Source organism: uncultured Desulfobulbus sp. (assembly GCF_963662935.2).
Taxonomy (GTDB): Bacteria; Desulfobacterota; Desulfobulbia; order Desulfobulbales; family Desulfobulbaceae; genus Desulfobulbus.
In genome coordinates this window covers 461254-518495 of sequence record NZ_CAXXTL010000003.1, presented here as the reverse complement: position 1 = coordinate 518495, position 57242 = coordinate 461254, and the positions used below count along the sequence as shown (strand labels likewise).

Annotated in this window: 57 protein-coding genes and 2 pseudogenes (2 of these 59 only partly in view); 23 read left to right on the top strand and 36 right to left on the bottom strand. The window is 50.3% G+C overall.

What is annotated here, in order from left to right:
- A protein-coding gene (locus ACHZCX_RS21085; RefSeq protein ID WP_319585208.1) for a transposase crosses the window boundary here: on the top strand, positions 1-235 show its 3' portion. 92 nt of this gene lie to the left of the window's left edge; 235 of the gene's 327 nt are visible here — the last part of the coding sequence; its start codon lies off the left edge, out of view; it ends in the stop codon at positions 233-235.
- 74 nt (positions 236-309) lie between these two features.
- Positions 310-1251, top strand: a complete 942-nt coding sequence (locus tag ACHZCX_RS21080; RefSeq protein WP_319585350.1) for an IS3 family transposase — start codon at positions 310-312, stop codon at positions 1249-1251.
- Here the strand turns inward: ACHZCX_RS21080 and ACHZCX_RS21075 are convergent.
- The 4 genes from ACHZCX_RS21075 to ACHZCX_RS21060 all read right to left on the bottom strand — a co-directional run bounded on the left by ACHZCX_RS21075 (position 1196) and on the right by ACHZCX_RS21060 (position 4470).
- Positions 1196-1543, bottom strand: coding sequence for a DUF4258 domain-containing protein (locus tag ACHZCX_RS21075; protein WP_319589173.1), 348 nt, complete (start codon positions 1541-1543; stop codon positions 1196-1198). The two genes, ACHZCX_RS21080 and ACHZCX_RS21075, sit on opposite strands and share 56 nt — an antisense overlap.
- A 633-nt stretch (positions 1544-2176) precedes the next feature.
- A protein-coding gene (locus tag ACHZCX_RS21070; RefSeq protein WP_319585211.1) for an IS3 family transposase occupies positions 2177-3324 on the bottom strand; the annotation gives its coding sequence in 2 pieces (ribosomal slippage) (positions 2177-3066 and positions 3066-3324; 1149 coding nt in all).
- A gap of 28 nt (positions 3325-3352) precedes the next feature.
- Complete coding sequence (locus tag ACHZCX_RS21065; RefSeq protein ID WP_319589172.1) at positions 3353-3865, bottom strand: hypothetical protein; 513 nt, start codon at positions 3863-3865, stop codon at positions 3353-3355.
- Positions 3862-4470, bottom strand: coding sequence for a hypothetical protein (locus ACHZCX_RS21060; RefSeq protein WP_319589171.1), 609 nt, complete (start codon positions 4468-4470; stop codon positions 3862-3864). Before ACHZCX_RS21060 ends, ACHZCX_RS21065 begins: the two co-directional genes overlap by 4 nt.
- A 161-nt stretch (positions 4471-4631) precedes the next feature.
- On the opposite strand from ACHZCX_RS21060, the gene ACHZCX_RS21055 reads away from it, so the two are divergent.
- Positions 4632-5900, top strand: coding sequence for an IS256 family transposase (locus ACHZCX_RS21055; RefSeq protein ID WP_319585365.1), 1269 nt, complete (start codon positions 4632-4634; stop codon positions 5898-5900).
- 273 nt (positions 5901-6173) lie between these two features.
- Here ACHZCX_RS21055 and ACHZCX_RS21050 read toward each other — a convergent pair whose 3' ends face one another.
- The 4 genes from ACHZCX_RS21050 to ACHZCX_RS21035 form a co-directional block, all read right to left on the bottom strand.
- On the bottom strand, positions 6174-6419 hold the full coding sequence (locus tag ACHZCX_RS21050; RefSeq protein WP_319589170.1) for a hypothetical protein: 246 nt from the start codon (positions 6417-6419) through the stop codon (positions 6174-6176).
- Between the two features lie 263 nt (positions 6420-6682).
- Positions 6683-6883 (bottom strand): hypothetical protein, encoded by a 201-nt coding sequence (locus tag ACHZCX_RS21045; RefSeq protein ID WP_319589169.1) that lies wholly within the window; start codon positions 6881-6883, stop codon positions 6683-6685.
- A gap of 133 nt (positions 6884-7016) precedes the next feature.
- Entirely contained in the window at positions 7017-8882 is a 1866-nt protein-coding gene (locus tag ACHZCX_RS21040; RefSeq protein WP_319589168.1) for a hypothetical protein, read from the bottom strand.
- 7 nt (positions 8883-8889) lie between these two features.
- Complete coding sequence (locus ACHZCX_RS21035; protein WP_319589167.1) at positions 8890-9141, bottom strand: hypothetical protein; 252 nt, start codon at positions 9139-9141, stop codon at positions 8890-8892.
- A 134-nt stretch (positions 9142-9275) separates the two neighbouring features.
- Between ACHZCX_RS21035 and ACHZCX_RS21030 the strand changes: the two genes are divergently transcribed.
- Both ACHZCX_RS21030 and ACHZCX_RS21025 read left to right on the top strand, forming a co-directional pair.
- Positions 9276-9707, top strand: coding sequence for a helix-turn-helix domain-containing protein (locus ACHZCX_RS21030; RefSeq protein ID WP_394708856.1), 432 nt, complete (start codon positions 9276-9278; stop codon positions 9705-9707).
- 15 nt (positions 9708-9722) lie between these two features.
- The gene (locus ACHZCX_RS21025) at positions 9723-10121 is read left to right on the top strand and encodes a hypothetical protein (protein WP_319589165.1); all 399 of its coding nucleotides are present in this window, start codon (positions 9723-9725) and stop codon (positions 10119-10121) included.
- Positions 10122-10143: 22 nt separating this feature from the next.
- On the opposite strand, the pseudogene ACHZCX_RS21020 reads toward ACHZCX_RS21025, so the two are convergent.
- Positions 10144-10629: pseudogene (locus ACHZCX_RS21020) on the bottom strand (site-specific integrase); the annotation flags it as partial.
- A 116-nt stretch (positions 10630-10745) separates the two neighbouring features.
- On the opposite strand from ACHZCX_RS21020, the gene ACHZCX_RS21015 reads away from it, so the two are divergent.
- Positions 10746-11975, top strand: a complete 1230-nt coding sequence (locus ACHZCX_RS21015) for an ISL3 family transposase (RefSeq protein WP_319585207.1) — start codon at positions 10746-10748, stop codon at positions 11973-11975.
- On the opposite strand, the gene ACHZCX_RS21010 is transcribed toward ACHZCX_RS21015, so the two are convergent.
- Positions 11940-12590 carry a hypothetical protein gene (locus tag ACHZCX_RS21010; protein WP_319589163.1) on the bottom strand — a complete coding sequence of 217 codons (651 nt, stop codon included), beginning with the start codon at positions 12588-12590 and terminating at the stop codon, positions 11940-11942. The genes ACHZCX_RS21015 and ACHZCX_RS21010 overlap by 36 nt on opposite strands.
- A 236-nt stretch (positions 12591-12826) precedes the next feature.
- On the opposite strand from ACHZCX_RS21010, the gene ACHZCX_RS21005 reads away from it, so the two are divergent.
- Positions 12827-13153 carry a transposase gene (locus ACHZCX_RS21005; RefSeq protein ID WP_319589162.1) on the top strand — a complete coding sequence of 109 codons (327 nt, stop codon included), beginning with the start codon at positions 12827-12829 and terminating at the stop codon, positions 13151-13153.
- 74 nt (positions 13154-13227) lie between these two features.
- Entirely contained in the window at positions 13228-14169 is a 942-nt protein-coding gene (locus ACHZCX_RS21000; RefSeq protein ID WP_319589161.1) for an IS3 family transposase, read from the top strand.
- Positions 14170-14779: 610 nt separating this feature from the next.
- Here the strand turns inward: ACHZCX_RS21000 and ACHZCX_RS20995 are convergent.
- The 3 genes and pseudogenes from ACHZCX_RS20995 to wrbA form a co-directional block, all read right to left on the bottom strand.
- On the bottom strand, positions 14780-15058 hold the full coding sequence (locus tag ACHZCX_RS20995) for a helix-turn-helix transcriptional regulator (protein ID WP_319589160.1): 279 nt from the start codon (positions 15056-15058) through the stop codon (positions 14780-14782).
- Positions 15059-15484: 426 nt separating this feature from the next.
- Complete coding sequence (locus ACHZCX_RS20990; RefSeq protein WP_319589159.1) at positions 15485-16507, bottom strand: metal-dependent hydrolase; 1023 nt, start codon at positions 16505-16507, stop codon at positions 15485-15487.
- A gap of 105 nt (positions 16508-16612) precedes the next feature.
- Positions 16613-16939: pseudogene (gene wrbA / locus ACHZCX_RS20985) on the bottom strand (NAD(P)H:quinone oxidoreductase); the annotation flags it as partial.
- Between the two features lie 187 nt (positions 16940-17126).
- Between wrbA and ACHZCX_RS20980 the strand changes: the two are divergent.
- Positions 17127-17648 (top strand): hypothetical protein, encoded by a 522-nt coding sequence (locus ACHZCX_RS20980; RefSeq protein ID WP_319589158.1) that lies wholly within the window; start codon positions 17127-17129, stop codon positions 17646-17648.
- 196 nt (positions 17649-17844) lie between these two features.
- Here ACHZCX_RS20980 and ACHZCX_RS20975 read toward each other — a convergent pair whose 3' ends face one another.
- The 10 genes from ACHZCX_RS20975 to ACHZCX_RS20930 all read right to left on the bottom strand — a co-directional run bounded on the left by ACHZCX_RS20975 (position 17845) and on the right by ACHZCX_RS20930 (position 27488).
- Positions 17845-18432 carry a DUF2878 domain-containing protein gene (locus ACHZCX_RS20975; protein WP_319589157.1) on the bottom strand — a complete coding sequence of 196 codons (588 nt, stop codon included), beginning with the start codon at positions 18430-18432 and terminating at the stop codon, positions 17845-17847.
- The gene (locus ACHZCX_RS20970) at positions 18417-20402 is read right to left on the bottom strand and encodes a DUF1365 family protein (protein ID WP_319589156.1); all 1986 of its coding nucleotides are present in this window, start codon (positions 20400-20402) and stop codon (positions 18417-18419) included. The genes ACHZCX_RS20975 and ACHZCX_RS20970 overlap by 16 nt, the downstream gene beginning before the upstream one ends.
- Positions 20399-21682, bottom strand: a complete 1284-nt coding sequence (locus ACHZCX_RS20965) for an FAD-dependent oxidoreductase (protein WP_319589155.1) — start codon at positions 21680-21682, stop codon at positions 20399-20401. The genes ACHZCX_RS20970 and ACHZCX_RS20965 overlap by 4 nt, the downstream gene beginning before the upstream one ends.
- Positions 21679-22491: a DUF1295 domain-containing protein gene (locus tag ACHZCX_RS20960; protein ID WP_319589154.1), complete on the bottom strand. Its 813-nt coding sequence runs from the start codon at positions 22489-22491 to the stop codon at positions 21679-21681. Before ACHZCX_RS20960 ends, ACHZCX_RS20965 begins: the two co-directional genes overlap by 4 nt.
- A gap of 37 nt (positions 22492-22528) precedes the next feature.
- Positions 22529-22942 (bottom strand): DUF2177 family protein, encoded by a 414-nt coding sequence (locus ACHZCX_RS20955; protein WP_319589153.1) that lies wholly within the window; start codon positions 22940-22942, stop codon positions 22529-22531.
- 371 nt (positions 22943-23313) lie between these two features.
- On the bottom strand, positions 23314-24804 hold the full coding sequence (locus ACHZCX_RS20950; protein ID WP_319589152.1) for a ferric reductase-like transmembrane domain-containing protein: 1491 nt from the start codon (positions 24802-24804) through the stop codon (positions 23314-23316).
- A gap of 71 nt (positions 24805-24875) precedes the next feature.
- On the bottom strand, positions 24876-25358 hold the full coding sequence (locus ACHZCX_RS20945; RefSeq protein ID WP_319589151.1) for a pyridoxamine 5'-phosphate oxidase family protein: 483 nt from the start codon (positions 25356-25358) through the stop codon (positions 24876-24878).
- 6 nt (positions 25359-25364) lie between these two features.
- Positions 25365-26309: a DUF523 and DUF1722 domain-containing protein gene (locus ACHZCX_RS20940; protein ID WP_319589150.1), complete on the bottom strand. Its 945-nt coding sequence runs from the start codon at positions 26307-26309 to the stop codon at positions 25365-25367.
- Between the two features lie 197 nt (positions 26310-26506).
- Positions 26507-26677, bottom strand: coding sequence for a hypothetical protein (locus tag ACHZCX_RS20935; protein ID WP_319589149.1), 171 nt, complete (start codon positions 26675-26677; stop codon positions 26507-26509).
- A 226-nt stretch (positions 26678-26903) separates the two neighbouring features.
- The gene (locus ACHZCX_RS20930; RefSeq protein WP_319589148.1) at positions 26904-27488 is read right to left on the bottom strand and encodes a ferredoxin-thioredoxin reductase catalytic domain-containing protein; all 585 of its coding nucleotides are present in this window, start codon (positions 27486-27488) and stop codon (positions 26904-26906) included.
- Positions 27489-27982: 494 nt separating this feature from the next.
- On the opposite strand from ACHZCX_RS20930, the gene ACHZCX_RS20925 reads away from it, so the two are divergent.
- Positions 27983-28357, top strand: a complete 375-nt coding sequence (locus ACHZCX_RS20925; RefSeq protein ID WP_319589147.1) for a pyridoxamine 5'-phosphate oxidase family protein — start codon at positions 27983-27985, stop codon at positions 28355-28357.
- A gap of 63 nt (positions 28358-28420) precedes the next feature.
- Positions 28421-29935, top strand: a complete 1515-nt coding sequence (locus tag ACHZCX_RS20920; protein ID WP_319589146.1) for a multiheme c-type cytochrome — start codon at positions 28421-28423, stop codon at positions 29933-29935.
- 258 nt (positions 29936-30193) lie between these two features.
- Here ACHZCX_RS20920 and ACHZCX_RS20915 read toward each other — a convergent pair whose 3' ends face one another.
- A complete protein-coding gene (locus tag ACHZCX_RS20915; RefSeq protein ID WP_319589253.1) occupies positions 30194-31216 on the bottom strand; it encodes a sulfite oxidase in 1023 nt (340 codons plus the stop codon).
- Positions 31217-31450: 234 nt separating this feature from the next.
- Positions 31451-31951, bottom strand: a complete 501-nt coding sequence (locus ACHZCX_RS20910; protein ID WP_319589145.1) for a ferritin-like domain-containing protein — start codon at positions 31949-31951, stop codon at positions 31451-31453.
- A 318-nt stretch (positions 31952-32269) separates the two neighbouring features.
- On the opposite strand from ACHZCX_RS20910, the gene ACHZCX_RS20905 reads away from it, so the two are divergent.
- Together ACHZCX_RS20905 and ACHZCX_RS20900 are read left to right on the top strand one after the other, a co-directional pair.
- Complete coding sequence (locus tag ACHZCX_RS20905; RefSeq protein ID WP_319589144.1) at positions 32270-33712, top strand: SDR family oxidoreductase; 1443 nt, start codon at positions 32270-32272, stop codon at positions 33710-33712.
- 79 nt (positions 33713-33791) lie between these two features.
- The gene (locus ACHZCX_RS20900) at positions 33792-34862 is read left to right on the top strand and encodes an NAD(P)-dependent oxidoreductase (RefSeq protein WP_319589143.1); all 1071 of its coding nucleotides are present in this window, start codon (positions 33792-33794) and stop codon (positions 34860-34862) included.
- Between the two features lie 149 nt (positions 34863-35011).
- Here the strand turns inward: ACHZCX_RS20900 and ACHZCX_RS20895 are convergent, their stop codons facing one another.
- From ACHZCX_RS20895 to ACHZCX_RS20870, 6 genes are all read right to left on the bottom strand, one after another.
- Positions 35012-35605, bottom strand: a complete 594-nt coding sequence (locus tag ACHZCX_RS20895) for a histidine phosphatase family protein (protein ID WP_319589142.1) — start codon at positions 35603-35605, stop codon at positions 35012-35014.
- A gap of 108 nt (positions 35606-35713) precedes the next feature.
- Positions 35714-37057 (bottom strand): FAD-dependent oxidoreductase, encoded by a 1344-nt coding sequence (locus ACHZCX_RS20890; RefSeq protein ID WP_394708855.1) that lies wholly within the window; start codon positions 37055-37057, stop codon positions 35714-35716.
- 105 nt (positions 37058-37162) lie between these two features.
- Positions 37163-37642 (bottom strand): glutathione peroxidase, encoded by a 480-nt coding sequence (locus tag ACHZCX_RS20885; RefSeq protein ID WP_319589140.1) that lies wholly within the window; start codon positions 37640-37642, stop codon positions 37163-37165.
- Between the two features lie 83 nt (positions 37643-37725).
- The gene (locus ACHZCX_RS20880) at positions 37726-38283 is read right to left on the bottom strand and encodes an NUDIX hydrolase (RefSeq protein WP_394708861.1); all 558 of its coding nucleotides are present in this window, start codon (positions 38281-38283) and stop codon (positions 37726-37728) included.
- Between the two features lie 139 nt (positions 38284-38422).
- The gene (phrB, locus tag ACHZCX_RS20875) at positions 38423-39787 is read right to left on the bottom strand and encodes a deoxyribodipyrimidine photo-lyase (RefSeq protein ID WP_319589138.1); all 1365 of its coding nucleotides are present in this window, start codon (positions 39785-39787) and stop codon (positions 38423-38425) included.
- 360 nt (positions 39788-40147) lie between these two features.
- The gene (locus ACHZCX_RS20870) at positions 40148-40675 is read right to left on the bottom strand and encodes a hypothetical protein (RefSeq protein WP_319589137.1); all 528 of its coding nucleotides are present in this window, start codon (positions 40673-40675) and stop codon (positions 40148-40150) included.
- Positions 40676-41102: 427 nt separating this feature from the next.
- On the opposite strand from ACHZCX_RS20870, the gene ACHZCX_RS20865 reads away from it, so the two are divergent.
- The 7 genes from ACHZCX_RS20865 to ACHZCX_RS20835 all read left to right on the top strand — a co-directional run bounded on the left by ACHZCX_RS20865 (position 41103) and on the right by ACHZCX_RS20835 (position 46636).
- Positions 41103-41687 carry a chalcone isomerase family protein gene (locus tag ACHZCX_RS20865; RefSeq protein ID WP_319589136.1) on the top strand — a complete coding sequence of 195 codons (585 nt, stop codon included), beginning with the start codon at positions 41103-41105 and terminating at the stop codon, positions 41685-41687.
- 29 nt (positions 41688-41716) lie between these two features.
- Positions 41717-42256, top strand: a complete 540-nt coding sequence (locus ACHZCX_RS20860) for a DUF3833 domain-containing protein (RefSeq protein WP_319589135.1) — start codon at positions 41717-41719, stop codon at positions 42254-42256.
- Between the two features lie 153 nt (positions 42257-42409).
- On the top strand, positions 42410-42802 hold the full coding sequence (locus tag ACHZCX_RS20855) for an SRPBCC family protein (RefSeq protein ID WP_319589134.1): 393 nt from the start codon (positions 42410-42412) through the stop codon (positions 42800-42802).
- On the top strand, positions 42799-43251 hold the full coding sequence (locus tag ACHZCX_RS20850; RefSeq protein ID WP_319589133.1) for a pyridoxamine 5'-phosphate oxidase family protein: 453 nt from the start codon (positions 42799-42801) through the stop codon (positions 43249-43251). The genes ACHZCX_RS20855 and ACHZCX_RS20850 overlap by 4 nt, the downstream gene beginning before the upstream one ends.
- Positions 43248-45413, top strand: coding sequence for a PEP/pyruvate-binding domain-containing protein (locus ACHZCX_RS20845; RefSeq protein WP_319589132.1), 2166 nt, complete (start codon positions 43248-43250; stop codon positions 45411-45413). The genes ACHZCX_RS20850 and ACHZCX_RS20845 overlap by 4 nt, the downstream gene beginning before the upstream one ends.
- A gap of 90 nt (positions 45414-45503) precedes the next feature.
- Positions 45504-46079 carry a flavodoxin family protein gene (locus ACHZCX_RS20840; protein WP_319589131.1) on the top strand — a complete coding sequence of 192 codons (576 nt, stop codon included), beginning with the start codon at positions 45504-45506 and terminating at the stop codon, positions 46077-46079.
- 104 nt (positions 46080-46183) lie between these two features.
- Complete coding sequence (locus tag ACHZCX_RS20835) at positions 46184-46636, top strand: DUF1499 domain-containing protein (protein ID WP_319589130.1); 453 nt, start codon at positions 46184-46186, stop codon at positions 46634-46636.
- Positions 46637-46663: 27 nt separating this feature from the next.
- Here the strand turns inward: ACHZCX_RS20835 and ACHZCX_RS20830 are convergent, their stop codons facing one another.
- Positions 46664-47653, bottom strand: coding sequence for a hypothetical protein (locus tag ACHZCX_RS20830; protein ID WP_319589129.1), 990 nt, complete (start codon positions 47651-47653; stop codon positions 46664-46666).
- 7 nt (positions 47654-47660) lie between these two features.
- Positions 47661-48719, bottom strand: a complete 1059-nt coding sequence (locus ACHZCX_RS20825) for an ADP-ribosylglycohydrolase family protein (protein ID WP_394708854.1) — start codon at positions 48717-48719, stop codon at positions 47661-47663.
- 176 nt (positions 48720-48895) lie between these two features.
- Here ACHZCX_RS20825 and ACHZCX_RS20820 point away from each other — a divergent pair, with 176 nt between their 5' ends.
- Together ACHZCX_RS20820 and ACHZCX_RS20815 are read left to right on the top strand one after the other, a co-directional pair.
- Entirely contained in the window at positions 48896-49525 is a 630-nt protein-coding gene (locus ACHZCX_RS20820) for a heme-binding protein (RefSeq protein ID WP_319589127.1), read from the top strand.
- A gap of 722 nt (positions 49526-50247) precedes the next feature.
- The gene (locus ACHZCX_RS20815; RefSeq protein WP_319589126.1) at positions 50248-50439 is read left to right on the top strand and encodes a ferredoxin; all 192 of its coding nucleotides are present in this window, start codon (positions 50248-50250) and stop codon (positions 50437-50439) included.
- Positions 50440-50660: 221 nt separating this feature from the next.
- Here the strand turns inward: ACHZCX_RS20815 and ACHZCX_RS20810 are convergent, their stop codons facing one another.
- The 3 genes from ACHZCX_RS20810 to ltrA form a co-directional block, all read right to left on the bottom strand.
- Positions 50661-53498 (bottom strand): ATP-binding protein, encoded by a 2838-nt coding sequence (locus ACHZCX_RS20810; protein ID WP_319589125.1) that lies wholly within the window; start codon positions 53496-53498, stop codon positions 50661-50663.
- The gene (locus ACHZCX_RS20805) at positions 53488-54765 is read right to left on the bottom strand and encodes an extracellular solute-binding protein (protein WP_319589124.1); all 1278 of its coding nucleotides are present in this window, start codon (positions 54763-54765) and stop codon (positions 53488-53490) included. The genes ACHZCX_RS20810 and ACHZCX_RS20805 overlap by 11 nt, the downstream gene beginning before the upstream one ends.
- A gap of 385 nt (positions 54766-55150) precedes the next feature.
- Positions 55151-56404, bottom strand: coding sequence for a group II intron reverse transcriptase/maturase (gene ltrA / locus ACHZCX_RS20800; RefSeq protein WP_319588811.1), 1254 nt, complete (start codon positions 56402-56404; stop codon positions 55151-55153).
- Positions 56405-57010: 606 nt separating this feature from the next.
- Between ltrA and ACHZCX_RS20795 the strand changes: the two genes are divergently transcribed.
- Positions 57011-57242: the 5' portion of a tyrosine-type recombinase/integrase gene (locus ACHZCX_RS20795; protein ID WP_319589123.1), read on the top strand. The gene runs 965 nt beyond the window's last position; 232 of the gene's 1197 nt are visible here — the first part of the coding sequence; its start codon is at positions 57011-57013; its stop codon lies beyond the right edge, outside the window.

Genomic DNA, 57242 nt, shown 5'->3' with positions numbered 1-57242 from the left:
AACGGTATCGGATCTCTGCGATGAATACCAACTGCAGCCGAATACATTCTACGGTTGGCAAAAGCAGTTTTTCGAAAAGGGAGCTGCTGCTTTTGCCCTAGAAAACAAAGACTCCAAGAAGGTACAAGAACAACGAATCCATCAGCTTGAAGATAAATTGCGTCGGAAACATGAAGTTCTTTCCGAGTTGCTGGAGGAGCATATCCAGTTAAAAAAAGAACTTGGGGAGCTCTGAATGGTAGCTGGGTTCCTCATGATACACGTGATACCGTTGTTGATTTCAGCAAGCATTGGAGCAAGAAAGCTGAAGTGGCCCTGCAAGAGATCATCGCTTGGCTGGCCGTTTCCAGGAGCAAGTTTTATGCATGGATCAAGCGGTACGGCAAGGCCAACGAACATAATGGGCTGATCCCCCGGGATTTCTGGCTTGAACCTTGGGAACGGGCAGCGATCGTCAATTTTGCTGTCAACAATCCCCTTGAGGGGTATCGGCGGTTGACGTTTATGCTACTGGATCAGGACATCGTTGCCGTCAGCCCCAGCAGCACCTGGCGAGTTCTAGGCCAGGCAGGGTTGCTGCAGAAATGGAACCGGAAGAAAAGCCTCAAGGGCACCGGCTTTGTGCAACCGCTCAGGCCCCATGACCATTGGCATGTGGACATTTCTTATATCAACATCTGCGGCACATTTTATTATTTGTGCAGCATTCTCGATGGATGCAGTCGTTTCATTGTCCACTGGGAGATCAGGGAACAGATGACGGAAATGGATGTGGAGATCATCCTGCAACGCGCCAAGGAGCACTTTCCCGAAGCCCGGCCAAGGATCATTTCAGATAACGGGCCACAATTTATTGCCAAGGATTTCAAAGAATTCATCCGTATCTCGGGAATGACGCATGTGCGGACATCGCCATATTATCCGCAGTCCAACGGCAAATTGGAACGGTTCCACGCAACCATCAAGGGGGAATGTATTCGTCCCGGTGTCCCGCTTTCCCTTGACGATGCCCGAAGAATGGTTGAAGGGTTTATCCATCACTACAACAACGTCAGGTTGCACAGCGCCATCGGATATATCGCGCCGATGGACAAATTGAACGGCAGAGAACAGGAAATATTCAAAGAGCGAGACAAAAAACTGGAAAAAGCCCGGGAACTGAGAAAGAAAAAACGACTTCGTGCCTACGGGCCAATCACCCCAAGGGGAGATAATACGGCTCCCCATAACCCCTTAATGCAAACAGCTTGAATGTCCATTTCCAACTGAGGCGGAACACTTGCTCATGGTCTATGGTTTTTCCACTTACTTTATATTTCCAATTTTTACGGGTTTTATCAAATTCATGTTCGATGACCCGACCGTTTTCAAGTATTGCTTCGACATCCTGGATGGTAAATTTTCGCTCTTCCATTCTTTCGAAAGCATGGTCGCTGAAAATGGTTCTTCCATGGTCAAGGATATGACGGATAAGTCCGATTGCCTCATCGTTAGAAAGCACCGCGTCCCATTTGTATGTGGAATTCCATCTCCGTTCACCCATGTGATCATCTTAGGTTATTATTGATCATAGGTCAACAGGGTATGTATCTCCGAGGAGGAAAAGTCTTGAAACAAGTTCACCAAGTTCACCAAGTTTACATTTACCTCTGCCTTATGCCAAAAACGGATAGGCATGATGAACACAGGGCGGAAAAAAAGGGGGCTGGGGGCACCCCAGATAGCGTATGCGGAGCATAGCGTAGGGCAGTTAAACAAAAACTTGGCAGGAGTGTCGAGGATTGATAGGTCGGGAGATTAGGCCGAAGAGGGAAACCACTTCTCCTTTCACAGGGGCAGTTTACGGGGTATCGCTTTACCGGGGTACAAGTATGCGCATAGCACCGAGAGTGCGTGATCTATAAAAAATAAGCTGATCGGGTCCCTTTAGATTACGTGCGCTCAATAAGAGTCACGATGCGGTAGTTTTCCCAAAGGACTGGCTCTACATTGCCGTGCAATTTTCCCTTGCGGGCGAGTTATTGCGAACTCATTTATGAGTATCATACTAAATCTCCTGTATATTTTTTCAACTCTTTTTTCAGATGAGCGGTTTCATCTTTGAGGTGGTCGGGGTTTGTGAGACATCCTGAGGTGTGAAATAAGCAATGTTGCTTTTATTATACAGTTACAGGCCTCAGGCTGCCTTGCTCAATTGTTCGATTCGTTTTGAATAAGCCTCATTTGGAGTCTGCTTGTCAAGTGACGAATGTTTTCTTTTCTCATTATACCAGCCGAACCAGGAAGTCAGATCCTTGACAAGCTCAGTTCCCGTTTCGTATGACTTCAGGTAGATCCTTTCGTATTTCAGGGTGCGCCAAAGTCGCTCGATAAAGATATTGTCCTTGAATCGTCCTTTGCCGTCCATGCTGATTTTGACGTTCCAGGCCTTGAGGACTGAGGTGAACGCTTCGCTGGTGAATTGGCACCCCTGATCAGTATTGAATATCTCAGGAGCGCCATATTTAAAGAGAGCCTCTTTCAAAGCCTCAACGCAAAATCTGGTGTCCAGAGTGTTGGATAGTCGCCAGGCGAGAACCTTTCTGGTGGCCCAATCCATGATCGCGATCAGGTACATGAAACCCCGAGCCATAGGGATGTAGGTGATGTCAGTCGCCCACACCTGATCGGGCCTGTCAATGGTCACTCCCCGGAGCAGATAGGGATAGACCGGATGCTTCGGCTGTCGCCTGCTGGTGCCCGGCTTGGGAGCTAAAGACTCGATGCCCATGACCCGCATTAAGCGACGGACACGACCTCTTCCCACCACGAGTTCGGGAGTTGTGAGGTGATCAGCAAAGGAACGGCTCCCCATCCAGGGGTGCTCAATATAGAGTTTGTCTATCCGGGCCATCAGTTCCAAATCACCAACACGTAGACCGAAGCCAAGGCCGCGGTAATAGTTGGAACGAGGCAGTCCGAAAAGCTGGCAGCAACGCTGAACAGAAACTTCAGGATGTCCCATAGCGATCACCTGTTGTTTCTGCGCCCGGCCAAGTTCAGACCGGGCAGATTGGCTAAAAAATCGTTCTCAACCTTGAGCTTGCCGATCTGACGGTGGAGCTCGGCCACTTCGGCCTCATGGTTGACTTCTTTCTTCTTGCCCTTGCCAAAAAGCTCAGAAGCGTTCTTGGTCAGATCCTGCTTCCAGCGGGTGATCTGGGTCGGGTGAACCCGGTACTCAGTAGCCAGTTCAGCCAGAGTCTTGGACTCCGACAGTGCGGCCAGGGCTACTGTGGCCTTAAATTCTGCGCTGTGACGTGGACGATGAGGTGGGTTTGACATTGAACTTCTCCTTGCAAAATAGGTTGGTTCATTGCTTATACACCTGTCTCAATAATCGGCACCTCTTCACTTTTAAGGCATTATTCTCTTGTTTTAATAGCTTGTTGTTTAGTTTGGATTCCTCAAATTTTTTTTCAAGGTTTGCCGCTTTTTTTATCACAGATTGCTTATCGGCAACCTCTGCCTCGCGTACTTGGAGTACTATTTCCCGCGCCTTAAAGGCCTTTTTTTCTTTGAATAGCGGTGCAAGCCTTTCCTCTTGATTTTTCAGGATCGCTGCGTGCAACGCCAAGTTTAGATAATCGGCTTTTTTCCCCTCTTCCATTTCTTGTCTAGCATTTACAAAAGAATCAACAGCTGAATTTAGTACTGCGAACAACGGTACCCCTGCCAACATCAAAAACCAGCCTTGTTGGTGGCCAAACAAGAAAACCCATCCTGATTTCCAGCTGTACTCGGCGAGATTGATATACCCCCAAGCGACAACAATAGTCGCACCTGCCAATGCTGCCACAAACGACATCCATATATATTTATTCATCTCAAATAAGCCTCTGTAGTTTCTTTATTGAAGTGGCCTACTTCCTGGGCTACAGTTTCTTTTGCATCCTCGTACATCTTGCCGCTCCTCTGAAGCTCCGCCATGCGTTCTTGGGCATAACTGTGCCGAAGTCCATGTGCCCCCCTGGACCAGCCAAGTGTTCGTTTAGAGGCCTCTGTGAAACTCGCGCTCCACCGGTTTCCCCCGCTGACATTATATCGCTGCTGATAATGAATACCCCGATCTGTTACTCTTATGGGTTCAGATAGACGTCTAGCTTCAAGTCGATCCGCCAGGTTTCGTGGGATCATTACTTCACGCACCAGTCCACCTTTGCCCTGGACGGTGTACCGCACGCCATCACGGCCACTGAATCTGTCGGCATTCCATCCACGGTGAATCGAGGGGCCGCGTTCCTCGACCCGTTGCAGGGTCAGCAACTCATGCGCTCGTAATCCGGCGCTGTACGCAATCTCCGTTGCAAGTCCGTTACGTTCGGTTTGCGCTGCGGCCACCAGAAGCACCTGGTCGGAAGTGTAGGTCCGGCAGGTAAGGCGAGTTTCCTGGAGGCTTTTGACCATTTCCAATTTTTGTCCTAAGTGCATCTGGATTGCCTGCCGATCCAGGTCAAGCGTCTTTTGGCTCACCTCGCCAGCCCGATGGAGCTATGATCGAAAGTGGTGTTTGAGAGAGCCATAAAAAACAAATGACGTATCCTGTTGAAATGAGTTCGCCAAAACTTAATTCCAACAAAAAAGGATACGTCATGAGTAAGAGTAAAATTATTGCCTTTAAAAAGCCAGGGGATATTTCCGAGGATCCATTAACCGAGTTGCTCCGCACCGGAGCCAGGCAACTGATCGCCAACGCTGTTGAAGCTGAACTCTATGGATATCTCCGCCAATTTATCGGCCTCAAAGATGAGAACGGCCACCAGCAAATTGTTCGCAATGGATATTTGCCGGAACGGGAGCTCCAAACTGGTATCGGCCCTGTTGCCGTCCGGGTTCCAAAGATTCGCGATAAACGTGGACAAGGCATCAAATTCAATTCGACGCTGTTGCCGCCCTATGTCCGGAAAACCAGGAGCATTGAGGAGGTGTTACCTTGGCTTTATCTCAAAGGCATCTCCACAGGCGATTTTCAAGAAGCATTACAGGCTCTTCTAGGCCGGGATGCAAAAGGGCTGTCAGCCTCCACGATCAGTCGCTGCAAGCAAATATGGGAGGAAGAGCACGACGCGTGGAACCGGCGGAGGATGGAAAACAAACGGTACGTGTATATCTGGGCAGATGGCGTGTACTTCAACATCCGCAGTGATGACGCCAAGCAATGCATTCTCGTCATTATCGGTGTCACCGAACACGGACGGAAGGAATTTGTCGCCATTGAAGACGGCTATCGGGAATCCGAACAGAGCTGGTCGGAGCTGCTGTTACGCCTCAAAGCGCAAGGACTCGGACATGCTCCCAAGCTGGCGGTCGGCGACGGTGCTCTGGGGTTTTGGAAAGCGTTAAGTAAGGTATTTCCCAAAACAGTCCAGCAACGCTGTTGGGTTCATAAGACGGCCAATGTGCTCAACAAAGTTCCGAAGTTGGTGCAGCCCAAGGTGAAGCAGGCGTTGCATGAGATCTGGATGGCCCCAACGAAACAGGATGCCTTCAATGCCTTTGACGTTGCTCTTTCGACCTACTCGGCAAAATACCCAAAAGCCATGGAATGCCTGGAAAAGGATAAAGAGCAGATGTTGGCTTTTTATAATTTTCCTGCCATTCATTGGCAACATATACGGACATCCAACCCCATTGAATCAACCTTTGCCACCGTGCGCCTGAGGACGGCAAAAACAAGGGGATGTATTGCCAGGCATACGATCTTGGCCATGGTGTACAAGCTCGGCCAAAGTGCTCAAAAAAGGTGGCGTAAGTTGAGAGGCTTCAAGCTACTGGCTGAGGTAATACGAGGTGTTCAATTCAAAGATGGAGAATCTGTCACCTCATTAACTGATAGCGAGCTCAACAGGGCCATCGTTTGAGATTGTTTCCTAAACACCAGACTTGACCATAACTCAGCCCGATGTTGCAGATAACTCATTGCCATTTCCGGTTTTGTACCGGCACGGAAGAGAGAACCGCCGTTGCTCTCCCGTATAAATTTGGCATAGCCCGTGAGGGCTTGCGTGTATGACCGAGCCGTACCAAGGCTATGTATTTTGCCGTCGCTGTTGTTGCCATGCCGGGGCGTATTTAGTGCCAGTTTTTGGGAGACTGCCCCTCTTGCTTGTGATTTCGGACTCTTGCCCATTTGCTCACCTCTTCGTTCGCAAAAAACGACAGATTGACATACGGGTAATTTTGACGCTATGGCGAACAGATAGCCATTCAGCCAAGACGGCAAGACTTGCTCCAGCCTGACGCATCGCTACCAGCTCGCCGGTGTATTTGTCCAACTTACTTCTTCCCTGGACATAATTTCCCCGCTTGGCTTTTCGCAGCCGGGCTTTAATTGCTTCGACCTCTTTTGCCGCATCAAAAGCGGTATTATTTTGCACCACGGTGTGACCTCAATTATATCGTTGAAACAGTAACTCGATTGAGAAAAACGTAGATAGTTTTGATAACTCGGACTTTGTAACGCGGATATAGCGGAACGCTAGACGCTACGCCGCCCCCCGCTATGTTGGCGCAGCCTAACATAGCGGGGGGCGGTTTGGACGCGACGCGTAACAAAACCAGCACCCGTCTCAACAGGGCAACCGCCCTGTTCCCCCTTGTGGCCAACAGCCACATTATGGGAGACTGAAAGCCGACCCACATCTTATGATTTTGTTTCCGGCTCTCCACATATTTGGCTGAAATTTTCCGGCGTTCGCCAGGTTAGGCTTAAATCTTCAATTCCGATTTCTAAGATGCCGGTTTCTGGATTGATGGTAAACCTTTCCGGGATTGATGCTGTTGCCCGTGCCTGAGATATAGGGGCTGGTGACTTTGTTCTTTTGCTAAAAAACGGAAATTTCATTAAAAATTCTCCTTTTTTGTTTTTTTGCTTATCTCGTTATATTCCGTTGAAATTGAGAAAAACATGCTTCATTAAAAAAAATGCCGCCTTTCTCATGTGTTATCTTCACGCACTCGGGTGACTCGCCCTATTTTTATTCGGGCGTATGTGACCCCATGGTTTTCAACAAGCAGGTATAACCGTGCTTACCCGGACGGTCCGAAATTCGGGCGTTAATCCCTATGAGACGAAGGGCCGGAGCAACCCGCCTCAATCCATCGGCAAAACCTTTTGGTGACCGGGGCCAGGCTTCACCTTCTGGACGATGAGGGGTGACCGCCTCGAACAACCCTTTTACTGTTCCCTCGTAACCTGCAAGGTTTCTGTCTAGATACGCCAGGCATGCCACCGCAACCGGCGAGGCATCAAGCGTTCTGTGAACTCCATCTCGCCTTTTTTCTTCGTAATCGGCTAGGAACTCTCCAGGTTTTCGCCCGTTTACTCGATAAACGGCTTCCCCTAGATGAGCAAAATCCGCCATCCGTGGTCGTTTGTTTTCCGGTATTTCGATTTTCGGGAGTTCCATAAGCACGTTGACAAACAAATCCAACAGACCTCCTAGAATCTCACCTTTGAACTGCTCGAATGATTGTTTGATTTCCACTTCGGACAACCGTGCTTCGATGGATGGCAAGTCTATGTGAACCGTCCGGCCAAGTAAATCTTGGGCCGTGACAATGGTTGCAATCCCATTGAGCATGACGGGCCGCTTAACATCCATGACCGTTTCTTCGCCATTAGTGTATAGCGTCCGGCTTGAGAAACCTCCGCCAGTTGCCAACACACAGAGCGCGTCTTGATATTCCGACTTTATACACGACAAATTATTGTAGGAAATGACGTGCGCGTTCTTGGCAGAAATGAAAACATCTTCGATGGTTTTTGGGGCTGCCCGAAGATTAACCCGATTGGGATCGATGAATTCTCTGAGGTATTGCTGGGTTGAACTTTTGGCGCTCCCCTCCTCGCCAGTCAGCTCAAGAACCGCATAGGGGGTTTCGGTTCGCAGGCATTCCAGCATCCACGCTAAAACAATAAGCCGCTCTTCGGGTGGAATATTAACAACCCTCCATAGTCGGGATAAATCACCGCCTGATACAGGTTCTGGCAAGGCGCGCATGGATGCCGTTCGGATAAACATTACTGGCGGGGCCGGATCGATCCGCCAACCAGTAGACTTGACTTCTACTGCTCGCCACAAATCATCACACAAATCGAGCCAGACTGCACCATCATGGTTAGCGACTCGCAACGGAACAGACCGTGCCTCCCCCTCGAATTTAGCAATCCCGCCTAAAGTTGAGATTGCGGCTTTGAGGGATTTTTCTCCTGGAACCCGCCTACGCTCAATGTAGCACTGAAACGTCAGCCACTCCCGAAAGCCCTCGCTAGTGATTCGCCAACATTCCCGATGTCCCGACCTCACAAATACAGCGTAAGGGTCATTGTCCAGGCAATGAAACAAGGTGCAGCGAGTCTTAGCCATTTCCATCAATAAATCAGCGGATTCCTTTTCGGCTTCATTGTCCTCGCCATCACGAATCGCTGCATCTAAATCTGAAATTCGTATATCAGTTGATGACTTCTTGATCTTGAGCCGCATTCGCTGGAACTCTGCTGGGTTTGATTGTCGCATCAATCGCAGAGCGCCTAGGACGGTGGACTCAAACACTGCACCAACATCAGGACTATCACCAGTGACCTTGTCAACCGCTGCCATAATTGTAGCTTTTGCGTCTTCAAATCCGTTCGCCGAATCGGCCGAAGATTCGTCCTTGTTGGCAACTTCGGACTGACAGTCTGTTGCAGTAAATGCCATCCGGTGATATTCGTTGGAACTAATGACGTGATCGTTACAAGCGAACTCGCGCATAAATTCCCATTCGCGGGGCAGAACCTCCGGCAGATATTTATGAGTGCGGATTTGCGGCTCGTGATTAATTATGCCTATATCAATCATTGGTGCATCACGCCTCCATTCGGGCGGAATCGACTTGCATGAAAAAAGCGACCTCATCGATTAGCACCCGCTTTCCAACTTTTCTGAAACACGAGTTAAACCCGTTAGTTGCGCGATTAAAAATCAACCACCGAAGTGAATTTTCGGTGAACGCGCTATATTTCTTGGAAAAATCTTTTATCGTTAAATAATTTTTTATTTTCGGCTCGCTGCTTTGATTCTGGCACTCCATAATTGTTCCTGGCTGTATTGTTTCCATTTCCGCTCCTTTTGGGATTGTAATTTTTACCACCATGATTTAAACCAAAATTAAACGAATCCAAACTAATACCGTTTGTAAACTACTCTAAACTAATCTTGATAACAAGGAAAATGCTTACGTTAGCTGAATTTTTGAAAAAAAAAGAAAATCAGGAAATTATAGTTAAAAAAATAATAGAGAAGCTTAGAACGAATGGAGAGTGGGGAAAACATGGGTTGTTCGCTAAAATTGGTAAAAAAACCGGGTTTTCACCCGCTTACGTGGGGCAAGTATTTAATGGAAATAAGCCGATCAGAGAAAGTTTTGTTGAAAAAATGGCGGACTATTTAGGAGTGCCCGTGGAGTTGCTTCGTAGGGGAACTGACAAGATTGACAACGCGGCGAGGGGTAGTATCGATTTAGTGCTTCTTGAAAGAATAGTTAAAACCGTTGAGGAATTTCTTAAAAAAGATGGCACATTTGACATGCCTGGAGAAAAGAAAAACGAATTGATTAAATTACTTTATAATAAATATTCAGGAAGGGAAGTTGACATCAAAGAAAGCGAGATTTTGTCAAAATAATTATAAGTATTATTGATGAAAAAAATTTATTCACTAGATGATTTTAAAAAAAATAAAAATAAGATATCTGAAACTCAATTTGACGAGACAACAGATGCTATAAAAAAATTACTCTCAGAGCAAGGCACTTCACCATTAGTAATTGAAGAAATTGAGAATAAATTAAATTCTCTGAAGGATAATTTTTTAACTTTACCATCAAAAACAGTTTTATCGATATTAAATGTATTCCTCGTTTTGAGTTGTTTTCCATTAAGTTGCTTGGCTATCTATGTTATTTTTCATGCAGATTTTTTAATTAATAATAAAATTGAAACGATATCATATCTGATAACTATTTTTTATATTCTTTTGGTGTCAATTAATTTTGCAGAAATTAAATACAGGGCGTTATCGCGAATAATTAAGTGGTAATTGAACGGTACCTTGCAGTTAATCACCTAAATATTTTCTCGTTCATCGAAGCCACAACACTTCCGACATGCGTTTCTGATAAATGGCTGTACCGCTTGACCATGGACAGGGTTTTATGGCCGAGGATCGCGGCGATGTCAAGTAATGGGGCTCCATTCATCGCCAAGTAAGACGCTGCGCTGTGGCGAAGATCGTGGAAGTGAAAGTTTGTTACCTCAGCTTTTTTCAAGGCAGTCATCCAAGCTGTTCTGATGGATGCAGGACCACGGTTCAAGGCAAGTGTGCCGGGAAATACAAGATTGCTGTCGCCTCGAAGGTCTTTCTCCTTCAACTCCTGAAGTAAACTTAGCGCCTTCCCCGCCAGGTGAACCGTTCTTCTCTCACCGTTCTTAGTGTCGTGCAGAGTTATCCGTTTATTGGCGAAATCGATATCATCCCAAGTGAGATTTAGTATCTCCCCCTGTCGCATGCCCGTGCTGAGAGCCAACACAACAATGGTGAAAAGCAAAGAATTGAGGTTCCCCGCACGAAACGGTGCGTAAAACAGCTTAACAAATTTAAAAGCATGAGTTCTTTTAGGTAGATAAAGGCCGGCCAGCCAATAATCTATCTACAGAGGAACTCATGCTTGTTGAACAGATAATCAAACAGACGGTTGATTTGCAAGGTTTTCGAGTACATACGGTCACCAAAGACTCCGATGGAATAATCGCTGAAATTCGTCCTGATGCCCGCCACAGGGTGCGATGCGGGTCATGCGGACATCCTGCCGTCTACCGGGATCGGCGAGAGGTGCGATTCTTTCGCCACGTGCCTCTGTGGAATATACCTGTCTGGGTCAAATATGTACCTCGTCGGGTGTCTTGTTCTCGATGTGGAGGCGTCCGCACGGAGAAACTTCCCTGGGTGACGGGCAAGCAACGCTTTACTCTTGCCTACAGTTGCTACCTGGCCAAGTGGGCCGAGATGCTGCCCTGGTACTCTGTCGCCAAACTGTTCAGTTGTGCCTGGGGTACGGTTGCCACAGCAGTCAAAAGCGTAGTGAAATATGGCATGGAGCATCGCGATCTCAGCGGCATTACGCATATTGGTATTGATGAGATTTCGCGGAAAAAAGGTCATGTCTACCTCACCAATGTGTACGATCTCCGCTCAAAAACCTTGATCTGGAGCGGGGTTGAAAGAACCAAAGATACCTTGCGCAGCTTTTTCAACTACCTCGGGCCAGAGCGGACAAACAAACTCCAGGGCATCTGTTGCGATATGTGGAAGCCCTATGTCGAGGTGATCAAGGAATGTGCTCCGCAGGCAACTCTTGTTTTTGATAAATTTCATATCGTTCGCCACCTGATGGAAGCGGTTGATCAAGTCCGGCGAGATGAGATCCGAGAAAAAGGAAAGGAACACAAGGAGCTCATGAAGGACAGCCGGTATATCTGGCTTAAGAATCCTTGGAACCTTACGCCGAAGCAAAGGATCAGACTCAGCAGCCTTGAGCATATGAATCTGAAGATCAACAGGGCCTATCTCCTCAAAGAGCGCTTTCGAGATTTATGGTCCTATAAGACAAAAACCTGGGCCAGGAAGCACTTGAAGCAGTGGTTTTGGTGGGCAACGCATTCTCGCCTGGAACCCTTACGCGAGTTTGCCTGGATGGTCCGACGCCATGAAGAAAACATCCTGACCTGGTTCCACATGCCCATCAGCAACGGCACTGTCGAAGGGCTCAACAATAAAGCCAAAGTCGTCAGCCACAAGGCCTATGGGTTCAGAACAGCTGACCTCTTTATCTGCAACCTCTACCACTGTATGGGCAACTTACCGGCCATACCGCTCATGCACCGTTTCATGTGAGGAACCAGAATTGACACTGCTCTGACATGCTGCCAGCAAGCGCTCTCTTTCGTCATCAGACAAGAATCTAACGCGGCCCAGCGGTTCAGTCTGTTTCTGAACATTCTTCATAGGATTAATTTCCAGCCACTCCCATTGGGTCGAAGCGATAGAGAGGCAACCACCGAGAGCGGCCAAGTATCGGTTTACTGTGGCCTTGCTGCGGAATCTCTCTGTCGTGATGATGGAGTCACCAACCTTCCGGGTTGTGAAATATGGTTCCTTAAGCAAACGATCTCGAATGCTGACAATTAAGGGTGTGGTGACATCCGACAGGAGCTTGGCGCCAATCTGCTCTTTCCAGTACAACAAGTGTCTGGTTGTATTGCGAACATCCTTTTTTCCAGGCACAACGTCATCGATATATCTATCGATCATTTCAGTGACAGTATGCCGCTTCGACTCCACCGTTTTGAAATGACGGCCATCGCGTATGGCACTTTCTGTATCTTGAGCCCATTTCTTTGCGTCGGTCTTCCTGGAAAACGTGGCAGATTGAGCGGGGAACCCTTTCAATCGAATGAGCACTCGATACTTTATACCGTTCTTGCCCTTGACCTCCTGAATATTTGCCATGGTTGCACCTCATCAAAGTGTCCCGGCTTTCGCCGGTCGGAAACAACAGAAAAGGACGCCATGAGGGGAGAAGTAGCATGGCCTCTTCAGCCGGACACCTTGGCTTACCCATCTCTTTTCCTATTGCCTGGATCTGTTGTAACTGCCCTTACGCTACCTTCGGTACGCTATCTGGGGGATACGGCTGTCTTGGTTCAACGGGAATAGGACTTTTGAGCTGTTCATGATAAACCATTATGAACGGAGGAAAGTCCATGCGAAAGAAGCGCCACAACTACAGCCCTGAAGAGAAGGTAATTATCCTCAAGCGCCACCTGGTTGGCCGGGAAACGGTATCGGATCTGTGCGACGAATACCAACTGCAACCGAATATATTCTACGGTTGGCAAAAACAGTTTTTCGAAAAGGGAGCAGCTGCCTTTGCCCTAGAAAACAAAAACTCCAAGAAGGTAGAAGAACAACGAATCCATCAGCTTGAAGATAAATTGCGTCGAAAACATGAAGTTCTTTCCGAGTTGCTGGAGGAGCATATCCAGTTAAAAAAAGAACTTGGGGAGCTCTGAATGGTAGCTGGGTTCCTCATGATACACGAGATACCGTTGTTGATTTCAGCAAGCATTGGAGCCGGAAAGCAGAAGTGGCTCTAAAGGAGATCATCGCCTGGCTGGCCGTTTCCAGGAGCAAGTTTTATGCATGGATCAAGCGGTATGGCAAAACCAACGAACATAATGGGCTGATCCCTCGTGATTTCTGGCTTGAACCTTGGGAACGGGCAGCGATCGTCAATTTTGCTGTCAACAATCCCCTTGAGGGGTATCGGCGGTTGACGTTTATGCTACTGGATCAGGACATCGTTGCAGTCAGCCCCAGCAGCACCTGGCGAGTTCTAGGCCAGGCAGGGTTGCTGCAGAAATGGAACCGGAAGAAAAGCCTCAAGGGCACCGGCTTTGTGCAACCGCTCAGGCCCCATGACCATTGGCATGTGGACATTTCTTATATCAACATCTGCGGCACATTTTATTATTTGTGCAGCATTCTCGATGGATGCAGCCGTTTCATTGTCCATTGGGAGATCAGGGAACAGATGACGGAAATGGATGTGGAGATCATCCTGCAACGCGCCAAGGAGAGCTTCCCCGAAGCCCGGCCAAGGATCATTTCAGATAACGGCCCGCAATTTATTGCCAAAGATTTCAAGGAATTCATCCGCATCTCGGGCATGACGCATGTGCGGACATCGCCGTATTATCCCCAGTCCAACGGCAAATTGGAACGGTTCCATGCAACCATCAAGGGGGAATGTATTCGTCCTGGCGTCCCGCTTTCCCTTGACGACGCCCGCAGAATGGTTGAAGGATTCATCAATCACTACAACAAGGTCAGGTTGCACAGCGCTATCGGTTATATCGCGCCGATGGACAAATTGAACGGCAGAGACCAGGAAATATTCAAAGAGCGAGACCGGAAACTGGAAAAGGCTAGGGAACTGAGAAAGAAAAAACGACTTCGTGCCTACGGCCCAATCAGCCCAAGGGGAGATAACACGAACACCCATACCCCCTTAATGCAAACAGCTTGAATGTCCATTTCCAACTGAGGCGGAACACGGCCCCCCAGCCCCCCTTTTTTTCAGCCCTCAATTTACTCTGGGATCACCTGTTGCGAATATTCGGAGGAGATAAAGATGAACTTGGTGAACTTGGTGAACTTGTTTTAAGACTTCTACCTGATTGAGACATATCGCCTTGGAAGTTTTGTTCAAATTCGCAGTTGCAATCAAGATGCCACTCAAGGAAACGAACCAGCCCCTCGTGAAATAGGAGGAGCTACTGGTGGAGAGGTTTGACGATTGAGTTTTTCGTGTAATTCTCGAGGACCATAGATTGCACCTTTCTTTCATCCCTGGCCTGAACACGATCACTTTGAGCCAGTAATCGGATACCAAGTCCGGTGTTCGATGTATTTAGATGCATGTATTAATAATATATTTATTACAAATGTAAATATTTAGTGCACTTTAAGTGCATTTTATATTTTTTAACTAACACATTTTCAAAACAGAGAAAAAAGGCATGGGCTCAAGTTAACGTATAATTCAGGGATATGTTTACTCCGACTCTTTGAGACGCTTGAACTAATCGATTTTCATGCCGCCATACTCCTTGCGCCAGAGGTAGTGGCATGTCTGCTCAGTAAGTCGAGCGGGGCCAGCGATGATCAGGGCCAAGTCGTGCCAGACAATCAAGCATCTTCGCTTTACTAATTCTATGAAATTGGCCTCGCAGCATCTTCGACAGCATCGGCTCAGTAATGCCTACAACTTCAGCGGCTTGTAGCTGGGTCCATTTGTGGCCTTTAATAATCTCACCAATTTGGGTCGCAAGCTGTGCTTTGACGATCATTTCGTCAGAGTCGGCCATGCCAAGGTCGGTGTATATATTGCCGGAACTCTCTTCGATTTCAATCATTTGAGTTGTCCTTTGGTGCGCGTTTCCGCTATGTCAATCGTTCCCAAATCAGGTCCATGTTAGGCTGGTTTCGTGCAATTCAGGGTGTAACCTCATCGCTTTATGATCGTATAGACAATACGAAGAGCATCACCACACGACCATCCGAGGTCTCGATGGTCAAGATCTTCAGAGATATCGTGACTTCTAACTTGAACATCTGCGGCTTGTCCGCAGAATGTTCTTGTTGGAATTAGCATCATGCCCCCTGAACTCGTCTCCTGCAGGTCGGGGAAGAACTTGAGCACACGAGCCATAGGAAGACCACGCCCAGACTGGTGCGCAAGAAGAGGATGCCGAAACCTGCTATCCAATTGTTGATTTCCCGCTGTTGCGTGAGCAACTTGATGAACGCCGTGCGCATTTAGATTCATCATCGCTGCAGCACTAATGCAACCGCCCCATGATGCCTTCAGCGAGGTTGCGGAAGACAGCTCTCGCGTTGGTCATCTCGGGCTGGACTTGGACAAACGTATATTCACCGGGGCGGCTTTCGTCGGGCAATAATTCCCAGGTAAAAATGTAAACGCGGGGATTGTTGAGATCGACATCCAGTTCGCCGAAGCGAATGTCAGAGAGCATCAACCTGCCCTCAAGTTGGTGGACCGTGTACCATCCCTTCGAAAACCACATAAGAACTTTGTGCGCTCGACTTCCCCGCACCTTAGCGAGCAGACTATCATTACGCGAGATGAACTGAAACTTAAGGCCGTCGTGCTCATCGAGCAACGAATGATAACCGACCCAGTAACCGTCTTCCACTTCACCCATGATGCGCCAGAGCACAGTGTTGAATAGCGTCGGTGCGGTCATGTAGCGTTCGACGGTGATACCCTGTTTCGCGAAAGCTTCCTCTGCAACTGAGTTGATATGCGACTTGAATCCGAGCGTCGCTACAAGATAGATTGCACCAAACGTCAGCACGATGCCATTGAGGAGCCGGCGCTTGACGTTCTCACGACTCAGGAAAAGCGCAGTGATCACCGCAATCAACAACGGTAAGCTGAATATCGGATCGACAATCGAAATTGAGTTGAAGCCAACCGGATAATCGCTGAATGGCTGCAGCAATTGCGTTCCATAGACCGTGAATGCATCGAGCCAGATCGAAGCCTGCAACGCCATCAGCATGAAGACCAGCCAATGTCTGAACTGGGTTCGATCGCGATAGAGTCGATGCATTAACCAGGCTAAAAGCGGCGCAACGACGAGGCTTACCAGGATCGAATGCGAATACCCGCGATGCCAGGTGAGTTTGGCGACTTCGTCGAAAAGCGGGTTGACGAGAACGTCGAGGTCGGCGAGCGTTCCGACTAAACCGCCCCAAAGAATGGCTCGATTGCCGAGCTGCCGGCCGAGGCAAACCTCACCTATCGCGCAACCGATAGTGACTTGTGTTATTGAGTCCATGGCTTAGCACATCTATCTTTACCGGGATTTCCTAGACAGTATGTTCAGAAGCATCATGTATTCTTTCCGGTCTCTTTTTACTGCCACCTATCGCTCCGGTTAGACTTATGCCAAGAGATTGTTGACAATATTGGCAACATGGGTTCCCTGAAAGCGGGCAATTGCAAGCTCATTCTCCGAGGGTTGACGGCGACCGTCGCCGCCTGCAAGGGTCCCGGCGCCGTAGGGAGATCCCCCAGTGACTTCGTCAAGCGCCATGAGTTCCTTGCAAGAATAGGTAACGCCGACAATGATCATGCCATGATGGAGCAGGTTGGTGTGTAACGAAGTGATCGTGGTTTCGTGTCCGCCGTGCTGTGTAGCGGTGGAGATGAACACACTGGCAACTTTGCCGATCAGTTTCCCGCCAAACCATAGCCCACCTGTTTGATCATATATTTCATTTCAGGCAATGCTCACCACAGACCTGGTCAGTGGATGTCACACACAACTTCCCTTCTGTGCATGCAGGCCTCATATATTTAATCGAAGAATTTGACATGAAAGAGTGATATGATAAAGGGTGTTTCGTGATGAGTTCGGAAACACGCCAATATGTATGGATGAATCAAGAGGTTACATGGACACTGGCAATAAAAAGATTTTAGGCGTATTGGATTCATTAATCCCAAGGACATGGACAATCGTTATTACTCTGGCTCTTATGTTGAATTCGCTTGGCTGCAATCCCAAGTCGACAAAAACCGGCTCTATTGAAGGCTACCAGTTGGAATGGTCCGACATGGACATCAGTCAACGTAAACGACACATGGAGCAGGTTATTCTTCCCGTCGCGACCTCAGTATTTCAGTCCTGGCGACCAGATCACTATACCAAAATAGACTGTACCCTGTGCCACGGGCAGGGCTTCCAGGTCGAAGATTTTCATATGCCCACCACTCATCTGCCCAGGCTTAGTGGCAAACTGCTTCTTGGACCGGAATTCGAAAGTCACCCTGAGACAACCAGATTGAAGTTAAATCGATTGGTGCCCGAGATGGCAGAGGCCCTTGGGAAAAATCAATTCAGTCTGATCACTCGCAAAGGTTTCGGCTGCTACTCTTGCCATCTAGGCCCGACCGGACCGATGTTTGGCAACTGAGGCAATTGAAGTCGGTCGTTAACTTTTCTTGGTTCGGCCAGAGGGGGAACATTTCCGGGTTTGAAAATTGAAAAAACGGCTCAAAAAAGCCACGTTCAAATAAGGAATTTTGTCTCAAAACCGGAGGGGAATTTATCCATTTTTCGTTCAGAGGCCTGTTCAAATTCCCTAGACCATTTAAGCATTCCAAAGGGAGCTAGCTTGACTTCGTCAAGAACTTGAGTCGATACAGGATGGTGCTGTCCCGAACAGAGGTCCGTGCCGCTACCCAGAGGAGGATAACCATGACCAACCCCCAACTTGCCCCAATCTGTAGAAGGCAACGGAAGATATTATCATCGCTGAATTGAGCGGCGCCGAACCTGACCCCCGCCCAGTAGGCAAGGGCACCGGAAACACTCCCCAGCAACGCGCCAAGGAAATATCGACCGTTTAGCCAGCCCAGTGAGTAGTGGAGGCTCATGGCGAACTGGAGCCAGAGGACGAGAATCCAGGCCGGCGGTAGGCTCGGATGGAAACTGCCGATGGGAAAAACAAGCACGCCTGTGCGGATATGGACGCCATCGACCAGCAGGCCAAGCAGCAGGCTTGCCAGTAGCAGCAGGCTTTCGTGCGCTGCATTTCTTACCAGAGCCAGGTGCACCAGCACCAGCAGCAGTCCGGCCGCTGCTGCCAGCCAAGGATACCCTGCGGCCGCCCCGAGCACGCAAACAAACCAACCTGCTTGAAACAAGGCGTAATTAAGCAGTGATGTCCAGGTTTGGCCACTCAATAATATCGCCATGCTTCCTCCACCGGTTCACCCATCCTGGCCAACACCAGATGATAATTCCGCACCAGACGGTTGCGGAATCCTGCCTCGCAGTAACTGAAATAGTATTCCCATTTGCGCACAAAGGTCGGGTCAAATCCAAGATCGAGGACTTCTTGGCGCCTCTTGAGAAAGGCATCGCGCCAGAGTTGCAGCGTGCGGATATAGTGGCTGCCGATATCCTCCATCTCGACGATATTGAGGCGGGTTTTGCCGCTCATGGCGGAGACCATTGCCCCGACTGAAGGCAGATGGCCGCCGGGAAAGATATGTTTGCGGATCCAGTCGGAACCGGCCCGATAAGCGCCGTATTTTTGGTCTGGGATAGTGATGGCTTGGATGACTATCCGTCCGCCGGGAGCGAGCAGCTTGTCCAGGGTCGAAAAGTAAACCGGCAGGTGGGGATGGCCGACAGCCTCGAGCATCTCGATGGAGACGATCTTGCTGAAGCTGCCCTCGACATGGCGGTAATCGGTGAGGAGGATCTTGATTTGGTCCGCCAGCCCTTCTTCCTCCACCCGCCGGGTGGCCCAATCGAATTGCTCGCGGGAAACCGTGATCCCCGTTAGGCGGCACCCGGTCTGCCGAACCGCCTCGAGAGCGAAACCGCCCCAGCCGCAGCCGATCTCAAGCACATGGTCTGCCGGTCCGATGGCCGCCTTGTCGATCACGGCCTGGAACTTGTTAACCTGCGACTGCTCAAGGCTGTCGTTGTGGTCGAGGAAAATGCCGCTGGAGTAGGACATGGTCGGATCGAGAAAAAGGGCATAGAGCTCGTTGCTGAGGTCATAATGCTCGCTGATGTTGCGCCGGCTACCGGCCAGAGTGTTGTCGCGCCGGCGGTGAACCATCAGGTTGAGCAGCCGCCCGGCGAGAGCCGGCCAGATTCGCCGGTCGTTGACTGCCTCCTCCCTGAGGTTGAGGAGGGAGAGCAGGGCAACCAGGTCCGGGCTGTTCCAGTCCCCATCGACATACGCCTCGCCGAACCCAATATCGGCAGTCAGCATGGCGCGCTGGAAAAACCGGTGCCTGACCACCTGCATGGCCACCTGCGGCGAACCGTCGGGTTGACCGAAAATCAGCTGCTCGCCTTCGGGCAGGATCATGGTCATCCGGCCGTGGTCGAGCTGGCTGAAAAAATGGGTCATCACCTTGCGCCCCAGCCGCTCAAGCAGACTCGGCGGCGATTGGCGCAGGGTCAGGGGCGAACAGGGGTCGGGCTTGGTGTAGACCTTGAGTTTTTTTTCAGCAAAGAGACGACCCGCCTGCCAGAGAATGCGGGGAAAGGTTAGGGCAGCCCGTAGCGGATGGAGGTAAACGGTGCGGGCTAGCGTCCCTGGGGTCAATGGTCTGGCCGTGCCGGTGAACGAGGCCACCAGAGCCGGTTTGTCCCCATCGAGAGAGAAGGTGATCTCCAGCAGCAGGGTGTCTCCTGGCGGGCTGAGGCGGAAGGCGTAATGCCCTTTTCGAGGGAAAAAGGGGGAGACGTGAAAGACTTTTTCGGTCCCAAAGGTGAGGTCACCGGATTGATGCTGGAGCACGTAGAGATGGGTTTCACCGAAGGTGTTGTTCACCTGGGCGAGGACGCAGAAAATCTCGCCCTCTTGATCGTAGCAGTAAAAAAAGCTGACCGGATTGAAGACATAATGGAACTGCCGCAGAGCGGTGACGAGGATAACGCGGGCGGCGGGCTGGTTGATGCCGTTTTCTTCGAGCGCCCGCTGAACCTTGGCAATCAGGGGCGCGTTGCCGGGGTAAAGGTAGTCGCGGTCATGGAGGGCGAGCGGCCGGATCCGGTTATGGCCGAACCAGATCGAATCGCGGTCCAGTTGTTCCAGTTCGTCGAGATCCAAGGCAAAGAGGTGGAGGCTGTAGACAAAGCTGTGTTCAACTTCATGGGTGCGGGCATGACGAAGCTGCCCGGTAAAGAGTTGCGAGTTCATTCCTTTTCCTGCAAAAGTTTGACCGCCTGGACACTGGAACGAACCGCATCCTCATGGAATCCGTAGCCGAAATAGCTGCCGCAGAAATAGGTGCTATTGACCCCGTTGAGTGTCGGCAGTGAGGGCTGGGTTGCCATGGAATCGACGGTATAGGTGGGGTGATGGTAGACCATGCGGGCGATCACTTGGCTTTCGTCGTAGTCTCCGGGGCGATTCAGAGTGACGAGATACTGTTTTTGCGTGGTCAACCCCTGGAGCAGATTCATGCTGTAGGTGAGATAGACGGGCTTATTTGCCGTTTTGTCAGCATCCCTCCTGAAATTCCAGCAGGACCAGGCTCTGGGCATGGAAGGCAGCACCGACAAATCGGTATGGAGGACCGTGCTGTTGGCCTCGTACTGCCAGGGACCGAGGAGCCGCTTTTCTTCCGGGGTCGGATCGCCGAGCAAGCGCAGAGCCTGATCGGCATGGGTGGCGATCACCACCTGATCGTAGCGTTCCGGTGATTGACCAGCGCTTTCCACCCTGACGCCGTCATTGGTGCGGTACAACCGCTCCACTGCTGCCTGCAGGCGGATTGTGCCGGTGAACGCTTGGGTAAAAGCCTTGACATAACTCCAGCTGCCGCCACTCACTGTTCGCCAGCTCGGCCGGTTGACGAAGGTGAGTAGGCCGTGATTGCGGAAGAAGAGGAGAAAGGACCGGGCAGGAAAGGCGGCGACCTGGCCGGCCGGGGTCGACCAGATGGCTGCGGCCATGGGTTTGAGATAGTTTTCGACCATAAAGGGCATGAATCGGTGCCGGAGTACCCATTGTTCCAGGGTTCCCAGGTCATGGCCGGCATCAAGATCCCTGTTAGCCTGCTTGCTGAAGCGCCCGATTTCAAGGAGAAAGCGATAAAATTGTGGTTTGAACAGGTTGGATCGCTGCGCAAAGAGGCCGTTGAGATCATTGCCGGCATACACCAGACCGGTCTGAAGACACTGGAAGCCAAACGACATCTCCGTCCGCCTCGACGGAACCTTGAGTTCCTCAAGGAATTGGATGAAATGGGGATAGGTGGCCTCATTGAAGACGATGAAGCCGGTATCAACCGGGGTGCCGGCATCTGGACCATCGGGGATAGGGATGGTATGGGTATGACCGCCGAGGTAATCGCCTTGCTCCAGCAGGGTGACGTCATGGGTTTTCTGCAGAAGATGGGCGGCTACTATGCCGGCCACACCTCCGCCGATAACCGCTACTCGTTTTCGGGGTGTCCTGTTCTCTGATGGGTTCATGAATGTTCCGGATTGCCGGTGGAGGAAGGAGTGTCCGGCCCCTTTTTCGGGAACCAGGGGAAAAAGGCGTTGGTCCTGGCCTTGTAGGCCTCAAACTGCGGATTACCAATGTATTTGGCCTCAAGCATCGGAATCCCCGACACTTTGAGGAGGAGAAAACAGATGGTCAGCGGGCTGATCAGACCCCAGAGGCCTGCCGGTGATCCCAGGCCAATAATAAAAATACCCCACCAGAGGACGGCTTCACCAAAATAGTTGGGATGACGGGTGTAGCGCCACAATCCCTCCTCAATTGTCTGGCCGCGATGGGCCGGGTTCTGTTTAAAACGGGTCAACTGCCAGTCGCCGACCGCCTCAAAGAAGAATCCGACTCCAAAGAGCAGGATGCCTACGAAATCAGTCCAACTTGGGCCACCGCCGGGACTGGCGATGGCGAGCAGGATCGGCATCGCCACCACAAAAACCACTGCCCCCTGGAGCAGGTAAATCTGGAGAAAACTCCGCCAGATTATGGTCTTGCCCCAGGCTTCGCGGAAGGCCCGGTAGCGAAAATCTTCCCCTTTGCCCCGGTGGCGCAGGCCGATATGCAAACCAAGACGCGCCCCCCAGAGGGTGACGAGAGCAAGCAGCAGCAGTGGCCGGAATCCCGCAGTGCCCCCGAACAGCCAGGCGCCCCAGGAAGCAACGACAAAGGCCGGACCGTAAGCAATGTCAATCAGGCTGTTGTCTTTGGCACATAAACCGATGACAAACATGCAGCTCATGTAAGCCAGAAGGAGAAGCGCCGCACTTTCTAAAACGGTGGCCATGATCATCACGCTGCAATCATTTTGGGGACAAGGGGTTTCATCCCTTCAGGAGCCAGGAACCAATGAGAAAACTGCCGCCGCTCACCAGGGTGCAGAGCACCGTGCCCCAGGCGATGTCGACCACCGTGACCAGAACCGGCCAGTCGCGCAGTGTCGCCAGATTGGTGAGATCATAGGTGGCATAGGTGAAAAAACCGAACAGGGCACCGAAAAGGCAGGCCCTGGCGAGCGAACCGGCTTCCAGGCCAGGGCGAACGGCAAAGATGAGAATGCCGACGATGTAGATAAAATAGAAGAGGAGGGCCGCAGTCCAGTTGACCTGGGGATTGAGCAGCGAATGGAGCTGCTCCTTATAGAAATTTCTGGCCGCATAACCCAGCCAGATCATGTCGATGGCAAAAAAAACCGGGATGGTGAACAGGTAGAGCTTAAACCAAAAAGAGAAATTCATGCGACTAACTCCCCTTAAATAGAAAAACAATAAATCGTGAGATGTTGCTTTAACCTCTCTTCATGTTATCCAGGACAATAAAAGAAGATCGTCAGGTTACCGTAATTCCTTCCCGGACAAAAACAACAGTGTTGTCGCTCAATTCTGACGAGGCTTTTCTGATGCTGCTCTCAGGCGATGGTTTCGATATCAAACAGGTACACCTCGTCAAATCGACCTGCCAAAAACAATTTTTTCCATTATCCCTTTGTGTAACCAAGACTGTCTCTGTATGGGTGAATGGAGCCTCTTTGGGGTCCGCAGCATTTGTTGCCGTTCTTTGTAAAGCGATTGTTGACGGCAGCGCCTCCCCTGGTTTTGGATGCTCTCCGCTATAACAGGTTGAAATCCTCGATAATGATCTGGTCTTTACTGATCCCCATTTTTTTGAACTGCCTTATCAACCCGGTGACCATCGGTGATGGGCCGCACAGGAAAATATTCTTATTGCGGACCCCGCCTTTTACACGACTATCGATATAATCTGCTGTAATGAACCCCTGCCGGACGTCCTCATACAGTTCGTAATGGTGACCACGCTCCTCGAATGCAGGAAAACCGTGGAAATGGCTGAGGATTACTTCATTTCTGATATCGTTGTCAAAGCTGGCCTGATCTTGAGTGGGTACCAGATAAAAAAGCGCAACGTTTGGGCTCTTCCAGTTCTGGCTGATTTCAGGATGCAACGCAATCATTGACGTCTCTTTGTCCGGCGCTATTGGTCGTTCGCCAGAGTTCAGCGCTACATGCCACATGCCGAGAAAAGGTGTGATGCCTATGCCGCCGCCAATGAAAACGCAGTCACGATCATCCGCCAGAAAACGATCACTGAAATGACCGTAGGGTCCATAGACCGTGACCTCGTCTCCCGGTTCCAGAAGATCCAGTGAGCGGGTATGATCACCGGTCTGTTTAATTCCAAGTTTGAATCGCGAAGCCAGATTGTAGCCACAGGCAATGGAGTAGGGGTGAGGTTCGGTGGTTATCCCCGGTTTGTGGATGACCAGGTAGACAAACTGGCTGGGGCGGAACGACATCTTCTCTCCGACTGGGTCAAAGGAAATTTCTAGAACATCCCGTACTCTCTCGATTTCAGCAATCCGATAACGATACCGCGGCCCAATAAAACGATAGAGGAAGCGAATGTAGAGGAAACTCAAAAGGGCCAACGACAGCAGTCCATACACCCAGTACCTGAGCAATGGATAAGCGGCAACGTCCCGGTTGACAACGAGAATATGTACCATCACCAGCACAAGCAAAGCACCGAACCATTCGTGGGTTTTTTTCCAGCGGTGGTAAGGGATTTTTATCCATAAGGTCGGTACCAGCAGGGCAATCATGAACAGCAACGCAGTAAGGCCGAGATTATGACCTATTGTATAGCGGTCCCCATGAGGAGCTATGAACCAGAGTCTTTGCAGGAAAGCAATCAGGTCCGGCAACCGGTCCAAAGCAAGAAAGAGAGGGTGGAGGATTATCAGCCAGAAAGCAGTCTTACCGAGTCGTTTATGAATCTGGTAGACTTTATCCAACCCGCAAAAATATTTTTCGAGGACGTTATTTCGGGTCGACAGCAACACACACCAGCAGAGTAATACCGTTGCAGCAAGCGAAGCAACCTTTGCCGGGTATTTGAAGGGATTCTCGAACCAGTCATTGAAATACCACTTGCTTCCCAGCCAGATGGCAAGGGTGATGGTGATCGTAACGACAACCGGCAACAGGTTTTGTGTTGTTTTAGAGGTGCTGAGCATTTCGGACTCCTTTGCCCTATGTATCTCTTTTCTAACAAGCCTCTTGCCCTGCTCCCAGCAGGCCAAACCTTTTGATCTTTCCTAACTTAACCAATCAGTCGGGGCAGAATTCTGACGAGGTTTCTCTGATGCCGCTCTCAGGCGATGGTTTCGATATCAAGCAGGTGCACTTCATCAAATCGACCCACCAGAATATATCGGCGGACCATGAGGGCCATGAGGGCAGAAGATGGGGCCAGGCAAAAGGGTTCCAGCTCGGGATGCCGTTGGAGAAAGAGGGCGAGCGGGCCGTTTTTGTCTTTCCCCAGCAACTCCCTTGCCTGCCCAAGGGCGGTGACCGCAAGGGCCGACTGGAAATCAGCGCTGCGGTTGGTCCGGTTGTCGATGAGCGCCGAGACCTGGTTGTGGGCAGCCATGTTGCTGTATTTATGTGTGGCACGTGAGGTAACAAAAAAAAGGCGGTCAAGGTCGGCGGCAGCGGCAAAGGCCATCAGGCTGGTGTAAGGCGCCGTGCCGTCATGGGTGGCGAGTACCAAATGCGATTGTTGTTGAAACAAACAGCGCAGTTGCGACGCCAACTGTTCCCGGTCCTTTGGACAATATTGTTTTTGTTGCGGCATAATTCTTCAGCAATGGCTGCGCAGACGCAGGTCGAGAGGGTGAGGGTGGAGATAGTACTGGTCGCGCAGGTAGGGTTGGTCGAATTTGCGAACATAGTGGTTGAGGAGGGTAACGGGGACGATCAGCGGAACATCCGCGAGGCGATAAGCCTCAATCATCTCCAGTACCTCCTGCTTTTCATCCGGTGTTAGCTCGTTCTTGAAATAGCCGAGGATATGCAGAAGGACGTTGCAATGCTTCTTCGCGTTGGTACGAACACGCAGGGTTTCGGCAAGAAGTACGCCATATTGGCTGTAGGCCTCTGCGATGGGTTCAGGCATATTGGCGATGAACCGCCCCATCCGCCGGTAGTGCTCCTGGCTGTGGGCAAGAAGCAGCAGTTTATGGCGGGTATGGAAGTCCACCAAAGCCCCTCGGCTGGGGGGCGCCGTCATCAGGTCACGGAAATGTTTGAAGACAAAGACGCTTTCAATAAAGTTTTCCCTCAACCTGCCGTCGTTGAGCCTGCCGTCCTCTTCCACTGGCAGGAGGGGGAAATGTTGGGTGAAAGCCCGGGCGAACATGCCGGTTCCAACATTGCGGGGCATGCCTTGATCCGAATAGACTTTTACTCGGTAAAGCCCGCTGCTCGGTGAATCCTTTTTGAATATGAAACCGCAGAGATCCTCTTTCTCCAACTGCCGCACTCTATATTCGGCCCAGGCCTGCATTTGTTCAGTGTGGTCGACACCGCTGCGGCTGGTCACCAGCCGAGGGGCCTCCTCGCTGCCTACTAGACGCAGGGTCTCACGGGGAATGAGCATGCCGCATTCTACCTCCGGACAGACGGGAACAAAGTCCATGTACTGGCCCAATATATCTCGGATGAAATGGTTGAGCTGATGGCCTCCGTTATAGCGGACGTTCTGGCCAAGCAGGCAGGCACTAACCCCTATTTTCAGCTTTTCCATACTAGTTTTTCCTCTCGAGAGACGAGTTGATAACGGTGCGTTCTTTTGTGGGCCCCTCTAAACGACCACGTGCGCCCCAGACTTGGATGAGAAAGATGTTTGAGGCCTTCCCCCCTGAGCTACAAATCAAAAAAGAAAGCCTCTGTTACAAAAAAAGTAACAGAGGCTTCTTACAAGCTTATGTGTTGTTTGAGGTCCTACCAGCTGTCGCCTAGGACGGTATTAAGATCCAGGCATTTCGCTTTCTCTTCTTCAGTCAGGTCTTCTTTCTTTTTGATGTCCTTAATGTAGCAGGCATACTCTTTTCCTTCTTTGTCACGAACCCAAACCATTTTTTCATATTCTTTTTTTATAACACCATCTCTCATGACAACCTCCAGGGTTTTAGGTTTACAGGAAATACACGGTGGAAAAGAACTTGTTCAAATTATTATGACTCTTGAGCTTTATTGTCAACGGGAAAACAGTGCTTGTCCTAGGGACACTCAAACGCAGTGCATTGCAATATTTCTATCGAGCAATTCTACTCAGTGCTGTCGAGCATTCAATTGAACCCCTTACCAAATTGCATGTGTGCATAGAGCCCTAAGGAAATTAATACTGCCCAACGGGCCTTCTCTCAGGAACGAGAATATGAGGAATGCGCTCCTCGTTCCACTCCTGAGACACATAAAACTGGCAGTAACAAGAACCGAATTCTTCGACATCCGCCGCCCGATACTCACAGGGGCAGATGATGTCCCGGTCAGCCTCTCGATGGCCTGAAGCCAGGCGGCAGGGGCAGGACATGTAGCCGTACCGATCTTTGTTGGTCAGCAAGCCCCGGAGCAGATCGAAGGTCCGCTCCCGGTCCCGGTTGAAGAAATAGCCTTTGGGCTCCTGCACCTTTTTGAGCATGTCATGGAGATCGTCGACCTTGGTGCGCACCCCAATGGCCTCCTTGATCTCCTGAAGTTTGAATCCGATGATGGTTTGCCCGTCGATAGTAATGGTGGGAAAGGAGCAACTGGGGTTGAGCAGGCGCAATTCAGATAGCAAGGACTCTCGGTCCTGATCTGCCAGCAGGTCTCCATCAACGAATTCATGCGTTACGTCGAGATCCTTGAGCATTTTTTTTATGGCTTGACAGTAGGCACAAGTTGAAAGGCTGTAGAGTTTTATTCGTTTTGTTTCCATCATGAGGGCCATTTGTTTGCATTCGATTATTAATTTGATTTGATTTACACTTGCGACTTGTTGAAGTCAGCTTGGCAAGCAAATCGTGGAAAATTTTGTTGCCCCAGACAACCACAAACAAGGAGCTCATGCAAATTCTGAGATGGTGTTAGTCAATAGCTCTTAATGGGAAATATGAATTTACGAGATAATGTCAATTACATTACAATAAAAAATATTTGATACAATGCAACTCAACCTTACCTTACATCATAACTTTTCTCTGAAAAACAAGTGTTTGCCTCAAGTCAAAAAAATAGGTATTGAGTGAACTTGATTATCCAAAAGTAAAGCATACTCTCTACGATTATGGTTTTTGCATAGAAATCAAAAGGATAGATTGATGGGTAAAAATGTAATTTTTGTCTGATGTGCGAGGTGTAGAAATGCTGCTTGCCCATCGAGAACGATATCTTCTTCCAATGACGGATTTATAAATCTACTCCAAAAGGAAAAACATGAAAAAATTACAAGAATACTTCGAAAACACAAAAGGGTTAGGTGTATTGGCCACTGCTGATAGCAATGGGAAAGTTGACGCAGCGATTTATTCGCGCCCCCATTTTCTTGAGGAGGGGACAATGGCCTTCATTATGCGTGATCGCTTGACCCACCACAACCTTCAATCAAATCCTTCAGCGACGTTTCTCTTCGTTGAAGAAAGAGCCGGTTACAACGGCAAGAGGCTTTTTCTAAAAAAAGTCCGTGAAGAAAACAACCCGGAACTGATCAAAAAAATCAAACGCCGAACCTTTAGCGATGACGATGTGGCGCTTACTTTTCTTGTCTATTTTACCCTTGAGAAAGAACTTCCGCTCATCGGTGATAAATAGTCGCCCATAGTTTACCTTTTCGTTGCCCGGTCTGATTTGCAATACAAAATAAGGGAAAACAACATGAAGAAGTTACTCTCTCGATTGACGTTCTCTGTTTTTCTTTTCCTTGCAGCGGTCTTTAATGTGTACGGGCAGGAAACAGCTCTCAGCAGCGCAACCGAGGAGTGTCTTGGCTGCCACCGGGAGCTGCACCCCGGTTTGGTGGCATCCTGGGAGAAAAGTCGTCACAGCCGGACAACGCCTGCCTCAGGACTCTTGAAGGAGTTGATCAGTCGTCGGGTGTCTTCAGAATCGATCGACAAGTCTCTGCGGGACATAGTTGTCGGGTGTTATGAATGCCATTCGCTTCGGGCCGATCAACATGCTGATTCCTTTGAACACAACGGCTACCGGATCAACGTGATTGTCAGTCCCAAGGACTGTGCCACTTGCCATGGCGTGGAAGCAGATCAGTACAGCAAGAATATCATGTCGCACGCCTATAGCAACCTGGTGGACAATAGCCTGTATCGGGACATGATCTCTGCCGTCAACAACAACTATCATCGCAAAGACAAAGATCTGGTGTTGGGAGGGACCGATAAGGGCACTGAATACGAATCGTGTCTGTACTGTCACGGCACCAAGGTCGAGGTGAAGGGACTCGCAACCAGACAAACAGCCTTTGGGGAGTTAACATTTCCGGTACTTGAGGGCTGGCCCAACCAGGGTGTTGGGCGTATCAATCCAGACGGCAGCAAAGGTGCCTGCACCTCATGTCACAGTCGCCATGAATTTTCCATTGAGATGGCTCGCAAGCCCTACACCTGCTCGGAGTGCCATAAAGGACCAGATGTACCAGCGTACAAAGTTTATGAGGTGAGCAAGCATGGCAATGTATTTAATTCATTGGGGAAAGAGTACAATTTCGACAACGTGCCTTGGGTGATTGGCAAGGATTTTACTGCTCCGACCTGTGCCACCTGCCATGCCAGCCTGCTGGTTACACCAGACCAGAAGGTCATCGCTGAAAGGACCCATCAGTTCAACGACCGCCTTGCCTGGCGGTTGTTCGGGGTTCCCTATGCCCATCCCCATCCAATCCATGCCGATCTCAAAGATGTGCGAAACTCCCTTGATCTCCCCCTGGCGGTAGAGATGGACGGTACCCCGGTGGCCAAACATGTCATCGATAAAACGGAGCAACAACTGCGGAACACGAGAATGAAAGCGGTCTGCACTTCCTGTCATAGCACCAGCTGGACTGAAGAACACTTTCGCCGTCTCGACAACACCATTGCCCGGACCAACGACATTACCCATGAAGCAACCAAAATTCTCATGGACATATGGGAACGCGGCTATGCGCGCGGGTTGCCCCAAGGGGCAAACATCTTTGATGAGGAAGCGGAGCGGATGTGGACTTCGATTTGGCTCTTTTATGCAAATTCGACGAGATTCGCCTCAGCAATGGCCGGAGGAGGCGACTATGGAGTTTTTGCCGACGGTCGCTATCAGACGACTGAACAACTCTATCGACTCAACGACTATCTCAAACTCCATGAGAGTCTGGACAGCAAAGTGCCGAAGAAATAAGGGCAATGGCAAATCCTCCCGGGGGTTTATTCCAATAAGAGCGTATGAATGGTGGCAAGCGCGTGGAGATCATTCCCGGTCAACCTCCTTTGCTACAATCCCCTAAAATGAGACTACAGAAGGCCCTGTCTTAGGGCCTTCTGTAACCCACAAATCCTCGGCAAGGCGGAGAGGTACGATGGCAAGGTTAAAGACGAGCTTGGTCAGCTCAAAGCAACACAAAAAGATGGCCCACGAACATCGTGTATTCAGGCAGCACTATCTGGCATGCACTGTGATTGCGTGCTCCTTGACGCCATTGTTCCCATACCCAAGTACATTCCAATCCGCATCCATGGGCTGTGAGTTCCCCTGCGAATCGATCGCCCGGCACATCAAGGTATACTCACCTTTCTCTTTAACGTCCCAGATGTATTGCCATTGACGCCAGGCAAATTTTTCATGAGGGCCGATGAATTGTGCCTCTGCCCAACTGTTGCCGTTGTCAAGCGACACCTCAACTCGCTCCACGTCGGCTTCACCAGCATAGGCTGCCCCGAGTATGACTACAGCGCCGACACCCAGTTCTTCCCCCTGTAACGGTTGGGTAATGAATGATTTTATTTTCAGCTTGGTGACAACTTCGCCAGATTTGGAATCTTCCCCCTTTTGAAAGATACGGTATACATTGTCCATGAAGAATCCCTCATAGGGACGATCCAGAACATTGATCTTCCGCAGCCACTTTACGCAGTTGGCTCCCGACCAGCCCAAAGCTAACGCACGCAAGGGGTACCCGTGTTGCAACGGCAGGGGTTCTCCGTTCATTTCATAGGCGAGAAGAGTGGTCGACATAGCCTTCTCAAGAGGAATACTTCGAATGAATTTGATACCCGCAGAGCCAAGAGGTTGATCCTGGCCTTCGAAACTCACATATTTTCCGCTGCTTTTCAAACCGGATTGCTGCAAAATATCACGTAGCCAGACACCTCCATAAACAGCATTGCCTACCCCTCCAACAGTCCAAGGATTGCCTCTTGCCTTCTCATTGAGCAGAGAGCGGCCATTACCGGAACATTCAAAGGTGTTGGCAACTATAACCTTGGCCATTCGAAGAATTCGGTCCATATTGAGCCGGAGCGGCTTTTCTACCTCCCCATCAACTGATAGCTCCCATTCGTCCAAGGAGATCGGTTCAGCGGGAAACGCCCCCTGGTTGCGATGAAAGAATGAGGAATTAGGGGTGATCCAGGAACGTAAGGATTCGACCGGAGGTTCAGCGTTCAGTGGTTTCTCGGTCATGACACGCATCTTTTTGTCCATTTCACACTCCCCTTATAAAAAGTTCCAGACGGAAATAACCCAATGGAGACGATACCTGCTCAAATAACCAGTTGGCCAGCTGCAGCCATTGAAGTGTAGAACCTGTTCCCGCCTGATTTATAGGCGGGAATAGTGTATGTCGGAATCAAAGAGCAATATCTTCGATCAACATATTAAAAAATTGTTGGTCGGGGATACCACCCTTGGTGTTTTTCAGGATCGGCGTGCGAGCATCATTTCGATATCTTCCTGCAACGCTTGGAGGTCCTCCTCGTGCTCGACCTCATCCTGGAGTATTTGCAGAACCACGTTATACGTCACCGGATCCGTATCTCGGGTCTCGGCCAGCATCGAATTGTACACACTGATGGCGCACTGTTCGCCCTTGATATTTTGCTCCAGTAGCCGAAGCACATAGGGGTCTTCCGGGGCATCATAGCCGCAATTCGTGAAATCGTACCACAGTTTGGGGCTGGTTGGCGGAGTACCGCCCAGTTGGACAATCCGGGTGGTCACCAGATCAGCATGTCGTAATTCATCAGCGGCATGTTGCAGCAATTCGGCAATCACCGCTTCTTTCATCGGCCCTTTGGCAACCTTCGCCCCAAGCCAGTATTGATAATAGGCCAGCCACTCATCGGCAAAGGCCTTGTTAAGCAGTGCCAAAACTTTTTCGGTGTTGACGCCAACTATCTCTCTTCCCTTGGTTCCCATGGTTGCCCCCTTGGTTGAAGATGTGCGATTGAACAACGATAAATTCTGCGAACTGTATTGCCCTTTTACAGGAAAGGCAATTTCTTTTCTTTGTCGAAAAATAGGCATGTGTAGAGCTGCCTGTGTTTTTTCAATCTCAACCGTTGATGCTAGGGTTGAATCTCGATGTTATTGAACGTATTCGGAATAATTGCGTGCTTCTCATCATTCCCATTCCTCTGACTAATCCTTATGGTATAGCAATAAATTCAAATCGATTCGCAGATTCAGTATTCTTCCACCCAACCGAGTTGAAACTTTGCAATCATGGATGATACAATGAAGACCAAAACCGTATTAGTGACCGGCGCAACCGGTTATATCGGCAGGCGTTTGACACACCGTCTCCTTGAAACATCAGCACTGAAAGTTCGGCTATTGGTGCGTAACAAAAACAAGGTCCAGGTCTCAATTGGTGACCTGGTTGAGATACAAGAGGGGACAACCTTCGATAAAGAATCTCTAGTTGCAGCACTGGATGGGGTTGATACAGCGTTTTACCTTATCCATTCCATGGGGGCCACCGAGGATTACCAGAACCTGGATCGCGTCAGTGCCGAGAATTTCAGAGATGCCTGCATAGAGGCCGGTGTTCGGCGCATCATCTATCTCGGCGGTCTTGGTGTGAAAGAAAGTGCCAGCAAACATCTCTTGAGCCGAATTGAGACAGGGGAAATTCTTTCAGCAAAACCCGATCGTATTGAGACGATCTGGTTGCGTGCGGGAGTGATTATCGGTTCTGGAAGTTCCAGTTTTGAAATTATCCGCAATCTCTGTCAGAAATTGCCGGCGATGATAACCCCTCGTTGGGTGCGGAGCCGGACGCAACCCATCGGCATTGATGATGTGCTTTCTTATCTGCAGGCGTCTGTGGAACTCCAGCACCAGGGGAACCTCATAGTCGATATAGGCTGTGAAGAGCTCAGCTTTAAAGAAATGATGCGCCAGGCAGCCGAAGTCATGGGGCTAAAAAGACACCTTTTCCCTGTTCCAGTGCTCTCCCCTCGCTTGTCATCCTACTGGTTAGTTCTCTTCACCCCTATCCCCTTCAAGCTTGCTTCCGCCCTCGTCGAGGGGCTCAAAAGTGAAACCGTGTTACAAAACGATAACGCAGCAAAGTTGTATCCGGAAATACAGCCCCTTTCGTTCAAGCAAGCGGTTGCAGGTGCGTTGCGGGAACTTGAGCGCAATCAAGTTCTTAGCCGATGGTGTGACAGCACCGGTCAGCAGGCGTGCGACATCAAGGATTTCGATAATCCTGCAGGGGCAATCTTAAGGGATGTGCGAACTGTTTCTTTTGAAAATGGCGAACGTCAGGAGGATGTCTTTCGATCTGCCTGTGCCGTTGGCGGAGCCAACGGTTGGTTCAAGTACAATTTTCTCTGGCAAATTCGAGGGATTATCGACAAACTCGTCGGCGGTTATGGGCTTAGCCGCGGAAGACGGTTAAGCCAAGAGCTGCGCATCGGTGATGCGCTTGATTTCTGGAAGGTTGTTGATATCAAACCAGGAAAGAGACTGCTTCTTTATTCCCAAATGAAATTACCTGGTGAGGGGTGGCTGGAGTTTGATGTGCAAGCTGATCAACTCGTTCAGACGGCTCATTTCCTGCCACGGGGTATCCTGGGCAGGTTGTATTGGTATCTGGTTCTTCCACTGCATCATTTTGCATTAAATGATCTTGCCCGGACCGTTGTCAGCAATTCGACTAAGTTAGAATGACGGGTAAAATTTTGCTCGTGGCAATGTGATCCATCCACTCTCGATTCCCACCGGATCGATTTAAATGGGAGGAATGCGTATGGAGTATCGGTTACCCGGATTGATGCTGACTGGCGCCTCGGGTTTTGAAGGACGAAATTTTATCAAGGCCGCTGCTGAAAAATTTCGGCTCTTCTGCGTTGCCAGGCGGTCTGCGGAAGAAGCGGGGGTACAGGCGAATAAAAATCTGCGGTGGGCCCAAGTCGATATCGCTGATTGGGCCAATCTCAAGGAGCTTATTCCGCTGACAAAAGATTTTGGTGGCGTTGATTATATAGTCCATCTCGCTGGCTATTACGATTACACCAACATGGAGCATCCAAATTATATCCGAACAAATGTCGAAGGCACAAAGAACATGTTGGAATTGGCAAGGCATCTGGATATCAAGCGTTTTATCTTTGCCAGTTCCCAAGCATCGTGTTCATTCAACACAATCGTCAGCGAAAAGAGCCCTCCCGATGCTAATATTCCCTATGCCCGAAGCAAAAAAGCTGGCGAGGAGATGGTCGGTGATTATTCAAGGTGGTTTCCCTGTGCTATCGTTAGGATAGCAGCCGTTTTCAGCGATTGGTGCGAGTATCTCCCACTCTATTACCTGCTCAACAACTGGCTCTCCGGCAATATGCTGCATTCACGAATAATAGCTGGTCATGGTCAAACCGCTATACCGTATATCCATGTTCATGATCTAGCCCATTTCTTCCTGAAGGTAATAGAGAAAAGTGAAAAGCTTGAGCAGAATATCATTCTCAACGCAGGCCCAGATGGTGCGACCTCCCATCTTGAGTTGTTCCGGATAGCCACTCAATACTATTACACAAAACCTCAAGAACCGATCTTTACCAATCGTCGGCTGCTCGTCCCCATGATTCTTGCCCGCCGATTGCTCAGTCGAGTGCAGGGAAAGCAAACCTTTGAACAGTTATGGATGCTTGATTACGTTGACAAGCAACTTGTGGCGGAATCCTCAAAAACCCGTAACACCCTCGCTTGGGAACCCACTCCGAGCAAATCAATTACCAATCGCTTGGCCTTGCTCATAGATAATATGCAAAGAAATGGAGAGGTCTGGCGGATGATGAACGAGTCGATGCTGCGAAGAGGTTGAATTTACACAGTCGGCCAAGGTAATAATTTCAAATTCAATAACCGAGTAAGTTTGTGGGGACAAATGAAGCTCTTGTTCGATGATGATTATTAATTTTAAAGAACCAATTTGCCTTTTCGACTGGTTAGCTTACTAATAATTTAATTTTATTAAGGAATGAATCGCCCTAGCAGCTTACCCAGACCGTTTTTCTCCTTTTGGAAAATAATGATTTCTCCTGAAGAGGGAACCACCCCGGTCAAGGCAGTGATATTAACCTGATGGGTCACCAATATTACGGGAGCCTGCTGAATAAGCGTCGAAAGAAAAGTCCTGATTTTCGCCGTTTGTTCAGGCCCTCTGTCCGGTTCCTCGAAAAAGGAATTAAGGGCCGGTAGTTCTTCAACAGGTCCAAGCCCAAGAAGGTTGGCAGTTTCAAGGCAGCGGCACCATTGGCTGGAATATACCAACGCATCATTGATTCCTTGAGCACGAAAAAAAGCGCCTAATTTTCGGGACTGAATACGGCCATCCTCTGAAAGATTGCGCTGAGTGGAGCAGTCCCGAAGTAGAAACCCAGGCGGATCGCTCGTTCCTGGTGCATAGGAGTGGCGGATGAGGGCCAAGGCTTCTCCTCTTTTCAATGCCTGCCAAATTATTTCAGGAGATTGTGATGCTGAAGATCCCCCACTGCCGATTAAAAAAAATACTGTTAAAAATCCTAACCAAAAGGGTTTGAAGTGGAATGTCTTTGTAGTTTTCATGCGAATAGATCTACCCACTTGGAAGTGCTTTGGCGAAAGTATCTTGAATTCCTGGCCACAATCTAATGCGGTTCACCGAGTACTCATTCCAAAACTCGCGATCATGATTCATCCTTCCTTCAGCGCCATACGGGCGGCAATAACTATCGGATCCCACACCCCGGCAAAAGGTGGGGCATAGCTTAGATCAAGGTAGAGCAGATCCTCCAAGGAAAAACCGGCATGGAGTGCGGTTGCCGCGGTGTCAATACGTTTAGCCGAACCCCGTCCGCCGACGATCTGAACCCCGAGCAATCGGCCTGAGCCCTTTTCTGCCAGCACTTTCACATGTATTCGTGCGGATCCCGGGTAATAACGGGGCAGGGTATGTCCTTCGACCAAGCCGATTGAGTACTGCAGGCCCAGTTCCTTGATTTCCCTCTCGTTGAGTCCGGTTCTGGCGCATTCGGTATCCATAAATTTGGTTATCGCAGTGCCGACGACTCCGGGGAAGGTGGCGTATTTGCCACCTAGGTTCAGGCCAGCTACCCGGCCCTGTTTGTTGGCAACTGTCCCCAATGCAGCATGGACCGGCTTGCGGCTGACCAGGTGATAGGACTGGGCGCAATCACCAGCTGCCCAGATATTGGGAGTTTCAGTCTGCTGGAGATCGTTGACCCTGATGCTTCCTTTCGGCCCGAGCGGGACCCCGGCATTTGCAGCTAATTCACTGTTGGGTGTGACCCCAAGTCCAAGAATAATCAGATCCGTGGGGATGGTTCGTTTATTGGTAGTAACAGCAACGGCCAGGCCATCCTTGTGTTCAAAGCCCTGAACGGTCTCGTTCACATGGAGATCGACATCTTCTTCCCGCAGAGCCTGACCAAGGCGTTCGCCCATGTCCGGATCGAGAGTAGGCATCACCTGCGTATTGCGCTGGACCATGGTGATTTTCAGGCCACGCATATGGAGTGCTTCGGCCATCTCCAAGCCGATATACCCGCCGCCGACAATCACCGCAGTCTTCGGTTTTTGCTCCGCGAGGGCCTGTTTGAGCCGTGAACCGTTCACCAAGCTGTTGCCATCGTAAATATTCCGGCTGTTAATACCCTCCAGGTTCGGTCGAACCGGGCGTGCCCCGGTGGCAACAAGCAGTTGATCGTAGTGCTGCAAATGTTCGATGGAGGAGTTTAGATTCCTGACCAAAACCTTCTGATTTTCCGGGTCGATTGCAATAACCTCGTGCTTGGTTTGAACATTGATGTTCAATTTTTCTCGGAATGTTTGAGGCGTCCTGGAAATAAGTGCGTCTTCCCTGTCGACCAGACCGGCGACGTAATAGGGAATACCTCAGGCGGAAAAAGATGTATGGGGGCCGCGCTCAAAAACCAGTATGTCCGTCGCAGGTTGCAGCCTGCGTACCTGCGAGGCCGCACTCATTCCTGCGGCATCGCCACCTATTATAACGAGCATTTTTTCTCCTTTTTACATACTGTTAAGGGAAACGCTAATTGATGATCGCAAGAAAAGCATCTCCGATTCCCCCTGACCGAAAAACTTCAATCTGAATCAGAACAGTTAGAGCAACGAGATGATTTTGTCTTCGATTTCGGTGGGTTTTGTGGATGGAGAGTATCGTTCCACAATATTACCGTCCCGATCAACGAGAAATTTGGTGAAATTCCATTTAATCGTACCGCTGCCGAGAAACCCAGGGCGCTCTTTTTTGAGCAGAATATAGAGTGGATCGACATTTGGTCCATTCACATCTATTTTGGCAAACATGGGAAAGGTCACCCCATAATTGAGGCGGCAAAAATTCATGATCTCTTCTTCGGATCCGGGTTCCTGAGCACCAAACTGGTTGCAGGGGAAACCCAATATAACCAACCCCTGGTCTCCATATTTTCGATACAGTTCCTCAAGACCATCATATTGACTTGTGAAACCGCATTGGCTTGCGACATTGACGATCAGAATAATCTTGCCTTGATAAAGAGCGAGTTTGATCTGCTTACCCTCAATTGTCGTGACCTCCACATCATAAATTTCTTTCATTTCGGTCTCCTTGGCCTAACGAATTGTTGTCCTCAACTGTTTGCATTCAATGTTCCGGGCTCAATCTGAATGACGATCGGTAGCTAGCCGAGACCGTTTGCCCCCTTCTGTTGCGGCTTGATGTCGAGAATACGAAAGGGGAATTCCGCCTTCTTTAAATCTTCGCAGAAAAATCTCAAGGTTTCATGCACGGCAGAAAAAGCCAAGTTGTCCCAAGGAATTTCATCGGGAGTGAAGAGTTTCACTTCAAGGCTTTCAGTGCCGGCATGAAAATCAGAATTAAGAAGGCGGGCCCGCAGGAAGAAATACACCTGATTGATAAAGGGCAGGTTGGCAAGGACGTAGGGCTGCAAATCATCAACTTCTGCCCACGCCTCCTCTTGTGTTTCACGCAGGGCGCAGGCTGTGACCGTTTCCCCATTTTCCAGCCATCCGGCCGGAAGCGTCCATTTATCGCGACGTGGTTCAATGGCTCGTTTGCACAACAAAATCGTATTGCCCATCACTGGAATGGTGCCGACAACCATTTTGGGGTTTAGGTAATGGATAGTATGGCAACCATCGCAAACAAATCGCAAACGGTCATCTCCTGCGGGCAATCGCAGCGACACTTTGGTGCCGCACTGAGAACAGAAATTCAACATATTGTTCTTTCTGAAAAAAGAGTTCGTCGGCTATAGCGCCAGCCTTTTACAGCCAGCTATTGGTTTCTGACTCCCAAATTGTGGAATCTGCAGGTGCATTGCCCGGTAGGCCTTTGGATATTCACTCGGATTTTCGTCAGTCCTTGCTGAAAACAGTCTTTATATAACGTTCTACATCAAATTTGCGGCGACAACCTACCTCGTTCATATAACGAATCTTTCCGAAAACGGATCGTTCACGCCAGGCTCTGTCGTGCACTCCTCCCATAGACCAGGCAATTCCTGTGTAGCCGTTTGGGTCGCGACCGTCCAGTGAGTAACGGTCATTCAGCGCTATGGCATATTCGAGGGCCGTTTCAGGGTCGGGTGTCCATTCGAGTATTTTTTTTGCCCAATACATTCTCAAAAAGCCATGCAACTTGCCGCTTTGGACGAGATCCTGCTGGCAGGCATTCCAGAGAATTTCGTGGGTGGTTCCATTTTCGAGTTCAGCCAGTGAATACACATAGGCTCTTTTGTCTTTCCGATGCTGGTCCAGTGTTTTACGAGCCCAGTCCGGAAAGCCTGCAAACCGGTCATATGCCGACTCGTAATAACAGAAATTATCGGCAAGTTCTCTGCGGACAACAAGTTCTTCAAGAAACGTTTCCTTGGTCTCTACCGACAAGTCAAAACGTGAAACCATCCAGGCTAATCTCTGCGGGGACAACTGACCAAAATGAAGATAGGGAGACAGTCCCGACTGGCCGTCAAGGCAAGGGTTATTGCGGGTCTTGATATAATTTTCCAGCCTTTGCTGCACAAAGTTTGAAGCAGCCATACTGGCAGCCGCTTCTCCTGCCTGTACCCAGGGATATGCTTCTGTCGTTTGGCTGGCAATGCTTTCTTTGCGAAGAGTTTCAGGAACCACCAATGGTGCGTTATTCCAGTTGAACGGATGATGCTGGACTGCTGGAATATCTGTTAAATAGTCACCCAGAACCCGTTTAATCTTTGGACGGAGAGTATATGCGGCATACTCCTTTTTGTCGGAGATGATCCAGGCGGGAACAATGTTGTGGGTATCCACCTCATAGAATGGAACTTTAAGGCTGGCGATAAGCTTCTTTTTCCACTGTTGCTTAATTCTTAAAGGATCAAAGTCGCTGACAAGCAAATGGGCGTCGATCGTTCTTAGAAAGCTGGGGAGTGCTACATCGGGGCTCTGCTCGAGTATTCTGAAGCCGATGTTGCATTGTTTGAGTTTCTCCTGCAATTCCACAAGGCCCTTGCGCATGAAACTATAATGGAGCAAGGTGGCTCCTGGATAATTGGGAATCATGCAGAAGACAACAAGCAGCCCTTTCTGATAAATTTGTGCTTCTTGCTGAGCCCATAAAAGGGCCCAATTGTCGCCTACTCGCTGATCACGGGACATCCAGTAAACCACAGGGCCTTGCCCGTGTTGCCCTTGAGCAAGGCAGCGACCTCTTCGTATGATATCAATATTTTTTCGATTCATTTATTCCCAATAACGAAAGTATATGAGTAAAGAAGGGGTGGTTGCCGCAGTTTGTATTCTTTACCAACTCTTTTTGCTCGAATTTTAAAAAACTATCCAATCCTGCCTAGAGAAAAGGAAAATCGACTCCTGACAGGATTATCCCTGAACATTTGTCGAATCCATCTTTGTCTACCGGCTTGAGTGCATCATGAGTTCATAGCGGCGTTTGATGAGATTGCCCACCAGTCCGGTCCACCCGGTCTGATGGGAAGCGCCCAACCCGAGTCCGGTTTCCCCATCAAAGTATTCATGAAACAACCGTAGATCGCTCTATTCGGGATCATTTTGAAAAGGACTGTCCTCGGGAAGTCCTGGGATTCAACCCTCGCTGTTTCGGCGAAATATGTCGATAAGATTTTCGGCGATACGATTTACCACCTCCTGGAGGTTCAAAGTGTCCTCATTCTGGCCAGGGAAGGGCACGGTAAAATTTGGCCCGAGGAAGCGATGGAACTTGGTCAAGGCTTGGAGAATGGAATAATTGATCGGCATCCATACCGGACCCCGCCAATTTGAGTTTCCGCCAAACAGATCTGATTGAGACTCTCCAGGCTCATACTCAATGAGGGCCTTGCCGACGCCGGGCAATGACCCCAGATGACGTTTATGCCTATGCATCCTGCTCACGCTGCGAATGCCGTGAACCGAAAGGAATTCGTCCGAGTTGAGAAGTCGCCTGAGGATGGAAGGAATCATGGTGTGGTCGACCATGGCAAGCAACCGCTCGCCGTGTTCGTTGGTATGGGTCGGGCAGGCACAGATGGTGTGTCCGTCGAACATGCGGCCTTTGTGTTCTTCGAGAAGTGCTTTGAAACGGGGTAACTTGTCGAGGATATCTGCCGTCACAATTTCGGTCCTCGCGTACCGTTCCCCACACCCGTTCGCTTAAATAAGGTCCCCACACCCGCCAATCCTGTCTTCCGAGTCGCTGTGCTTCGAGGCGATCCTTTTCTTTCATGGTGTACGCCCTCTACGATTGTCGCATTGCTTTAGTCGCTGGAGCAGGGGCGTCCATAAGATGTGCTTTCCAAGCAGCATAATAACGATTGTTCAGCATGTAAGCCCTGACAGCAAGACTTTATCAAGATAATAGATAATTAATTTGCCTAAAGATATCAAAAGACAGAGAGTTATCACATTGACAGGACTGGAGAGTGAACACAGTGTTGGTATATAAACGTTGCTTTCCCGTTGGCAAACGAGACCCTGCCAGTCAGGTGGTGAATGAGTTTTGAAACGCCTCTATTTGACGACTCTTTGAGGAGGAGCGCCCATGCCTGCTTTACAAGCCTTTTTGTGCCTCATCAAAAGAACAATTCTTTTTACCCTGCTGATCTTTCAACCAATCAACGCCGCAGCGCTGACCGTCGAGGATATTAATTTCCAAGAGAGCGTCACCATTGATAACCAGCAGGTCCCAATTCGAGGCGCAGCACTTCTGCGCTGGTTAAAAATCTTCAAGGTCTACGTGGCGGCTCTTTACCTGCCTGAAAACGGTTCTCCCAATGATGTTCTCGCCGATATCCCTAAGCGTCTTGAAATAAGCTATCTCGTGTCCATTCCTGGCCCAGATTTTGGCAAAGGGGCAGAAGCGATTCTGGAACGGAATAACAGTCCGGACAAACTGGATCGCTTGCGAAGCCGCATAGACAAACTCAATGCGGTATACATAGATGTCAAGCCCGGTGATCGATATGCTTTGACCTACGTTCCGGGCCAAGGAACAGAGCTGAGCTACAATGGTCGGCCGCTCATCACCATCGAGGGGGCAGATTTTGCCGCAGCATATTTTGGTATATGGTTGGGAAAAGATCCTATTGACCAGGAAATGCGCAGCCGACTGATCAATGGAGGCTGAAAACCTGGGAAAACTTTCGGGAGATTATTATGTCACTTCGTTCTCAATCATTTTGGTTGTTCTTTTGTGCTCTCATTGCATTGGTAACGACGGGTTGTACTTCGGTGCAACTCTCTGATTACGCAAATCAGAAACCTCAGTTCGACATGCAGGAATACTTCAACGGGCGCGTTGTTGCCCATGGCATCGTCCAGGATCGCTCAGGCAAGGTTATTCGCCGCATGACGGTCGATATGCAGTGCAGTTGGCAAGGCGACACCGGCACCCTTGATGAACATTTTACCTACGCTGATGGTAAGAAAGAACGCCGCGTGTGGACGATCAAGAAACAAAATGATCGGTACATCGGTACCGCCGCCGACGTCGTCGGTGAAGCTACCGGAGCCGCAGCAGGCAATGCCTTGAATTGGAAATATGTGCTTGCCCTGCCTGTTGGTGACAAAGTGTATAACGTGAACTTTGACGATTGGATGTGGCAGCTTGACGACAAAATCATGATGAATAGGGCCGTCTTCTCGAAGTTTGGGTTCAAATTGGGCGAAGTCCTTATTACCTTTTACAAGCAATAGAAGTATGCAACTGGATCACCGTCTAGGTGCTTATTTTTCTGCTTCCTCTCTCGGTCTTTGATGAGGGGATTATCCCATCGATAACATCCTTCAGCAGCCATCGTTTGAAGCGATATTTGCAAAAATCTAATTGGTCATGGCATAAGCTTCCTGATGAAACCCTTAACTACCGCTGTAGAAATCAGGGCTCCTGCCGCAACAGCCTGGGAGCTGTTGATAGACACCCAACGATGGCCAGAGTGGGGCCCATCGGTCGCTCGAGTTGATTGCGCCGACCGCTTCATTGGTCCACGAACTGTCGGTCGTGTACGGACTGCCTTTGGCCTCTGGCTTTACTTTCAGGTCACACAATTCACTGCTGGGCAATACTGGCATTGGAGGGTAGCCGGTATTCCGGCCACAGGTCACCGCGTTGAATCGTTTGGACCCAACCTCTGCCGGGTGCTCTTTGAGGTGCCGGTGCTGGCGGCCCCCTATCTTCTTATTTGCAGACTGGGAGCTCGACGGATTAAAAACATCCTTGAAGAGGAACGATACTCTGCATGAATATTCCTGCTGAACACCTGCCCATTTTAGAGGAACTCTGTCGCAGTCAACCCTTGGCAGCCCTGGCCACCGACGCCGGTTCCCATCCGTATGTCAGCCTGGTGGCTGTTGCGGTCACGGAAGACCTGCGGCACCTCTATTTTGCCACTCCCCGTGCCACTCGCAAATGGGCGAATCTGGCCAGGAATTCTCAGGTCTCCCTGCTTCTGGATAACCGGAGTAACCAAGTGTCTGATTTCAGGCGAGCCGCCGCCGCCACGCTCCTCGGTACAGCGCTGGAAATGACCGGTTCAGCGCGTGAAGAAGGGATGACCATCTATTTATCCCGGCACCCGCATCTGGCCGATTTCACAGCCGCACCCAGTTGTGCCCTGTTTAAAGTGCAGATCGACCGTATTTACTTGGTGACCCGCTTCCAGAATGTCATGGAATTTCATTTAACGCCATGAGGTCACTTTGCATTGATCTGACGAAATTGTCCGCCACTGACTTGCCCCTGGTCGGTGGCAAGGCCGCAGCTCTTGGTCGGTTGGCTGGTGCCGGCCTGCCGGTGCCGCCAGGGGTCTGCATTACCACCTTTGCTTATGAACAGTACCTGGACACCACCGGTTTACGGCAGCGCCTGCCGCTCTTGTTGGAACGCAAACCGTTTCAAGAGATGCGCTGGGAGGAGCTTTGGGATCTGGGGCTCCGGATTCGCAGCTTGTTTCTCAACACACCGCTGCCCGAACGGTTGACTGCCGAAATTACCGCAGGATTACCCTCGCGCTTGACTCGCACCCCGGTCACGGTTCGTTCTTCCGCCCCGGTGGAGGATTCGGCTACCGCCTCCTTTGCCGGTCTCCACGACTCTTTTGTCAATGTCCACGGCCTGCCCGCTATCCTTGACAAACTACGCCTGGTGTGGGCGTCGCTCTGGTCTGACCGCGCATTGCTGTATCGCCAGGAACTTGGTCTTGATCCCGCAGGCAGTGCCATGGCGGTTATTCTGCAAGAATTGGTTCTAGGTGATTGTTCCGGTGTCGCTTTCAGTCGTTGTCCGGGGCGCGAAGAGTTGGCGGCGATCGAAGCCGTCTGGGGATTGAATCAGGGGTTGGTCGACGGTGATGTAGAACCCGATCGGCTGCTGCTCGAACCCGGCACGGGGAAAATCCTTGAGCGTCACGTTCCTGTTCGGCTCCATGCCTGTCGACCGTCCGGCAGCGGCGTCGCCTTGGTGCCGCTCGCAACCGAGGAACAGAAAACAACCCCTTTGACCGAAGCAACTGCCTCCCAGGTGCTGGCCCTGCTGCGGCAAGCCGAGACCCTGTTCGGCGTTCCCCAGGACCTGGAGTGGACCTTGTCTCAGGGCTCCCTTTTTGCACTTCAGTCGCGTCCGATTACAACTTCGACCACTACGAATGACGATGGTGAGCGGTCCTGGTATCTGAGCCTGCATCGGAGCTTGGCCTCGCTTAAAAGTCTGCGCCGGACCATTGAAGAGGAAGTGCTGCCGGCAATGGCCGATGATGCCGCCCGGCTGGCGACTGTTGACCTCATGTCTTTGGACAACCATTCCCTGGCAGCGGCAATCAGTGAGCGCCAGCAGATTCTGGACGACTGGGAAGCCCGATACCGGGAGATCTGCATTCCCATGGCCCATGGGATACGACTCTTTGGTCAGGTCTATAACGATCAATTGCGTCCGGATGATCCCTTTGCCTTTCTTGACCTGTTGGCAGGTGATGCCGGCCTGCTGGCAGTACAGCGCAACCGGAAAATGCTGGAATTGGCTGAGATGCTCCGCCATGACCCATCTGTGGCCGCCATTCTCCGAGAAGGGGGCAGACCTGACCCCTTCGCTCCTTTTTCCATCGCCCTAGCCGAGTTTGCCGATCGTTTTGGTGACCTCTCTTTCGTCATGGGTGGGATGATGTCGGGAAATCGTAAAATTACAGACCTGTTACTGGAGATGGCTGCGGCACCGCCAGCAGCAAATCGCCGGATGCAGAACGATGAGGCGATGTTTTTAGAGTCCTTCACCCCGGAAGAACAGGAGTTCGCCCAGGATGTGCTTGCAGTTGGCCGGGCCAGTTATCGCCTTCGTGACAATGACAATCTTGCTATTGGTCGATTATCCCAACGACTGCACGAGGCCAGGAATGAAGCAATCCGCAGACAGTCAGGGGGGAAAATCCCCGAACTGGCCAGTCAACTGGCAACAGGGAGAGAAAGGGTTAGCAAGCGCTTGACCCCAGCCCCGCCAGTCGCCGGATTTCATGGATCAGGCGATACTCGGCTGCAAGCTCGCCAACTGGTGGGCCAACCTGCCGGTCCGGGCCTGGGAGTGGGTCCGGCCAGAGTAATCAGCCAGCCGGCTGATCTCGCCTCTTTCAAGGCAGGTGAAATCCTCGTCTGTGACGCCGTTGATCCAAACATGACCTTTGTCGTACCATTGGCCGGTGGTATTGTGGAACGCCGCGGCGGCATGCTTATCCATGGTGCCATCATTGCCCGCGAATATGGCCTTCCCTGCGTCACCGGGGTGCCGGATGCCACCCGACTAATCCGCTCTGGCGATATGCTGACTGTTGACGGTTATCTCGGGCTGGTTATCATTGCTACGCCCTAGCAGATTTTAAAATCCCTCTTCAATTCCTTGATACGTACATGCAGCATCCAAAATATCCTTGAGCAAGGATAGGGAGAACTGGAAAAAACAATGAAAGTTGTCGCAATATGCGGGAGTCCCCGCAAGCGAGGGAACACAGACCTGCTGCTTAGAACAGTGCTGGAACCGTTAGCTGAGGTTGGAGCCGACACAGAGCTCGTTGAACTTGCCGGCCATGCAATCAGAGGATGCACGGCCTGTTATATTTGTTTCCATAAAAAAAACGGCAAGTGCGTCCTGGCCAAAGACCTGGTCAATGATTGTATTGCCAAGATGGTGGCCGCCGACGCTATTCTTCTTGGCTCTCCAAACTATTTTGCTGATGTGACTAGTGAGATGAAAGCTCTTATCGATCGCTGCGGCATGGTCGGCCGGGCTAATGGAGATCTGTTCCGTCGCAAACTCGGAGCAGCTGTGGTGGCGTCAGGTAGGGCTGGTGCAATGCATGCCTTTGACACAATGAATCATTTTTTCCTGATGGGTCAGATGATCATTGTTGGTTCAAACTATTGGAATGTCGGCATTGGGCCAGAGATGGGCGAGGCAGCCGATGATCAAAAGGGCATGGAAACCATGCGTCAACTTGGTGAAAACATAGCTTGGATGCTGAAGAAAATAAAGGCTTAGGGTTTGGCGCATCAGTGCAAACAATTATAGGCAGGTTACAGTGACGTCGACGCCATTGCCAAAAGTCATTAGCGCCTATCTCTGCATGGATGAGGAGGGCAACGGTGAAAAGATTGACAGGGAGGATTGTTGCTATGGCTCTCGGTTTACTTGGCTTAGTTGGTTGTGCCGGTGAGCGTCCCGATAACCTGGGAGCCAGGGAGGGAATTCTCGCCCTGTGCCCAAGTTCACCCAACTGCGTTTCGAGTCAGACTGAAAACGAACGCCACCGCATTGCGCCGTTGGTATTCAGCGGTGACCCCAGTGCAGCTTTTGCTCGCCTGAAACGGGTTCTTTCAGGCCGGAGCGATACCACTATCGTGGATGATTTGCCCGATTATCTGCGGGTTGAACTGCGGACGATGCTGTTTGTCGATGATGGCGAGTTTTTGCTGGATCGGACGAGTAAGGTCATTCACGTCCGCTCCGCCTCGCGCCTTGGCTATTCGGATCTTGGTAAAAACCGGAGCCGCCTTGAAGAAATCCGCCGCCAATTCCTGGCGTTGGAGGGGAAGTAGCCACTGGAAGAAGAGAGATGGCAGGCATCAGTCATGCCCCTGCTCGCCATCAACGAATTGTCTGGCGTAGCGAAGGGCTGTGCTTCTGGGGACACCTCTGATCCGTTGGTAGAGTTGGCAGCATTGTTCGTAATCCAAGGAAGAGACCAGGGTATTCACCAGAGCGTCATCCTCGCAGTGGGGAAAAGTATGGTCTGGATGAAGTTCTTCCTTGGCCACCAGTTGGACAGCGATCAAACTGCGTGCAGCCAAAAGATCAGCCCGATCAGCAGGAATGGCATCATGCAGGACATACAACAAGGTCAAAACGTCGCCTGGACCGATATTGCGCCGTTTTGCCTGCAACGTATCAACAACCGGCTGCAGGAGAAAAACAGACTGCACTCTCAGGTGTTGACAGATCTGCGTTGTTAAAAAATGATACAGCCCATAATGGATGTATCCGGCTTCCACAAAAAGACGCTGCCCGGTTGCCGCCAACTCCGCAATGGCCGTAGCTCGCATAAAATCGCGCATTCTGATGCGATGTGCATCCTTTTGGGCGAAGATCTTGACCGAATCTACCACCGCCCGAAAATCCTCTTTCATGCTCAGAGCATAGAAGGTGATGAGCGCTCCGGTGGCCTCTTTTTCTGCGAGATAGACATCCCGGAGGCCATCCAGGGAGAGGACATATTGCGGCGTCTTGCCTTCGGCAAACAGTTCGTGAATCTGCACCAGGCAATCGAGATAGGGCTCTACCTGGATAATGCGTTTTCCGTGAGCAAACAGCAGCCGCAACTCCACACACAGGCTTTTTGAAAAGAGAGGGAAACTTGCATCGACCTGAAGAAGATACCCATCAATGGCCATCTCTCCCCGGAGCATTTCGGTAAACCCTGGGGTGTGCGGTTCTTCCAGGATGATGGTCTCGCTCTCGCGCATCTGGGCGAGCAGCATGGGGATCGCCTCGAGATAATGAGGGCCGAATCCGATGGTGACCTCAGTCCCTTTCTTTTTATGGGGACGGAGGGGCACGGAAACCTCAGGCATCGGTCTTGAAGCGTGTCGCGAGCCACTGTGAAAAAGCGGTGGGAGGATGTGCCAATCCATCCATCCAGCGCCGCGGCCAAGCCTGCTCTCCGTGCAGGGCGCCGAGCAGGGCGCCCAGAACAACACCCCGATGGCAGTTGTCACCACCAAGATTGGTGTTCACCATCAAGGCCTGCTCGGGATCATCCTGGTACTTCCAGGCCAGATAGAGGGTCAGTGGCAGTGATTGTTCGATATAGCAGGCCGTACTGAAAACGTTACGAGCGATATCGGTATCGGCACGGCTCGACAATTCTGCAAATGGATATCCACATAAAAGCTGCAACGGTTTAGGTCTATTTTTCTTCAATGACTGCCGAACATCAGCGCCGTGCAAGATGTCGTGAAGGAGGTCGGCAAAGCAGGCCAAGGCATTGCGCATCAAAGTCCCCGGGTGGGTCAGTTCCAAATGACATTCGGCTAGCTGCAACGCTTTATCCCACTGGTCCTGGAAGAACAGCAGTAAGGGTAATGGCAGGCACAACCCCCCGATGTGCTTTTCATCGGGCAAATGAGCGGCAGGGGTTTTTTTTTGAGGAGCCCACGCTTTAAAAAACTCCCGGTGACATTCTTCAACATAGGTGTCTTTGTGTGCGCCGGGAGTCGTCATGAACGCCACATACTTGTCAAGATAGAGTTCCTGATCGTATTCCTCTTTTTCAAGCAGGCTGTCCATCAGCAGTTGGCTGATTTTCAAGTTCAGGGTGTTTTCCCCGGCTTCCAGGAACTGGTGATAGTGGACGCCGCGCTGCCCCCAAAACTTGGCCTGGTTGTGCAGGATGTCTGCTTCCGGACGAAGAGGGTGATACCTTGAGCGCCAGAGAATGCTGTCAGGATGGGGATTGCGAGGTTTGGCAAAATCCGTAACCCAGCCATAGTCTTTAGCCAAGGCGGCGGTATCGTAGTACCAGTGAACGGGCATGGCCAGGGCATCGGCTATGAAGGCTCCGAAAAGTGCGCCGGTCAGGCGGAAATGAGGTGCTAAGGCAGGCTTGTCCATTGATTTGGCCATAATTAAAGTTGTACATCAATCATTTATTAATAAGCACAAGATGGGATCTGAAAAGGCATATGTCCGATTACAGTCGGACAGGATTTTTGCCCTGTTTTCTATTTGACCAGCATTATTTTTTAGAATGATTGTGGGTGTTGGGCAAATATGCACGATACTCAACTTGGACGGCGAATATGGAATGTTTCATTCGAAAAATAGCAACAGCAGTCATCATAATAATTGGGGCAACGAATGTCATGGCAACGGAAGAAGCTCCCTATACAATGGTGGAAAAGGACAAGGCCTTTGAAATACGCAATTATGCACCACACATTCTTGCTGAGACCGTTGTCGAAGGAACGCTTGAAGAGGCAGGAAAACTTGCCTTCAACAAGCTGTTTCGATACATCTCCGGCGACAACAAATCGCGCGATAGGGTGGCGATGACAGCTCCTGTCTCGCAGCAGCCAACAGGAGAGAAAATCAAGATGACTGCTCCCGTGGGACAACAGGGTGTGCAGCAAGGCTGGGCGGTTAGTTTCATGATGCCAGCCTCGTACACTTTGGAAACCCTTCCAAAGCCAGAAGACCCACAGATCACGTTGCGTCAGGTGCCATCTCGTCGGGTGGCCGCAGTCCGCTATTCCGGGTTTTGGAGCGAGAAGGCTTATCTTCGAAACAAGCGTGAACTTGAGTCCTGGATTGTGCAAAAGGGACTCACTGCTGTGGGCGATCCCGTTTGGGCTCGGTATGATCCACCTTTCACACCGTGGTTTTTGCGACGCAACGAAATCCTTATCCCGGTGCGTGCAGTTAACGACTGAGCAAAATATTGGCTATCGATTCTCTTTCCGAGCACTAACAAAAACGCCAACTGCTGCCAGCTGTCGCTACCGCCACCAAGGACGGGTTCGACAGCTATTGCTTGTTTTTATTAAAAAATATCCAATTCAGTTACCCCTGTTAATGAACTCACCACCTGGCGAATATCATTTAAACATCACCTGCCTTTAGGATTAGTAGTTTCACATTTGCAATTCCCATCCTTCTTTTCACTGATTATTCGATCCATGATGGTCGAATGACGATTTTCAGTAAAATCCTTCTTTATATCTAACTCTGTATAATTAAAGCAGTAACAGATTATTTCATGGTCCATGCATCTCTCCGTCCATGCGAGGTTAATTGTTAGTGACTCCAATGAATATTTTTCAACAAGATCGTTTCTGATAGGATGTAAGAAATGGCCAATCTTCCGGTCGACATAAGTTTTATCGACGCCGATGACAAAGTAGCCTATTATTTGAACAGCATTATCCGCATTTCCCCTAGGAGTTCGGGGGTTATTGGTCGGGAAGTTCATCCACATTCAATATCTGGCCCTTAGAAATAAAAAAGGACGTATATGGGAGCCTTGAAGTCGGCCAGGATGCGACCCATGTTCCCTCGCTGCGAGGGGCAGCGTCGTTTGCTTGCGTGGGATTGATGGCGATGAGCGCCATTGCTTGAAAAATAAGAAAGACAGCCAAATCATGAGGAGAAAGCCATGGCACAGCAAGTAGTAATTGATCAGGAAGAATGTTTGGGCTGCGAAGCATGCATTGAAATCTGCCCGACGGTGTTTGATTTTGACGGTGATGCGGAAAAAGCATTTGTAAAAGACGACGCCAATGCTGACGAGTCATGTGTCGATGAGGCCATTGGGTCTTGCCCGGTATCGTGTATCAGCAAAGAATGAATGGCAACTGAGATCGGTCTTGCCTGGCAGTCTGCCCTTGTTCAGGGGAATGTCAGGCGAGATAGATTCTATCGGTTGAGCCAGCCAAACAGCCAACATGGAAGGTTTTTCAGAAATCTTGATTCTTCCACCACGCATAGCCGACCGGCATGGAGCGCAGCAGAATTGCCAGTACGAAGAGATGCGGTTCTTCGCCGAGAATCATTCTCTAAATTAACATGTTAGCCTTCCAGTGCCTCACGCAGTTTCCTCCCCAGGTCTTTCATTGAGAATGGTTTATGGATGAAGTGCATGCCTTCGTCCAGCACGCCATGGTGGGCGATAACGCTGGCCGTGTAGCCCGACATGAACAACCGTCGGATGTCCGGATAGATGGACAGCAGTGTTTTGGCCAAATCGCGTCCGTTCATCTCGGGCATGACCACATCGGTCAATAGCAGATCGATTCGGCCGGGGTGTTCCCGGGTTAGGCGGATGGCCTCACCCGGGGTTCCGGCTGCCAGCACGGTGTACCCGAGCCTTTCGAGCATTTCCGTGGTCATATCCAGGATCGTCGGTTCGTCTTCCACCAGCAAGACAGTCTCGCGGCCTCGCTCGTCTGGTTTATACGGTTCTTTTTCCGGCAACGGGACCGTTTTGTCCAGGTGGCGTGGCAGGTAAATCTTGAACGTTGTTCCTTTCCTAGGCTCGCTGTAGACATTTATGAAACCGTTGTTTTGCTTGACCACACCGTAGACCGTGGCTAGACCCAGTCCAGTGCCCTTGCCCATTTCTTTGGTGGTGAAAAAGGGCTCGAAGAGATGAGCTTGGGTCTCTTTGTCCATACCGCAGCCAGTATCGCTCACGGCCAGCAGGACGTAGTCGCCGGGGACAATGCCAGCGTGATGGGAACAATACTCCTCATCAAAAGAAGCTATGCTGGTTTCGATGGTGAGCTTGCCTGTATCAACGATAGCGTCCCGGGCATTTACGCAGAGATTGGTCAGAATTTGGTCGACCTGGATGGGGTCCATCTTGACCGGCCAGACTTCCTTGCCCGGGCGCCAAGCCAGGTCGATGTCCTCACCGATAAGTCGCAGCAGCATCTTAAGTACGCTTTCGATGGTGTCGTTGAGGTCGATCACCTTGGGGGATACGATCTGTTTACGGGCAAAGGCCAGGAGTTGCCGGGTCAGATCGGCGGAGCGCTGGGCAGCCCCTTGGATCTTCTCTAGGTTGGCATGCAGGGGATTGTCTGGCTCGACCCGCTCCATGGCCAGTTCCGTATACCCGAGAATAACCCCTAGCATGTTGTTGAAGTCGTGGGCGACCCCGCCGGCTAGACGGCCTACTGATTCCATCTTCTGGGCCTGATGGAGTTGGACTTCGAGTTTTTCATGTTCAATTTTTCGGCGGGCCTCTTCCTGGATGGCAAACAGAATCGGTGCCGTCTGCGCGGCCACGCTTTCCAGGAGGTCCCGGTCGTCCTTATCGTACCCCCCCGCCTTGTTGGCAACGACAAACAGGCCGATAAGGTTGTCGTTGTACACGATGGGGGTCGCTAGGGCGTTCTCCAGGGCCACATGCCCTTCGGGAACCTGGAGGTTTTCGTTGGAGATAAACGTCTGCTTCTCAAGCAGCGCCCGGCACCAAAGCCCTTTCCAGTTGGCTCGGGGGAAAACGATGCTCTTGTCGGCCACCTGGCATTGATCCCAGACGTCGCGCGTCAGGGTGGGACTGACAAGATCGCCGGCCTCATTGATGTACCCGAAAAAGCCGAACCGGCTATCCAAGGCCGTCAGGATGACATTGAGAACGTCGGCAAAGACTTCGTTCCGGGAAGAGGTTAGGAAAACGTTGGCGATCAGGTTATTCAGCTTTATAAAACGTTGTTGTCGTATAAGCGCCTCTTCCGCCTGCTTCCTTTCTGTGATGTCCGTCGCGATAACTGTGAACTCGCCTTCTGAATCATTAGGAACCATCGGTGCTGCCGAAAGAAGTATATCAACGCGCTGTCCGTCTTTCCGGAACCAGGTCGCCTCGGTCATCCCAGTGCCTTGTTGATCAATTTGCGCATTCAGCTTATTCCCGTTACTAAGATACTCTTCATCCGTCAGATACAAGAGACGAGTTCTCTGCCCAAGCAACTCTTCGCTGCTATACCCGGTCAAATCACACATTGCCGGGTTTACCGAAGTAAACACCCGTCTTTTAGTGAGGCCGATCCCTACGGGCGCGACTCTTAAGATACTGTTTAACTTTACTTCACTTGTCGCCAGACTCTCATCCGCAATTCTGCGATTCGTTATTTCGCTCTGCAAATCAAGCAGCATTCTATTGAACGATTCAGCCAAAACTCCAAGTTCATCACGAATGCCGTTGGGTGCGCTTACTTTAACAGCATCCAGATTATCAAGCGTTACGCCTTCGACCGCGGTCGTCAGCTCCGCGAGCGGCTTTTTCAGCAAACGAACAAATACCAGCTTGAAGATCAGCCATAACAAAGCGATTTCAACGACCGTCTTGATCCCCAGCATCAAAAAACTTGCCTTAACCCGGTTCAAAACGACCGATGAATTCGAATAGAGTGTCACCCGTCCCAAAACCCGCGGTTGTTGATTAACGGAATAGATGATCGGGAAATCCGCCTCGAATAGATCAAACCGATACGGTTTCCAGCTATGAACGTGTCCGTCATCGGGGGTGTATCCTAGCAGCTTAACATGCAGGCAAGTCTCCCCCTTGCCGTCTGCAGTATTTACAATACCGCACAGGGCGATGAGCTTACCGTTCGGATCGGCAATTTTCAACCCGACGATACCTGGCAACTCGACAATCCCCTCCACCGTAGAACGCAGCGCATCCTCGTCGAGATGCCATATCTGCCCGGCAAGGACGTGCTCAAACGAGGTTTGAATATTCGAAAATTCCTTACGGATGCTCTTTTCCTGATACCGATACTCGATAACCATCTGCGCGATCGTTAAACAAATAACGACCACGAGGAAGAATCCGAAAACGACACGCAACAATCGGGTCGCCAGCGGATGACTGATTCTTTGATCTAACTCACTTTTCATCGGTATGCCCATCCAAAGCAATTCCCTGTGTGGCCTCGTCCCATAAAAGCTTCATCCCATTGCGGTCCCGGTGGGAATAGGTTTTTAGCAAGATTCGATTCCTTTCATAGAAATTTGGGATTCCGAGTTTAAGCCGCCCAGCCTCTTCAGGAGTCAGGAACTCTTCAATATTGGTGATGACTGGAGTGAGAGACATGTAGCGCAGGATGTGCCCCATTTGATAGTCCGTCGTCAGCAGTTCATTGATGTATTCTTCCGCCACTGTTTTTAAAAAGGGTTTGTCCTGCAACGCCCAGGTAATTGCATAGTTATCAACCCAGCAAATGGTCCCTTCGGCAGGCTCAGCTATTTTCCATTGCTCGCCACGCGATTTAAGCGGTCCCAATGAATCGCCCCAGGAAACTGCCAGCGGCCGACCCGCTAAATTGTCAGGCTTATCCACTCCGATCCAGAACGAATGGGCATTCACGACGAGTGAGCGCAGCTTTTTTTTGAATTCCGGATTATTCAACGCATCGTAATCACCGATCAGTTTGCGCGGATAGCCCAAGGCCAGCGCCGTAATGTTGACATTGTAGATATACTCATTAGCCCCCAGGACATACTGCCCCTTAAACCGAGGATCCCAGAAGATATTCCAGCTCTGCGGCTCACTCTCAAGTAACGCGGTATTATAGGCCAGCCCATAGGGGCCTTGACTGACCGGAACTGCATAAACCTGTCTTTCACTGAATAGGTATTCTGCCATCCGCATGTCCGGGATTACATGTTTGAAATTGGGAATATTGGCAAGGTCGATTGGCAGTAAAAGCCGGTTCTGGATGTATTTAAAGCGCTCATCTTTATACGTATGATGCGTCATCATAACGACATCAACCGCCCGATCTCTTATCGCATCATAAAATTCTTCCCCCCCTTTGACGTAGGTGACTTGAAGTTTCACCGAACGCCCATGGCGGTTTTCGACCTGTTTCTCAAACCTCTCAATCCAGGCGCCCGGTGCGTGTCCCTCCCAAATCAGCAACCGCAACACATCGGGCTCCGCTTTAACGGACTCGGCCATCACCGATGAGGCCGGCAATCCGCCCTGGAGTGCTAAAAGCTGGGAATGGAGGGAGTCATCGGAAGACTCTGCAGCGAAGGCGATGGCGAGGAATAACAGCCAGCCGCAAGCGGCCAGGAGTACCAGGCAGGAGCGGACGGAAATCCACCCACCCAGCCAGGTGGCGGGGATGTCGAGATTATGGCGACAAGCGGTGAGTTTCATGGTTGGCCCGGTGGTTAGGGGTGATAAGAAGCCGCTTGCCAATACAGTTCTATAAAACAGGCATCCTGATCGATTCACTTGTATTTATTCGAATTTATCATATCTGGCATGACCATTATTGAAAAGTTTATTTATGCCTTGCGGCCTTGCAGTGTCACCTAACGGCGAACAAAGCTTGATACAGTTAATGCCTCCACTGCGAGATACCTCCAAGTCGCGGATCCTTTTGATCCTCAAGAAAACATTGCTGGCATATTGCGCTGAAACCCTTCTATGAGAGAGTATAGAAATTTGACACTGCCGGGTAAAGAGTCGAGTAGCCCGGGGGAGTCACACCCCCAGGCCCTCACAGATCCGGACGTGAGCCTCTCGACTCATCCGGCTCCTATTGTCCAACCGGAGGACGCATCCCCAGCAGCTGCCAATGGGCAAACAACTGAGGCTGACGAAGAGCTAAACGTCCTAACCAGTGAGTTGCTCTCCGTTGGCGCCCTCTCATATCCTTAAATTTTCTCATGACCCACTTCGTTATCATGCGATTCAGGATGTGAAACACCTTAAACATTTCGGACTTGTAAAAATTCGCATAATAATTGATCCATCCTCGCAGCTTGGGATTGAACATTCGCGAGAAATCCTTCAGGGATTTGTCAGTACGATTATGAATCCGCCAGCTTCGCATTTCGTCGCGTATTGACTTGGCAGCTTTGTTACTCATGGCAGGCAGGAACCCAACAAAGAAATTACCCGTTTTACTCTTCGCTACCCGTGGCCTGAATGTATAGCCCAGGAAGTCAAACGTGTGATTTGGGTAATCCCTTTGCCTATTGTCTTCCTTACAATAGACAATCTTGGTTTTCTCGGGGTGTAACTCCAGCCGACACTCCATAAGTCGCCATTCAATTGCAACCCATAGCGTTTTCGCTTGCGACTCACTACTGCAGTGACAAACCACATCGTCAGCATACCGCTCGAACGGAATTGCCGGAAAAGCACGTCCCATCCACTTGTCAAAGGCATAGTGCAAGAACAAGTTCGCCAACAAGGGACTTACAACGCCACCCTGGGGAGTTCCCTTGTCCCTCGTTACAACTGATCCGTCAGGGTGCTGAACCGGACACTTCAACCACCGTTCAACATACATCAGGACCCACCGGCAGTTTGTATGCTGCCGCACCGCCTTCATCATGAGCTCATGGTCGATATTATCAAAGAAACCTTTGATGTCGAGATCCAGCACCCACGGATACCGCCAACATCGTTGACGAGCTACCCCAACCGCCTCTATGGCCGACTTGCCCGGACGATAGCCGTATGAGTCTCCATGAAAATACGGATCCAAAAGGGGTTCCAGGAATTGCTTGACTACCATCTGAGCGATTCGATCTGCCACTGTCGGTATTCCCAACGGTCGCATCTTGCCATCGCCTTTCGGTATCTCAACTCGACGCACTGGAGGAGGAAAATAACTTCCTGAAGACATACGATTCCATAACTTGTAGAGGTTATTTTTCAAATCCTCTTCGAAGTCGGTTATCGACTGCCCGTCCACTCCAGCAGCTCCGCGATTTGCCTTTACTCTCTTGAATGCCTCCCAAACCTGATTCTTGGAAATTTGGAATGGCTTTGCTTCGTTCAAAAAGATCCTCCCATTTCTGGTTGTCTTCATGGCAAAAGCTGAACAATGTAGCCCCTTCGCTCCATCCCCATTACAGGGACTTCGTCACTACTACAGGCTACTCCGCCCCTGTGCTCCGCATCGGTACTCTCATCCTTACGGGGTCTCCATTTGGATTTCTCCCTTGTCATCGGAGCGACAGGTTCCCACGTTCCACACGAAAGCCAAGATCATGTTCACGCCACCTTTATGCCGGCCACCGTTCGGGCAATAAACAGGCTTCCCCCGAACTTATCCTGGGATGGAAATAGGTCCCAGTTTTGACAGCAACTTAAATTTTCGACACCTCATCAGTGGTTCAGTGTTATTCGTCTCCATGATCCATACCTGACCCAGTCTTGCCGAGCCTTTTCCCTTAACGCTCACCACCATGGCTCTTAACCACAGCAGCTTAAGGTGGTTTGAAGCCCGCTCCTGTAAGCCGACCCCGAGGGACCTACCCTCATCTTTCGTGCAGCCTCGTGGCACACTATTTCCAATTTATACGTAACAAAATAGAAGCCGAATATATGGTATAATTCGGTCATCAAAAGCCTGTTTTTTCGACAAAAGAAAAAGGAGGTTACTATGACCGAACAACATTGGACCCCTGCCAATTTTCAATCCAGCGAGTGGGTTGGTGTTCTGCAGGAAAAATACAATTCCATCAGCTTCCCTTTAGACACTCCAACAGAATCAAAATTTCTTAAATCCCCGCCAGCACCTCTTCCTCAAACAGATCGGTCACCGCCTGACCGGCAAACCAACAAAAAACGTCAAGAATTTGATCATCTTTCTTCTCGGATTACCGGCACTGGCC

Excerpts from the sequence above, each read along its gene's own strand:
- ACHZCX_RS21075 (WP_319589173.1), bottom strand. The coding sequence starts at position 1,543 with ATGGGTGAACGGAGATGGAATTCCACATACAAATGGGACGCGGTGCTT.
- ACHZCX_RS21065 (WP_319589172.1), bottom strand. The coding sequence starts at position 3,865 with ATGAATAAATATATATGGATGTCGTTTGTGGCAGCATTGGCAGGTGCG.
- ACHZCX_RS21060 (WP_319589171.1), bottom strand. The coding sequence starts at position 4,470 with ATGCACTTAGGACAAAAATTGGAAATGGTCAAAAGCCTCCAGGAAACT.
- ACHZCX_RS21055 (WP_319585365.1), top strand. The coding sequence starts at position 4,632 with ATGAGTAAGAGTAAAATTATTGCCTTTAAAAAGCCAGGGGATATTTCC.
- ACHZCX_RS21045 (WP_319589169.1), bottom strand. The coding sequence starts at position 6,883 with ATGAAATTTCCGTTTTTTAGCAAAAGAACAAAGTCACCAGCCCCTATA.
- ACHZCX_RS21040 (WP_319589168.1), bottom strand. The coding sequence starts at position 8,882 with ATGATTGATATAGGCATAATTAATCACGAGCCGCAAATCCGCACTCAT.
- ACHZCX_RS21035 (WP_319589167.1), bottom strand. The coding sequence starts at position 9,141 with ATGGAAACAATACAGCCAGGAACAATTATGGAGTGCCAGAATCAAAGC.
- ACHZCX_RS21025 (WP_319589165.1), top strand. The coding sequence starts at position 9,723 with ATGAAAAAAATTTATTCACTAGATGATTTTAAAAAAAATAAAAATAAG.
- ACHZCX_RS21015 (WP_319585207.1), top strand. The coding sequence starts at position 10,746 with ATGCTTGTTGAACAGATAATCAAACAGACGGTTGATTTGCAAGGTTTT.
- ACHZCX_RS21010 (WP_319589163.1), bottom strand. The coding sequence starts at position 12,590 with ATGGCAAATATTCAGGAGGTCAAGGGCAAGAACGGTATAAAGTATCGA.
- ACHZCX_RS21005 (WP_319589162.1), top strand. The coding sequence starts at position 12,827 with ATGAACGGAGGAAAGTCCATGCGAAAGAAGCGCCACAACTACAGCCCT.
- ACHZCX_RS20995 (WP_319589160.1), bottom strand. The coding sequence starts at position 15,058 with ATGATTGAAATCGAAGAGAGTTCCGGCAATATATACACCGACCTTGGC.
- ACHZCX_RS20990 (WP_319589159.1), bottom strand. The coding sequence starts at position 16,507 with ATGGACTCAATAACACAAGTCACTATCGGTTGCGCGATAGGTGAGGTT.
- ACHZCX_RS20980 (WP_319589158.1), top strand. The coding sequence starts at position 17,127 with ATGGACACTGGCAATAAAAAGATTTTAGGCGTATTGGATTCATTAATC.
- ACHZCX_RS20975 (WP_319589157.1), bottom strand. The coding sequence starts at position 18,432 with ATGGCGATATTATTGAGTGGCCAAACCTGGACATCACTGCTTAATTAC.
- ACHZCX_RS20970 (WP_319589156.1), bottom strand. The coding sequence starts at position 20,402 with ATGAACTCGCAACTCTTTACCGGGCAGCTTCGTCATGCCCGCACCCAT.
- ACHZCX_RS20965 (WP_319589155.1), bottom strand. The coding sequence starts at position 21,682 with ATGAACCCATCAGAGAACAGGACACCCCGAAAACGAGTAGCGGTTATC.
- ACHZCX_RS20960 (WP_319589154.1), bottom strand. The coding sequence starts at position 22,491 with ATGGCCACCGTTTTAGAAAGTGCGGCGCTTCTCCTTCTGGCTTACATG.
- ACHZCX_RS20955 (WP_319589153.1), bottom strand. The coding sequence starts at position 22,942 with ATGAATTTCTCTTTTTGGTTTAAGCTCTACCTGTTCACCATCCCGGTT.
- ACHZCX_RS20945 (WP_319589151.1), bottom strand. The coding sequence starts at position 25,358 with ATGCCGCAACAAAAACAATATTGTCCAAAGGACCGGGAACAGTTGGCG.
- ACHZCX_RS20940 (WP_319589150.1), bottom strand. The coding sequence starts at position 26,309 with ATGGAAAAGCTGAAAATAGGGGTTAGTGCCTGCCTGCTTGGCCAGAAC.
- ACHZCX_RS20935 (WP_319589149.1), bottom strand. The coding sequence starts at position 26,677 with ATGAGAGATGGTGTTATAAAAAAAGAATATGAAAAAATGGTTTGGGTT.
- ACHZCX_RS20930 (WP_319589148.1), bottom strand. The coding sequence starts at position 27,488 with ATGATGGAAACAAAACGAATAAAACTCTACAGCCTTTCAACTTGTGCC.
- ACHZCX_RS20925 (WP_319589147.1), top strand. The coding sequence starts at position 27,983 with ATGAAAAAATTACAAGAATACTTCGAAAACACAAAAGGGTTAGGTGTA.
- ACHZCX_RS20920 (WP_319589146.1), top strand. The coding sequence starts at position 28,421 with ATGAAGAAGTTACTCTCTCGATTGACGTTCTCTGTTTTTCTTTTCCTT.
- ACHZCX_RS20915 (WP_319589253.1), bottom strand. The coding sequence starts at position 31,216 with ATGACCGAGAAACCACTGAACGCTGAACCTCCGGTCGAATCCTTACGT.
- ACHZCX_RS20910 (WP_319589145.1), bottom strand. The coding sequence starts at position 31,951 with ATGGGAACCAAGGGAAGAGAGATAGTTGGCGTCAACACCGAAAAAGTT.
- ACHZCX_RS20905 (WP_319589144.1), top strand. The coding sequence starts at position 32,270 with ATGAAGACCAAAACCGTATTAGTGACCGGCGCAACCGGTTATATCGGC.
- ACHZCX_RS20900 (WP_319589143.1), top strand. The coding sequence starts at position 33,792 with ATGGAGTATCGGTTACCCGGATTGATGCTGACTGGCGCCTCGGGTTTT.
- ACHZCX_RS20895 (WP_319589142.1), bottom strand. The coding sequence starts at position 35,605 with ATGAAAACTACAAAGACATTCCACTTCAAACCCTTTTGGTTAGGATTT.
- ACHZCX_RS20885 (WP_319589140.1), bottom strand. The coding sequence starts at position 37,642 with ATGAAAGAAATTTATGATGTGGAGGTCACGACAATTGAGGGTAAGCAG.
- phrB (WP_319589138.1), bottom strand. The coding sequence starts at position 39,787 with ATGAATCGAAAAAATATTGATATCATACGAAGAGGTCGCTGCCTTGCT.
- ACHZCX_RS20865 (WP_319589136.1), top strand. The coding sequence starts at position 41,103 with ATGCCTGCTTTACAAGCCTTTTTGTGCCTCATCAAAAGAACAATTCTT.
- ACHZCX_RS20860 (WP_319589135.1), top strand. The coding sequence starts at position 41,717 with ATGTCACTTCGTTCTCAATCATTTTGGTTGTTCTTTTGTGCTCTCATT.
- ACHZCX_RS20855 (WP_319589134.1), top strand. The coding sequence starts at position 42,410 with ATGAAACCCTTAACTACCGCTGTAGAAATCAGGGCTCCTGCCGCAACA.
- ACHZCX_RS20850 (WP_319589133.1), top strand. The coding sequence starts at position 42,799 with ATGAATATTCCTGCTGAACACCTGCCCATTTTAGAGGAACTCTGTCGC.
- ACHZCX_RS20845 (WP_319589132.1), top strand. The coding sequence starts at position 43,248 with ATGAGGTCACTTTGCATTGATCTGACGAAATTGTCCGCCACTGACTTG.
- ACHZCX_RS20840 (WP_319589131.1), top strand. The coding sequence starts at position 45,504 with ATGAAAGTTGTCGCAATATGCGGGAGTCCCCGCAAGCGAGGGAACACA.
- ACHZCX_RS20825 (WP_394708854.1), bottom strand. The coding sequence starts at position 48,719 with ATGGCCAAATCAATGGACAAGCCTGCCTTAGCACCTCATTTCCGCCTG.
- ACHZCX_RS20820 (WP_319589127.1), top strand. The coding sequence starts at position 48,896 with ATGGAATGTTTCATTCGAAAAATAGCAACAGCAGTCATCATAATAATT.
- ACHZCX_RS20815 (WP_319589126.1), top strand. The coding sequence starts at position 50,248 with ATGGCACAGCAAGTAGTAATTGATCAGGAAGAATGTTTGGGCTGCGAA.
- ACHZCX_RS20810 (WP_319589125.1), bottom strand. The coding sequence starts at position 53,498 with ATGAAAAGTGAGTTAGATCAAAGAATCAGTCATCCGCTGGCGACCCGA.
- ACHZCX_RS20805 (WP_319589124.1), bottom strand. The coding sequence starts at position 54,765 with ATGAAACTCACCGCTTGTCGCCATAATCTCGACATCCCCGCCACCTGG.